44 protein-coding genes and 2 pseudogenes are annotated in these 57,671 nt (G+C 61.5%); 24 read left to right on the plus strand and 22 right to left on the minus strand.

The annotated features are described in order from the left end of the window. Positions 1 to 1,146 (plus strand): DUF4573 domain-containing protein (locus M653_RS1000000137370; RefSeq protein WP_027145226.1); only part of this gene is annotated, 1,146 nt, incomplete at its 5' end. Positions 1,147 to 1,487: 341 nt separating this feature from the next. Here the strand turns inward: M653_RS1000000137370 and M653_RS1000000137375 are convergent. Continuing rightward, positions 1,488 to 1,985: pseudogene (locus M653_RS1000000137375) on the minus strand (DUF4347 domain-containing protein); the annotation flags it as partial. Between the two features lie 91 nt (positions 1,986 to 2,076). After that, the gene (locus M653_RS0121635; RefSeq protein ID WP_156938240.1) at positions 2,077 to 2,391 is read right to left on the minus strand and encodes a hypothetical protein; all 315 of its coding nucleotides are present in this window, start codon (positions 2,389 to 2,391) and stop codon (positions 2,077 to 2,079) included. 1,133 nt (positions 2,392 to 3,524) lie between these two features. Here M653_RS0121635 and M653_RS0121645 point away from each other — a divergent pair. The 5 genes from M653_RS0121645 to M653_RS0121665 all read left to right on the plus strand — a co-directional run bounded on the left by M653_RS0121645 (position 3,525) and on the right by M653_RS0121665 (position 10,646). After that, positions 3,525 to 6,329, plus strand: a complete 2,805-nt coding sequence (locus tag M653_RS0121645; protein WP_027145228.1) for a glycosyltransferase family 2 protein — start codon at positions 3,525 to 3,527, stop codon at positions 6,327 to 6,329. Between the two features lie 195 nt (positions 6,330 to 6,524). Beyond that, complete coding sequence (locus M653_RS1000000135025; RefSeq protein WP_156938241.1) at positions 6,525 to 7,961, plus strand: hypothetical protein; 1,437 nt, start codon at positions 6,525 to 6,527, stop codon at positions 7,959 to 7,961. 71 nt (positions 7,962 to 8,032) lie between these two features. Then, positions 8,033 to 8,821, plus strand: a complete 789-nt coding sequence (locus tag M653_RS1000000135890) for a TylF/MycF/NovP-related O-methyltransferase (protein ID WP_245262260.1) — start codon at positions 8,033 to 8,035, stop codon at positions 8,819 to 8,821. 42 nt (positions 8,822 to 8,863) lie between these two features. Beyond that, positions 8,864 to 9,475 (plus strand): class I SAM-dependent methyltransferase, encoded by a 612-nt coding sequence (locus M653_RS01000000133155; RefSeq protein ID WP_051442760.1) that lies wholly within the window; start codon positions 8,864 to 8,866, stop codon positions 9,473 to 9,475. 139 nt (positions 9,476 to 9,614) lie between these two features. Continuing rightward, positions 9,615 to 10,646 (plus strand): hypothetical protein, encoded by a 1,032-nt coding sequence (locus M653_RS0121665; RefSeq protein WP_245262262.1) that lies wholly within the window; start codon positions 9,615 to 9,617, stop codon positions 10,644 to 10,646. Positions 10,647 to 10,945: 299 nt separating this feature from the next. Here M653_RS0121665 and M653_RS1000000134610 read toward each other — a convergent pair. After that, positions 10,946 to 11,619: pseudogene (locus M653_RS1000000134610) on the minus strand (LysR family transcriptional regulator). A gap of 285 nt (positions 11,620 to 11,904) precedes the next feature. Between M653_RS1000000134610 and M653_RS0121675 the strand changes: the two are divergent. From M653_RS0121675 to M653_RS0121695, 5 genes are all read left to right on the plus strand, one after another. Continuing rightward, positions 11,905 to 12,639: an SDR family oxidoreductase gene (locus tag M653_RS0121675; protein ID WP_027145231.1), complete on the plus strand. Its 735-nt coding sequence runs from the start codon at positions 11,905 to 11,907 to the stop codon at positions 12,637 to 12,639. A gap of 51 nt (positions 12,640 to 12,690) precedes the next feature. Continuing rightward, positions 12,691 to 13,443: a glucose 1-dehydrogenase gene (locus tag M653_RS0121680; protein ID WP_027145232.1), complete on the plus strand. Its 753-nt coding sequence runs from the start codon at positions 12,691 to 12,693 to the stop codon at positions 13,441 to 13,443. A 180-nt stretch (positions 13,444 to 13,623) separates the two neighbouring features. Next, complete coding sequence (locus M653_RS0121685) at positions 13,624 to 14,223, plus strand: NAD(P)-binding domain-containing protein (protein WP_027145233.1); 600 nt, start codon at positions 13,624 to 13,626, stop codon at positions 14,221 to 14,223. A gap of 3 nt (positions 14,224 to 14,226) precedes the next feature. After that, a complete protein-coding gene (locus M653_RS0121690) occupies positions 14,227 to 14,730 on the plus strand; it encodes an SRPBCC domain-containing protein (protein ID WP_027145234.1) in 504 nt (167 codons plus the stop codon). A 127-nt stretch (positions 14,731 to 14,857) separates the two neighbouring features. Continuing rightward, the gene (locus tag M653_RS0121695) at positions 14,858 to 15,670 is read left to right on the plus strand and encodes an SDR family oxidoreductase (RefSeq protein WP_027145235.1); all 813 of its coding nucleotides are present in this window, start codon (positions 14,858 to 14,860) and stop codon (positions 15,668 to 15,670) included. A 176-nt stretch (positions 15,671 to 15,846) separates the two neighbouring features. Here the strand turns inward: M653_RS0121695 and M653_RS0121700 are convergent, their stop codons facing one another. The 6 genes from M653_RS0121700 to M653_RS0121725 all read right to left on the minus strand — a co-directional run bounded on the left by M653_RS0121700 (position 15,847) and on the right by M653_RS0121725 (position 22,816). Next, a complete protein-coding gene (locus M653_RS0121700) occupies positions 15,847 to 17,160 on the minus strand; it encodes an extracellular solute-binding protein (RefSeq protein WP_245262265.1) in 1,314 nt (437 codons plus the stop codon). A gap of 110 nt (positions 17,161 to 17,270) precedes the next feature. Beyond that, positions 17,271 to 18,119 carry a carbohydrate ABC transporter permease gene (locus M653_RS0121705; RefSeq protein WP_027145237.1) on the minus strand — a complete coding sequence of 283 codons (849 nt, stop codon included), beginning with the start codon at positions 18,117 to 18,119 and terminating at the stop codon, positions 17,271 to 17,273. Beyond that, positions 18,116 to 19,039, minus strand: a complete 924-nt coding sequence (locus tag M653_RS0121710; RefSeq protein WP_051442762.1) for a sugar ABC transporter permease — start codon at positions 19,037 to 19,039, stop codon at positions 18,116 to 18,118. The genes M653_RS0121705 and M653_RS0121710 overlap by 4 nt, the downstream gene beginning before the upstream one ends. A gap of 13 nt (positions 19,040 to 19,052) precedes the next feature. Continuing rightward, entirely contained in the window at positions 19,053 to 20,144 is a 1,092-nt protein-coding gene (ugpC, locus tag M653_RS0121715; RefSeq protein WP_027145239.1) for a sn-glycerol-3-phosphate ABC transporter ATP-binding protein UgpC, read from the minus strand. 48 nt (positions 20,145 to 20,192) lie between these two features. After that, the gene (locus M653_RS0121720; protein WP_027145240.1) at positions 20,193 to 21,704 is read right to left on the minus strand and encodes an alpha-N-arabinofuranosidase; all 1,512 of its coding nucleotides are present in this window, start codon (positions 21,702 to 21,704) and stop codon (positions 20,193 to 20,195) included. Positions 21,705 to 21,889: 185 nt separating this feature from the next. Further along, positions 21,890 to 22,816 (minus strand): helix-turn-helix domain-containing protein, encoded by a 927-nt coding sequence (locus tag M653_RS0121725; protein ID WP_027145241.1) that lies wholly within the window; start codon positions 22,814 to 22,816, stop codon positions 21,890 to 21,892. A gap of 458 nt (positions 22,817 to 23,274) precedes the next feature. On the opposite strand from M653_RS0121725, the gene M653_RS0121730 reads away from it, so the two are divergent. From M653_RS0121730 to M653_RS0121775, 10 genes are all read left to right on the plus strand, one after another. Beyond that, positions 23,275 to 24,297 carry an ABC transporter substrate-binding protein gene (locus M653_RS0121730; RefSeq protein WP_027145242.1) on the plus strand — a complete coding sequence of 341 codons (1,023 nt, stop codon included), beginning with the start codon at positions 23,275 to 23,277 and terminating at the stop codon, positions 24,295 to 24,297. A 76-nt stretch (positions 24,298 to 24,373) separates the two neighbouring features. After that, on the plus strand, positions 24,374 to 26,848 hold the full coding sequence (locus tag M653_RS0121735) for an ATP-binding cassette domain-containing protein (protein ID WP_027145243.1): 2,475 nt from the start codon (positions 24,374 to 24,376) through the stop codon (positions 26,846 to 26,848). Further along, positions 26,845 to 27,879, plus strand: coding sequence for an ABC transporter permease (locus M653_RS0121740; protein WP_027145244.1), 1,035 nt, complete (start codon positions 26,845 to 26,847; stop codon positions 27,877 to 27,879). The genes M653_RS0121735 and M653_RS0121740 overlap by 4 nt, the downstream gene beginning before the upstream one ends. A gap of 104 nt (positions 27,880 to 27,983) precedes the next feature. Beyond that, complete coding sequence (locus M653_RS0121745; protein ID WP_027145245.1) at positions 27,984 to 28,811, plus strand: phosphogluconate dehydrogenase C-terminal domain-containing protein; 828 nt, start codon at positions 27,984 to 27,986, stop codon at positions 28,809 to 28,811. A 259-nt stretch (positions 28,812 to 29,070) separates the two neighbouring features. Beyond that, a complete protein-coding gene (locus tag M653_RS0121750) occupies positions 29,071 to 30,012 on the plus strand; it encodes a D-ribose ABC transporter substrate-binding protein (protein WP_027145246.1) in 942 nt (313 codons plus the stop codon). Positions 30,013 to 30,152: 140 nt separating this feature from the next. After that, the gene (locus tag M653_RS0121755) at positions 30,153 to 30,815 is read left to right on the plus strand and encodes a DUF2291 family protein (RefSeq protein ID WP_032935760.1); all 663 of its coding nucleotides are present in this window, start codon (positions 30,153 to 30,155) and stop codon (positions 30,813 to 30,815) included. Continuing rightward, entirely contained in the window at positions 30,812 to 32,350 is a 1,539-nt protein-coding gene (locus M653_RS0121760; RefSeq protein WP_027145248.1) for a sugar ABC transporter ATP-binding protein, read from the plus strand. The genes M653_RS0121755 and M653_RS0121760 overlap by 4 nt, the downstream gene beginning before the upstream one ends. Beyond that, positions 32,350 to 33,414 (plus strand): ABC transporter permease, encoded by a 1,065-nt coding sequence (locus M653_RS0121765; protein ID WP_032935762.1) that lies wholly within the window; start codon positions 32,350 to 32,352, stop codon positions 33,412 to 33,414. Before M653_RS0121760 ends, M653_RS0121765 begins: the two co-directional genes overlap by 1 nt. Before the next feature lie 2 nt (positions 33,415 to 33,416). Then, positions 33,417 to 34,451, plus strand: coding sequence for a Gfo/Idh/MocA family oxidoreductase (locus M653_RS0121770; RefSeq protein ID WP_027145250.1), 1,035 nt, complete (start codon positions 33,417 to 33,419; stop codon positions 34,449 to 34,451). After that, on the plus strand, positions 34,448 to 36,304 hold the full coding sequence (locus tag M653_RS0121775) for a hypothetical protein (RefSeq protein WP_027145251.1): 1,857 nt from the start codon (positions 34,448 to 34,450) through the stop codon (positions 36,302 to 36,304). The genes M653_RS0121770 and M653_RS0121775 overlap by 4 nt, the downstream gene beginning before the upstream one ends. Here M653_RS0121775 and M653_RS0121780 read toward each other — a convergent pair. Beyond that, on the minus strand, positions 36,280 to 36,993 hold the full coding sequence (locus M653_RS0121780) for a transcriptional regulator NanR (RefSeq protein WP_027145252.1): 714 nt from the start codon (positions 36,991 to 36,993) through the stop codon (positions 36,280 to 36,282). The genes M653_RS0121775 and M653_RS0121780 overlap by 25 nt on opposite strands. 184 nt (positions 36,994 to 37,177) lie before the next feature. Here M653_RS0121780 and oiaX point away from each other — a divergent pair, with 184 nt between their 5' ends. Beyond that, on the plus strand, positions 37,178 to 38,428 hold the full coding sequence (gene oiaX, locus M653_RS0121785; protein ID WP_027145253.1) for a 3-oxo-isoapionate-4-phosphate decarboxylase OiaX: 1,251 nt from the start codon (positions 37,178 to 37,180) through the stop codon (positions 38,426 to 38,428). A 5-nt stretch (positions 38,429 to 38,433) separates the two neighbouring features. Further along, entirely contained in the window at positions 38,434 to 39,768 is a 1,335-nt protein-coding gene (locus M653_RS0121790) for a four-carbon acid sugar kinase family protein (RefSeq protein WP_027145254.1), read from the plus strand. 441 nt (positions 39,769 to 40,209) lie between these two features. Here the strand turns inward: M653_RS0121790 and M653_RS0121795 are convergent, their stop codons facing one another. The 10 genes from M653_RS0121795 to M653_RS0121840 all read right to left on the minus strand — a co-directional run bounded on the left by M653_RS0121795 (position 40,210) and on the right by M653_RS0121840 (position 52,698). After that, the gene (locus M653_RS0121795) at positions 40,210 to 41,007 is read right to left on the minus strand and encodes an ABC transporter permease subunit (RefSeq protein ID WP_027145255.1); all 798 of its coding nucleotides are present in this window, start codon (positions 41,005 to 41,007) and stop codon (positions 40,210 to 40,212) included. Between the two features lie 2 nt (positions 41,008 to 41,009). After that, a complete protein-coding gene (locus M653_RS0121800) occupies positions 41,010 to 41,867 on the minus strand; it encodes a 2-aminoethylphosphonate ABC transporter permease subunit (RefSeq protein ID WP_027145256.1) in 858 nt (285 codons plus the stop codon). Then, complete coding sequence (locus tag M653_RS0121805) at positions 41,860 to 43,005, minus strand: ATP-binding cassette domain-containing protein (RefSeq protein WP_084636800.1); 1,146 nt, start codon at positions 43,003 to 43,005, stop codon at positions 41,860 to 41,862. Before M653_RS0121805 ends, M653_RS0121800 begins: the two co-directional genes overlap by 8 nt. Before the next feature lie 32 nt (positions 43,006 to 43,037). Beyond that, positions 43,038 to 44,069: a 2-aminoethylphosphonate ABC transporter substrate-binding protein gene (locus tag M653_RS0121810; RefSeq protein ID WP_027145258.1), complete on the minus strand. Its 1,032-nt coding sequence runs from the start codon at positions 44,067 to 44,069 to the stop codon at positions 43,038 to 43,040. Between the two features lie 255 nt (positions 44,070 to 44,324). Further along, positions 44,325 to 45,335: an NAD(P)-dependent oxidoreductase gene (locus M653_RS0121815; protein ID WP_027145259.1), complete on the minus strand. Its 1,011-nt coding sequence runs from the start codon at positions 45,333 to 45,335 to the stop codon at positions 44,325 to 44,327. Between the two features lie 2 nt (positions 45,336 to 45,337). Then, positions 45,338 to 46,696: an aspartate aminotransferase family protein gene (locus M653_RS0121820; protein WP_027145260.1), complete on the minus strand. Its 1,359-nt coding sequence runs from the start codon at positions 46,694 to 46,696 to the stop codon at positions 45,338 to 45,340. Positions 46,697 to 46,768: 72 nt separating this feature from the next. After that, positions 46,769 to 48,226, minus strand: a complete 1,458-nt coding sequence (phnY, locus tag M653_RS0121825; RefSeq protein ID WP_027145261.1) for a phosphonoacetaldehyde dehydrogenase — start codon at positions 48,224 to 48,226, stop codon at positions 46,769 to 46,771. A gap of 139 nt (positions 48,227 to 48,365) precedes the next feature. Further along, on the minus strand, positions 48,366 to 49,625 hold the full coding sequence (gene phnA / locus M653_RS0121830; RefSeq protein ID WP_027145262.1) for a phosphonoacetate hydrolase: 1,260 nt from the start codon (positions 49,623 to 49,625) through the stop codon (positions 48,366 to 48,368). Between the two features lie 23 nt (positions 49,626 to 49,648). Next, positions 49,649 to 50,848, minus strand: a complete 1,200-nt coding sequence (locus M653_RS0121835; RefSeq protein WP_027145263.1) for a 2-aminoethylphosphonate--pyruvate transaminase — start codon at positions 50,846 to 50,848, stop codon at positions 49,649 to 49,651. A gap of 140 nt (positions 50,849 to 50,988) precedes the next feature. Next, positions 50,989 to 52,698 (minus strand): Na/Pi cotransporter family protein, encoded by a 1,710-nt coding sequence (locus M653_RS0121840; RefSeq protein ID WP_027145264.1) that lies wholly within the window; start codon positions 52,696 to 52,698, stop codon positions 50,989 to 50,991. A gap of 150 nt (positions 52,699 to 52,848) precedes the next feature. Between M653_RS0121840 and M653_RS0121845 the strand changes: the two genes are divergently transcribed. After that, on the plus strand, positions 52,849 to 53,718 hold the full coding sequence (locus tag M653_RS0121845) for a LysR substrate-binding domain-containing protein (protein ID WP_027145265.1): 870 nt from the start codon (positions 52,849 to 52,851) through the stop codon (positions 53,716 to 53,718). Here the strand turns inward: M653_RS0121845 and M653_RS0121850 are convergent. After that, positions 53,715 to 56,192 (minus strand): FAD-dependent oxidoreductase, encoded by a 2,478-nt coding sequence (locus M653_RS0121850; protein WP_027145266.1) that lies wholly within the window; start codon positions 56,190 to 56,192, stop codon positions 53,715 to 53,717. The two genes, M653_RS0121845 and M653_RS0121850, sit on opposite strands and share 4 nt — an antisense overlap. 82 nt (positions 56,193 to 56,274) lie before the next feature. Continuing rightward, a complete protein-coding gene (locus tag M653_RS0121855) occupies positions 56,275 to 57,039 on the minus strand; it encodes a DeoR/GlpR family DNA-binding transcription regulator (protein ID WP_156938243.1) in 765 nt (254 codons plus the stop codon). Positions 57,040 to 57,671: the final 632 nt, after the last annotated feature.

Here is a 57,671-nt window from a genome sequence, read left to right on the forward strand (position 1 = left end):
CCAGTAGAGCCTGTCGAACCGGTCGCACCAGTAGAGCCAGTCGAGCCAGTCGAGCCGGTCGAACCAGTAGAGCCAGTCGCACCGGTCGAGCCGGTCGAACCTGTCGAACCAGTCGCGCCTGTCGCACCGGTCGATCCGGTCGAACCAGTCGAGCCGGTTGCCCCAGTCGAACCAGTCGCTCCGGTATCGCCGGTTGCACCTGTGGCTCCCGTAGAGCCGGTCGAGCCGGTTGCTCCAGTAGAGCCAGTCGAGCCGGTCGAACCAGTCGAACCAGTCGAGCCCGTCGCACCGGTCGATCCGGTCGAACCAGTTGCTCCAGTCGAACCGGTCGAACCAGTCGCTCCGGTATCGCCGGTTGCACCTGTGGCTCCCGTAGAGCCGGTCGAGCCGGTTGCTCCAGTCGATCCGGTCGAGCCGGTCGAGCCAGTCGAGCCCGTCGCACCAGTCGAGCCAGTCGAGCCGGTGGAGCCAGTCGAGCCAGTCGCACCGGTCGAGCCTGTCGCACCGGTCGAACCGGTCGAGCCAGTCGAGCCGGTCGAACCAGTAGAGCCAGTAGAGCCAGTCGAGCCAGTCGAGCCGGTCGAGCCGGTCGAACCGGTAGAGCCGGTCGCACCAGTAGAGCCGGTCGAACCAGTCGAACCGGTGGAGCCAGTTGCTCCCGTGTCACCGGTTGCACCTGTGGCTCCGGTCGAGCCGGTTGCTCCGGTTGCTCCAGTCGAGCCGGTCGATCCGGTCGATCCGGTAGAGCCTGTCGCTCCGGTATCACCGGTTGCACCTGTGGCTCCCGTAGAGCCGGTCGAGCCGGTTGCCCCAGTCGATCCGGTCGAACCGGTGGAGCCAGTTGCTCCCGTGTCACCGGTTGCACCTGTGGCTCCCGTAGAACCGGTCGAGCCGGTTGCTCCAGTCGATCCGGTCGAGCCGGTCGAACCGGTAGAGCCAGTCGCTCCGGTATCACCGGTTGCACCTGTTGCGCCAGTAGAGCCCGTCGCACCTGTGGCGCCTGTAGTGCCTGTTCCGGTTGCTCCGGTGGCACCTGTGGCACCGGTTGCACCTGTGGCTCCTGTCGCGCCCGCTCCGGTGGCGCCCGTCGCACCCGTCGCGCCCGTGGCTCCGCCAGCGCCGGTGGCACCGGTGGCGCCCACTTGACTCGTGATAGTCAAACTACCCCCACTAAAGTTATTGTTGTTAGTGGGATTGGCAGCACCGGACGTGAAAAGATAAGTATTAGGACCAGTTTGAGTAAGCGTGCCCATTACGCCAAAATTAGCATTGTATATCGTGTAGTTATCACCGACTATAGGAATTACTATGGTTACACTAAACGCAAAAACCAAACCGTTAGTTGCTGATGGAAGTTGAAAGCTCCCAACAACTGTATCGGGGTTGAGTGTGGTGTCCACCAGATAATAGGTGTTGACGTTACTGCTGTTGCCAGGGCCAGTTATCGTCCCCGTGAGTGTCAGATCACCCGCTACAAGCACCCCGGTATAATTTGCCATCCCATCCGGGGTCAGTGGCGGCAGGGGCGTGGACGCGTTCACGCGTGCGGACAGTTCCCAGGCGCCGCCCAGGGCGGCTGCGCCAACCAGCGATCTCGATGCGCAGACGTCCGCGCCGAGGGCCTCTTCCAGCGCTGCTATGAACGCATCGCCCGCATACCCTAACGCCGTCTCGCAGCTCCACAGCCGGAGCTCGCCGTGCGCGGCAAGCGCTCTGCCAATTGCGGTGAAATCGTCAGCCGCTTCTTCCAGCATACGGGCTGACCACTCTCCTGCGGAGAAGCTGACGCGGCCAGGCGCGCCGTGCGCCATAATGTGGATCGCATCGAGGCCCTCGCGGCCTGCGAGTGCCGCAGCAATCTGCTGCTCCGCCGGCCGGCGGCCATCGAGCACAATTGCCCGGACTTCGGGCCGCAGATTGCCAAGAACCGTCTGGAGGTCGGAGACTGAAGGATCGACAAAAAGAATTTCAGAGGCACGGGCCATGACTGGCTCCTGTTGGCTTCGAATTCAATTCACGGGAACACAGCCCACCGGCCTGGCCGGCGAGCGCTGGGGACAAGGGGCTTGAGACGCGTCACCTTCCGAACGACCCGACGGCGCCGTCGGGACGTTCTACGGCTGGGGTCTCGACACGAAGGAAGCTGGCGGCCTGGAAATTCCCGCCATCATCAAACGTTCCAATGGCAAGTGAGCCGGCGGTGCTCGGGACCTTGACGGTGAGAGCGACGGCGAGGCTTCGCTTGACGGCTTTGGGCAGAATGACCTGACCGACGATCGCGCTCTTGGCCGTGTCCAGAATGAAATACGTTGCATTTTCGGTCGTGTCGCCGATCGGCAAAACACCCCGAACAGTGACTTCCATGACCGCAAATCCTGCTGTGTAGCTCATCATGTCCTCCTCGTCGCCGCGGCCATGCCGCGGCTTCCTCTTGTTTCGTATCCTTAGATTTCAACTGCTGATTTCAATCGCCGCCGAGCCCAGATAACTCGCGCGCATCGGCGGATCGACAAAGTCTGGACCCACGGTGGCTGCAGCTCCGCAAGCCAACCGGCGACGCGCAGGGTGACGAGACCGGAGCGCAAGACTTGACGGCGTCTTCGCGCCGCTCGATCGAACGTCTTCAATGAGGTGGGTGTGAAGTTCGCTGGCATGCTGCGATCCACGGGGCGCAGAGGAAAACCCGTCAATCTCGGGACAATCCCGGCTAGCGGCCCGGTGCGGATAATTGGGGGACCGATCGAAGCCGAACCCGCGTCGCGAGCGCATCGTTTCGTACTTGGTATCACGCCAACCACAGCCAACTCCCGTGACGCACGTGTCGATTTCTCGACGACGACTTGCGAGGGAACCGACTACTCGCGAAGGAATATCAGGTTAGGAAAACGCTGGCCTTGAGTTCAAGGCGGTACGACGTCTTCTCCAGCACGCCAACAAACGCCCCATGCGCCCTAACGCACGAAGTGACTTGGCCCTGCGCGCCCTCACGCACAAAGTAATTTGCTCCAGATACTCTCCTGGCCTTGCAGACTGCGCAGCCGACAGGCCCTCTGCCCGGTCCGCGGCTACCTTCCCATGCACAAGACATTAGTAAAATCTAAAATTAGCAACTTGTAAATAACCAAGTTAACAATTTATTAATTGTTGAGGACAGCAACTACTTTTCGGTCGAGATCGAAATGGCGCGCATGGCCCAAACGCCTTGAAAAACCGAGGCTTAAAGACGTCCCCTTGGCTCGCGTCGAACCCTCGACGTCGCGGAGGAATTTGTGCGTCAGCGATTGGACCGACGGGAACGTTTGTTCGCACCCCCCGGTCCGAGGGTGAACACGAGCTCCCTTGCTGTGACGGAAACCGCTGGCTAACAATGGATAGGGTTGAGATGCTGAACAGGAAGGGGCGATCGATCTCTGCAACAAACGCCATGCAAATGGCCGAGGCCGCGCGGAATGTGTTTTGCGAACTGTCGCCCTTCAACAATTTCGAGCAGCGTGTAACGAGCGCCGCTCTGCCGAGGGATTAGCATGAGCACCATCGGCCTATGCATGATCGTCAAGAACGAGGCACAGGTCATCCTGCAATGCCTCGCCAGCGCGCTTCCTCTCGTTGACTATGTGCTCGTCGTCGACACAGGTTCCGGGGATGGCACGCAGGATCTCATCCGTGCCTTCCTGACGACGCACAATGTCAAGGGCGCAGTCATCGACGAGCCCTGGCGGGACTTCGCGTACAACCGGACCTTTGCCCTTGACCGGCTGCGTGAAGTCGAGACTGTCGACTACGCCATGATCATCGACGCGGATGATTTTGTGGTCCAAGACCCCGGCTTCGATCCGATCGAGTTCAAGTCGAGGATGGAACACGATCTATACGACATCGAGGTGTCCCATGGTGGCATTTCGTTTTATCGCCCGCAGATCTGCCGCAACCGGCTGCCGTTCTCTTTCAAGGGCGTGCTGCACGAATATCTCGAGGCCCCTCCTGGCAATCTCACACGCGAGACCGCCAAGGGGTTTCGCGTGGCGACGGGGCGTGGCGGAGCACGCAGCCAAAACCCGCGAAAGTACCAAGACGACGCGGCTGTTCTTGAAAATGCGCTTGCGACGGAGACCGACCCCTTCCTTGTTTCGCGATACACTTTCTATTTGGCGCAGAGCTACAGGGATTGCGGTGAACGTGAAAAATCTCTGGCGAACTATCTGAAGCGTGCCGAGCTGGGTTTCTGGGACGAGGAGGTCTACGTTAGCCTGCTCGAGGCGGGCAATCTCATGGCGGCGCTGGCACGGCCATTCGACGAGGTCGTTGCCGTCTTTGAGCGTGCGACGCAGGTCGTTCCCACCCGCGCGGAGGCTCTTCACGCCGCGAGCCTCTATTGCCGCAACCAGGGTCGGAATGCGGAAGGAATGGAATTTGCGCGTCGAGGGCTCGACCTTATCCAACCCGCCGGGCTTTTCGTGCAGCCCTGGGTCTACGATTACGGAGTGCTCGACGAGTTTGCTGTCAATGCCTACTGGACAGGCGCTTACCGGGAATCGCTCGATGCCTGCCTGAAATTGCTCGCCACTGAAAAATTGCCTGCGCAAATGGCGAAGCGTGTGCTGGCCAACGCGCGTTTCGCCACCGACAAACTTCCGTTCCACGAGGCGCCGAAACTTGGGGCGTTCGGAGCCGAGAGCTTGATCGATCAGCACAAGCTTGTGCGGCAGCGTTCGTTGCGGTCGCGCATGAAAGGCACGCCACGCATCCTCATAGCAATCTTGGCAAAGCAGAAGGAGCCGGCACTGCCGCTTTACCTTGAGTGCATCGAGGCGCTCGACTACCCGAAGGCGTCGATCGTCCTCTACATCAGGACGAACAACAACACCGACAGGACCGAGCACATATTGCGCGAATGGGTAGAGCGTGTTGGCCACCTCTATGCGGCGGTTGAGTTCGATGCCTCAGACGTGGCCGATCGTGTGGAGCAGTTTGGCGAGCACGAATGGAACGAGACGCGCTTCAGGGTGCTCGGCCGAATCCGCAACATAAGCTTGCGGAAAACTCTCCAGCACGGCTGCGATTTCTATTTCGTTGTCGACGTCGACAATTTCGTGCGGCCGGCCACGCTGCGGGAACTTGTCGCGCTCGACTTGCCAATCGTCGCTCCCCTGCTTCGCTCCATCTCGCCCGGCCAATACTATTCGAACTACCACGCCGAGATCGATGCGAACGGCTATTATGTGCAGTGCGATCAATATGGCTGGGTGCTCAACCGCCATGTGCGCGGCATTATCGAGATGCCGCTCGTGCACTGCACCTATCTCGTCCGCGCCGACGTGCTGACCGAGCTGACATATGAGGACGCCACATCGCGGTATGAGTACGTCATCTTTGCCGACAGCGCCAGGAAGGCCGGCATCGTCCAGTATATGGATAATCGACAGGTCTATGGCTACATCACCTTTGGCGACGGCCAATACCATGTGAGTGACGGGATCGAGCGCGCTCGAGCGCTGTTGCACGGTGCGGGCGATACCCCCGCATTCACTGCCGCCCCGCCCTCTGTCTCCGGGACGATGCCAGCCCGGCCTGTCGAGCCTACGGGTTCGCCGAAAATTCACCTGATAAATCTCGACCGCAGCGTCGAGCGCTGGAGCAGGTATCAAAGCAACAACTGGCATCTGATGCACAATACGGTTCGCGTATCGGCCGTTGACGGCACTTCTCTCGACAGGGGGGCGCTCGTCGAGGAAGGGCTGATTACCAGTGATTGTCCGTATCCCCCGGGCACGCTGGGATGCGCTCTATCGCATATCAACTTGTGGAAGCTGTCAGATACAGAAAACAAAACGATAACTATTTTTGAAGACGATGCTCGATCGTCATTTCGATTTATTGATGAATCAACCAATATTATCTCTAATGCGCCAAATAATTGGGACATTATACAGTGGGGCTATCTTACAGATCCATTTTTTCTATGGCTGGATTTTGGTTTCTCGAAGGCCAAGCTGGATTTCTACGATCGCCGATATACCAATAGAACTGCCTTGTTTCAGTCCGAGAAATTCGCCAGATCCCTCATCAAGGTCGAGCATTCATTTGGGCTTCAGGCCTACACAATCACACCAAGAGGCGCGCGGATACTTCTGGAAAAGTGTCTACCGCTACGAAGCAGACTTATCCCATTTCCCGGAACTGCCGTCGTCCTCAACGACACGGGTATCGACTGCGCGATGTGTGCAGCATATGGTTCGATGCAAGCTTTCCTTTGCATCCCACCACTCGTTGTCCATGATGACGACGAGGCGTCAGACCGGACAGACGCAGATCACCGAGAACTGAGCTAGCTAGTCATTTGGAAGCACAACGGACCGCCATAGCCCGACACGCAAGTTCCTGACAAAGCCCGCCTCTCGATGCTGTCGCACGCCAATGTCGACGCGACGAGTCAGATTCGATCAGGTGCTAAGGCCGGCGAAAGCCAGAACCTTCGCAGGCAGGCATCGGTAGCAGGTAAGATACCAATCCCCCGGGAGAACGGCGTGAATATAGCAGGTCACATCACTCTTCTCGTTCATCCAGGGATGGTGAAGGTGCTCGCAAGCCTGATTCAAATGCTCGCCGAAGGGCTGCGTGAGATTTCCATCGAAACTGATATCGCCCATGAATTGCCGCAGGGATTCGACGGGCAGGCAATCGTACTTGGTGCTAACCTGTACGGGGAGGCCAGCCTAGCCAATTTGCCAATTAATTCTATCATATTTAATGTTGAAAATCACACATCGAGCTGGATGTCGAACGAATACACAAATATACTTCGTCGATTTCCGGTGTGGGATTATAGCAGTAGCAATTCTCTATTTTTATCTGGGATAATAAGTCGAGACGTATATTATATACGTCCGTTCTATGTTCCATACCTTTTACGAATCGTTGATACAATCGACGATATAGACGTTCTATTCTACGGCTCTTTCAATGAAAGACGATCTAAAATACTTGATGAAATGCGCGGGCGTGGGCTACGTGTCGAAGCAGTGTACAACGTATTCGGCGACCGGCTTGACGGCCTAATCGCGCGATCAAAAGTGGTACTTAATTTGCACTTCTATGATAGTGGACAGCTTGAAATTATTCGTATTTTCGATCTGCTGGCGAACAAGCGCGTTGTAGTGAGCGAAGTAAACGCGGGTGAACAGGTGGATGCCGATTTGGCCGGCGCCTTTGTTGCAGCCACTTACGAGAACCTCGTCGATGTAACTGAGGCGCTAGTTAACGACCCAGTTCGACGTCATAAAGTAGCAGCAGCGGGCTTCGAGGCATTTAGTCAACGCAGCGCCAAAAAAATACTTCCTGAAGCACTGGCCTGGAGTAGTTTACCACGCCTTCCGGGGGATATGGCGATCGGCAGTGGCAAGATGTATGATCCACACTTGCTCAATATCGATATTAGCGGCCAATGGAATCCTGATATTGTCGCCGATGTATCAGATCCGGACCTATTGACCCGCGAATTTAGATCAGCGCGTTTTGGTGCGGTTCGCCTCAAGCCTGAGCTGTTTGTAAGTATAACTGCTTCAAACGTTCTACAGAATATCTCGGGCCTTGTTTTTGCTATGACGAACTGCTTGGATTTATTAACTTACGGCGGCGTGCTTAAGATAACTGTGCCATACGATCTATCGTATGGCGCATGGCAAGATCCTGCCCATGTGCACGCCTTTAATGAACGGAGTTGGCTCTACTATTGTGACTGGTACTGGTATCTGGGATGGACCCAAGCTCGATTCGAATTGATTGAGCTGACCTTTCACTACAGTTCCTTTGGCCGCGAACTGGCAGCACGGGGTGTATCACATGACGAGATTTTGCGCGGCCCGCGGGCGGTAGACGAGATGCACGTGGTGCTGCGCAAGCGACAACTAACCGAGGCTGAGCGTGCCCATGGGCGCCAAATGAGGGGCGATGGGCGTGCGTGAAATTCGACGCAAGCTGCTTGCTTCTCGAATTTGGCTGCTGTGATGACCCTTTCTTAAGAAGGAGACGAACGTTGAATGACAGTGATGATTTCTTGACCGCCGCAATGAAAATGCGAAATAGATACCTTAATGTTCTGGAAGCATCGCTGACCGGAACCTTATATGGCGACGCGCCCATTGATCCGTGGACGGGTGGGGAATACGACCCGAACAGGCGGGCTCTTGGGCGGGATTGGCCAGGACTGGCGCAAACCATGATTGGCTCAGCAAGGATGCGAAATCTGCGGCATTTATGCGAAACTGTGATCTTAAATGATGTTCCTGGCGACTTCATCGAGACCGGAGTTTGGCGCGGCGGGGCATGTATTTTTATGAGAGGCATTCTTGCCTCATACGCCGATACTCGACGTCGGGTCTTTGTCGCTGATAGTTTCGCGGGCCTTCCTCCCCCCAGCCCGGAAATCTATACGGCGGACGCTGGGGACACCCACCACACGCATACCCAACTGGCGATTTCCCGGAAGGATGTAGAAGAAAATTTCCGCAGATATGACTTGCTTGACGAGCAAGTTGTCTTCCTTGAAGGCTGGTTCAAGGACACACTCCCTCATGCTCCAATACAAAAATTGGCGATTCTCAGGCTCGACGGAGACATGTATGAATCAACGATTCAAGCTCTCGACGCACTTTATCGCAAGCTATCGTATGGTGGATTTGTAGTCGTTGACGACTACTTTCTCGCTCCATGCGCTCAAGCTGTAAATGAATTCCGGGCTAGAGAGGGTATTACCTCGCCATTAATTCCAATCGATGGCTGTGCGGTGTGGTGGAAGGTTTCCGAGGTGGCAAATCACGATTGACGAGATTCTTGATCGGGCGAAGCCTGCAATGAGGTGCATTCGATGACGCAAAGCACACCCGATGATTCCCGCGAAGCCTTCGCGCGCATTTACCAAAGCAATGAGTGGGGCTCCGCGGAATCGCGCTCCGGACTCGGTTCAACGCACGCGACGACGCATCGCGTGCGAACTGTATTGCCGATGCTTTTGCGCGCACTGGATGTGAAGTCCATGCTCGATGCGCCCTGCGGCGACTTCAATTGGATGCGCTTCGTCGACTTGGGCAAAACGCACTACATCGGTTGCGATATCGTTCCGGAAGTCGTCGAAACAAATCGCATGCGATACGCGGATCGCGAATTCCTCGTGCTCGATCTGGTCGCCGAACCACTGCCGAACGTCGACCTCATTTTTTCACGCGACTGTCTGCAACATCTGACCGAGCCCGATATCTGGCGCGCGCTGCGCAACTTCAAGAAGTGCGGCGCTCGCTGGCTGTTCACCTCAAGCCATTCGACCTCGGCACAGGACATTGCGCCGGAAACGGGCGGATTCGGATTTCTCAACTTACAGCAACCGCCATTCTCATTGCCGCTGCCACTCCTGATCATGCCGGAAGAACACTACGCATCGAAGGCGATGTGTCTGTGGGACATGACGCAAATCGGTGCATGAGAAAACCCAGTGCCATTACCAAACCAATTCAGATGCTTGCCGCCGCTGCGAGGCAACTAGCAACTCATACACCGCCTTAAGCGTTGTTCTATGGTTGTGGAGTTGCGCTACGCCCTGCGATAGGGCCGAGAAGTAGTTGTTGTCCAACGGAAAAGTTTGTTGGACAAATAATGAAGCGCATCATCCTAGGAGAAGGTTCCCGATGACGCTCCGGCCATACCTCGATATGTATGTTTGGACCAAGGAGCATCAGCTGACGAACAGGCGACAGTTTGGCATACTAGCTGCCGTCTCACTGGCTACCAGCTTGGCTACGCTGTTGAGTCATTCGCGGAAAGGCTACGCAGCCATGTCTCCCAAATCTGCCAAGGCCCGCCCATCGCCAACCCTCCTCACCGCGCCTATCGAGCTCGCCGGCGACTGGGGCCGCATGCTTGAGGGCGCGGCTGATCAGGTCGTCGAGCGCATGCGGCATGCATGCCTTGACGGTATACGCCTGCTCTCCGACCGCCAGCCGACGCGGCTGCGTGTCGACGAGCACACTTCCGGTACGCCGGCCGTCTGGCTGCATCCGGACGGCAGCAGCATGGCCTGGATCATTGTCGACATCGGTGAGCGCGACTGGTCGAAGCTTGCCTACCAGTTCGGGCACGAGCTCGGCCACGTCATCGCCAACAGCTGGCAGGCCGACGCCAAGCCGGCGCCGCCCTGCCAGTGGCTCGAGGAAGCGACGGTCGAGGCATTCTCTCTGCGCGGCCTGGGGCGCCTGGCGAAGAGTTGGAAAGAGAACCCGCCCTTCGCCGGCGACAACGCCTTCGGCGATGCCATCGCCCGGTATCGCCAGGACATTATCGACCGCTATGCGGCCCTCGCTGAAAGCCAGGGGCTCACGCGTGACGCCGCTGCGTGGTTCGCCGACCATCGCGGCGAAATCGAAATGCCCGCCCTCAATCCATTTGCCCAGGCGATGTCCATGACCATCCTCGCCGAATACGACCGCGCGCCGGGCTGCGTCGAGGCGCTGGGCGCACTCAACCGCTGGCCCGGCCGAACCAGTATTCCGATCGCCGAATATCTCCGACAATGGGAAAACAGCTGCAAGCAATTGCACGCCTCGCCGCAACTGCCGCGCCGCTTGCAGGACCTGTTGCGTACGCAGCGGTTCAAGTGAAAGTGAGCGCCATCGGTCCGGCCTCAGACCGGGTGTGTCATGTAACGCTAAAAGGACCGTTTCGCAGTCTTTCCCGCTACTCCCATTCGAGTGTTCTGAAGCATGCTAACGCGTTGATCCATAGAGGACATCCTTCCGCTGACGACAGAGAACCGTATCCGGATCCGTCGGAAATTCTCGCTCTTGAATTCAGAGCAGAATTTCGCCGATCCTCGATCTGATCGACTTCAAAAGACGGTCGGTCTATTTACTCGGAGTTCTCCGCATTACGGCAAGCGTCGCCGGCGACCCGTGGGGCGTCAGTCGCGCGATATGGAGAGCCCCGCGAGAAGCGCAGCGTATGCGGCGAGCCTGCGGGATACGAACTCCGTAAAGAGCTGCACGCGCTTCGTCTTGCGTGTCTCCCCCTGCGTGAGAAGCCAGAGCGTTCCGTACATGTGCAGGTCGGTGCCCGGCACCCTCACCAGCAGGGGGTCGGCATCTCCGACGAAGCACGGCAGCGTCGTGATCCCGAGCCCTTGCCGTACAGCAACGATCTGCGCCTCGGCGTCCGTGGTCCTGAATGGAACCTCCGTGGTGCGAACCTCGCCCTCGCTGGCCCAATCCGGAACTCCATGAATGCTTATGACGATCCACCGGATGGGAGGCGGCATGGCGTGCGGGCGCGCCTGATCGGAGCCAACGTCACCCGCAGAAGCCCGCGCACGCTCTGGTCGCGCCCGAAGATGCGGGTCTCCAGCTGGTGCGACGACGCTTCCATCTGGTTCGCGAGCTCGAGGACCTCCTCGCCAGCAGTCGTCAGGCGGTAGCCCGAAGGCAGCTTTTCGAACATCTGAGCCCCGAGACGTTCCTCGAGCTGAGCGATGCGTCGCAGCACGGTCGAGTGATACACCCCGAGGCCCTCGGCGGCAGCCCGCACCGAGCCACCGCGTGCCACGGCAAGAAAGTGGCGAATGTCATCCCAGTCGATCATGGTGCAATCCCGCACCGCGCGGTGCGCCTTCCAAAGCCCGTATCTACCGCATCGTACAGCAGTACGGCGGTGATCATAACTCATGTCAACGAGCGCTGCCCAGTTCCGAACGGCGGAAACCGATCGTCGCGGCTGGCGTCAGTCGTCCAGCCGGATCGATTTTGCACCACCGATGTGCGCGATTCCGCACTCACCGACCGACTTCGGCGGACCCATCTTGAGGCTCTCCGGGGGACCTCCCCATACAGCCAAAGGCTCGAGACGGCGAAACGAAGGATGCATGACATGAACAGACTGAATGGAAAGACCGCTGTGGTCACCGGCGGCGCTACCGGCATCGGCCGCGCCGCTGCAAAGCGCTTCATCGACGAGGGCGCCTTCGTCTTCATCTTCGGCCGCCGGCAGGAAGCGCTCGACGCCGCTGTGGCCGACCTCGGAGCCAATGCCCGCGCGGTGAAAGGCTCGGTCTCGGATGAGGCCGACCTCGACCGGCTCTACGCGGCGGTGAAGGCCGAGCGCGGAAGCCTCGACATCGTCTTCGCCAATGCAGGGGCCGGAGGCCCGCTACCGCTCGGCAAGATCACCGCCGAGCACATCGAGGAAACCTTCGACACCAATGTGAAGGGTACGATCTTCACGGTCCAGAAGGCGTTGCCGCTGATGGGCCCGGGCGGTTCGATCATCCTGACCGGATCGAGCGCCGGCACCACGGGCGCTCCGGCATTCACCGCCTACAGCGCGAGCAAGGCGGCAGTGCGCAACCTCGCGCGGACCTGGGCTGAGGACCTGAAGGGCACCGGCATCCGCGTAAACGTGCTGTCGCCCGGGGCGACGGCGACCGAACTCGCGAAGGAAGCGCTGGGCGAGGAGGGCCAGAAGGTCTTCGCCGCGATGACTCCGCTCCAGCGCATGGCCGATCCGGCGGAGATCGGAGCGGTTGCCGCCTTTCTCGCATCGTCGGACAGCAGCTTCATGACCGCCAGCGAAGTCGCCGTCGACGGTGGCCTAGCACAACTCTGACGCCGGCGCGGTCCCGTGCCTGGCCCACACACAAACGAAGGATGAAGGACTATGAAAAAGCTGGAAGGCAAGATCGCAGTCATCACGGGCGGGAGCAGCGGGATCGGATTGGCCACAGCCAAGCGCTTCGTGGAAGAAGGTGCGCACGTCGTGATCACCGGGCGACGAGAGAAAGAGCTGAAGGAGGCCGCAGCCCTCATCAAGAGTAATATTACGACGGTGGTGGGTGACGTGTCACGCTTGGAAGATCTGGACCGGCTTTATGCCATCGTGAAAGAGAAACACGGTCACATCGACGTTCTCTTCGCGAACGCTGGCGCGGGGACAATCGCACCGCTCGCGGTAGCCACCGAGGCCCACTTTGACCAGACCTTCGACGTGAACGTGAAGGGGCTGTTCTTCACGGTGCAGAAGGCCCTTCCCCTCTTTAAGGACGGCGGTTCGATTATTCTGAATTCTTCGGTTTCGAACGTGTTGGGATTGCCAGGGTTTAGCACATACGCCGCGAGTAAGGCGGCAGTGCGCAACTTTTCGCGCGCTTGGACTCTAGAGCTGAAAGACCGCAAAATCCGAGTGAATACGATGAGCCCCGGAGCGATCGAGACCCCCGCCCTAGAGACAACGACGGGCCTTACCCCCGAGCAAGCCGAGCAAGCGGCCGCCCAGTTTGCTTCACAGATCCCAATGGGTCGCAGGGGCAAGCCAGAGGAAATCGCGGCCGCCGTCACGTTCCTCGCCTCCAATGAAAGTTCTTTCATCACCGGCGTGGATCTCGCCGTCGATGGAGGCATGGCGCAGGTCTGAGCCCCGGATCGGCGGGAACCAGCGTGTCCATGGTGGAACGACTTCCGCGCTGAACGGTCGGTCCGGCCGCGCCGTCGTTCACGACGGGACGTCTGTGCAAAGGTCGCCACACAGCAGAACGGACAACCCGGCGCCGTTGAAGGCCGGGGAAGCAATATCAACATGGATCGGAGAAGTATCATGAGCTATGCGATTGTAGGATTCGGTAAGATAGGCCAGGCCCTCGCCCACGCCTTTGCCCGTAAAAACATCGAAGTGGCGGTCGCGAGCCGCCGGCCGGCCGAGGCGCTGGCGCCGCAGGCTCGGGCGATTGGACCCACGGTCGTCGCCAGGTCGCTGCGGGATGCACTCGAGGCCGACACAATCATCTTGGCGGTCCCGTTCGGGGAGCATCGCGAGGTTGCGAAGGCCCTGCCGAGCTGGAAAAGCAAGACGGTCATCGACGCGATGAACGCGTTAGTTCCCCCTGAGGAGTTGGACGGTCTCCCGTCCTCCGCCTTCGTCGCGAAGGCGTTCATCGGCGCCAAGTTCGTGAAAGGTTTCAATCACCTGATTGCGGCCACCCTGGCTGCCGATCCGATCGTCGAGGGCGGCCACCGGGTCGTCTTTCTGTCGAGCGACGACGAGGACGCGATTGGTCCCGTGGCGGCCCTGGCCAAACAACTCGGGTTCGCACCCGTCAAGCTGGGAAAGCTCAACGAGGGTGGCGCGCTGGTGCACGCACGCGGCCGCATTTGGGGCCAGCTCATCTTCCAGGATTTGTTCAAGAAGGAGCAATGACCGGTGTACGACCATGTAATTTGGCCCGAGCGGTATGATCCGGGAACGTCGACTCTCTACGCGCTCAACGACATCGACGTGAAGGCGCCCCCTGAAGTGGTTTGGAAGCTGCTCGTCGACGCTGAGAATTGGTCGAGCTACTTTCCGGCCGAGGATCAGGTCAAAGTTCTGACCGACGATCCGGAACTTGCGCTCGGAACCAAGTATAGCCGGGTGACGGTTGGATTCCCGATGAGTCTGGTCGTGACGGAATGCGAGCCGTTCCGCAGGCTTGCGTGGGCGACGACCGTCGATGGCGACGAGACCGGCTCGAGCGCGTACCACGGCTGGGTCATCACTCCCACGAGCGATGGTTGTCATGTGCTGACCGAGGAGACACAGCAAGGCCCCTGGTTCCTCGAAGAGCTCGGACGCAAGCATCCCGGTGCGGTCTACCGCTATCACCAGGAATGGGTCGAAAGCCTCGCCCGCGCGGCGGAGGCGGAAGTCGCGAAACAGGCAGGTTAGCGCATTTGCCTTGAAGCCTGGCCCGCACGGGCCGGGCTTCAAGGCTCTCGATCGAAGGGGACGACACGCTTCTGGTCTGGTTCCGCACATCGATCGGCTTAGCCGTTCACAACAGGAGATGAATGACATGAATATCGAACTCAAGGGCCGCACGGCGATCGTCACCGGGTCGACGGCAGGCATCGGGCGCGCCACCGCAGAGGGTTTAGCTCGTGCCGGGGCGTCGGTCGTCATTAATGGCCGTGGAAATGCCCGGGTCGACGAGGCGGTGCGGCAGATGCGCCAGTCTTTCCCGGACAGCGAGATCTCCGGCGTCGCCGCCGATCTGTCGACAGCGGAGGGCGCCGACACATTCTTCGCGAAAGTGCCCGACGCCGATATACTCGTGAACAACGTCGGTACGGCTCACATCCGGGACTATAACAGCGTCGAGGACATCGCCAAGATCCCCGACGAGGACTGGCTTGGCCTGTTCCAGCTGAACGTGATGAGCGGCGTGCGCATGACGCGCCACTACGTGCCGCGCATGGTGGCGAAGGGCTGGGGCCGCGTCGTCTTCGTGAGCAGCGAGTCCGCAGTCAACATTCCCAAGGAGATGCTCGACTACGGCATGACCAAGACCGCGCAGCTGGCGGTCTCGCGCGGTCTTGCCGAGGCGGTCGCGGGCACGGGCGTCACCGTCAACGCCGTCCTGCCGGGACCTACCCGGTCCGAGATCCTGGGTGACTTCATGGCGAAGCAGGCTGAGGCAACCGGAATCACGCAGGAAGAAGCCGAGCAGGGCTTCCTGAAGGCGATGCGTCCGACCACCCTCATCCAGCGGTTCGCGACCACCGACGAGGTCGCCAACATGATCATCTATGTGTGCTCAGAGCAGGCCTCCGCAACCACTGGCGCGGCTCTGCGCGTGGATGGCGGCGTGGTCCGCTTCGTCGCCTAAGCGTGTAGGGCGTCAGGAAGAGATCGCGTGTAAACCGCTGAATCGACAGGGATTTTCCTTAGCAACACCCTCCCCTCACTCGATTGTTTTGAGACCAGCTATGTCATTGATCTAGATGGGCCCCCACGACTGTTCCAGCCGCGGGGGCGTCGGGATAACTTCCCGGAAACCCGTGGTCAGATGTTGGCGAGCAATTCGTTGACTCGGCTTTCCATGTCCGCAAGCGCGGCATCGACGTCTTTCTGGCCAGTGATTGCGGCGCTCATCTCTTCGCCGACAATGTCCTGGATCGCAAACTGACGCTGCACCGCTGACGGCAGCGGCCTGCCGAGATCGGAGATGGCGGCAATCGTGTTGCGATGCGGCAGCGCCTTGAAGGCGTCCGAGGTGATGATGGCCTTGTATGCCGGCAGGTGACCGGTGCGCGACCATTCGAAATCGTTGTCGGCGAAGAACTTCAGGAACTTTCCGATGGCCGCAGTCTGTTCAGGCGTGCGGTCCTTCTGCGAGACTGCCCAGGTGTGGCCATCGGCATATTGCGCATGGGCGCCGCCAAACAGCTGCGGATACGGGTAGACCGCGTAGCCGCCCTTGTTGAGCGCCGTGCCCTTGGTTTCGGACTGGGCATTGTTGTCGCCGACCACCCACGTGCCGTTGAGCTGAACGCCACCGTCACCGGCAAGGAAGGCGTTGATAGCGCCGCCGTAGTCGAGGTCCTTGGTGGTGTAGCCCTTGTCGAAGATCGCCTTGTACATCTCGACGACCTTCTTGGCTTCCGGCGTATTCAGCTTCACATGCTTGGGATCGGCAAAAAAGTCGGAATCCTGCTGGAAGAGATAGGTGTAGAGATTGCGCGTGTAGAGTGCCGTCTCGTTGGCCAGGTTTTGAACGAAGTAGGGCTTGCCGGTCTTCTGTTTGAACTGTTCGGCCTGGGCGAGCAGTTCCTCAGGCGATTTCGGAAGCATCGGAGTGCCGTCGGCATTGACGAGACCGGCCTGTTTGAAGAGATCCATATTGATGTGATAGAGCATCGTCCAGCTGTCGATCGGCAAGCCGTAGATCTTGCCATCCTTGGTGGCGCCGGTGCGCGCGGCGTCCGTGAAGGCTTCAGGTGCGACGCCGACGGACTTCAAGAGATCATCGAGTGGCATCAACAGGCCCTTGGACTGATAGTCCGACAGGGCGGATTCGTGGATCGTGACGATGTCTGGAGCATCGCCCGAAGCGAACTGCGCAGTCAGCTGGTCATAGCCCGGCCATTCCACGGTGGTGACATTGACGTGCACGTCGGGATTGTCGGCGTTGAACTTGTTGATCAGCGACGTGATGATGCCGCATTCGCCGACGGCCTTGCCGACATCGGCGTTGGTGCCGAAATTGGCATCGCAGGCACCGAAGAAGCGCTGCACGGTCAGTTCCGTCGCTGCAAGGCTCGGGCTGGCGAGCATCATTACCCCCGCGGAGACCGCGGCAAACAGTATTTTCTGCATTTTCATTTCAGTTCCTCCTACTGAGTTTCCGCCGCTCCACCCTGGATTGGCTTCATGCTTTTCCATCGCTTCGGCGCACTCCCTCGCCGCCTGCCGTAGGGCAATTTTCGTTATCGGACCGCGGCGCCAGAGACGGCCGTGACGATATATTTCTGGAAAAAGAGGTAGACGATCAGGATCGGTGCGCCGGCGAACACCGCCTGCGCCATCAGGAAGCCGATGCCTTCAGACTGGGCGAAATTGGTCTGTGTCGAAGCCATACCGACGGTCAGCGTGTACATGTCCTTCTTGGTTGCCGAGATCAGCGGCCACAAATAGTCGTTCCACGCGCCAAGGAAGGTGAAGATGCCGAGGGTTGCCTGTGCAGGCACCGTGAGTGGCAAAAGCACCTTCCAGAAAATCCTGAACCGGCTGGCATTGTCCAGCATGGCGGCTTCGTCCAGCTCCTTCGGGATGGCCTTGAAATATTGGGTCATCAGGAAGACGCCGAACGAAGCCGACAGGCCGGGGAGAATGAGTCCGTGATAGGTATTGTGGAACTTCAGTATGCTGAATATCTGGTGGCGGGCGACAAGCACGGCCTGTTCCGGAACCGCCAGACCGAAGAGCACGATCACGAACAGGACGTTTCGGCCGGGAAAGTTCAGCCGTGCAAAACCGTAGCCGGCGAGCGATGACAAAACCAGCGTGCCGATTGTCAATCCGCCCGAGACGATGATGCTGTTGCCCACCCAGAGGAATACCGACGAGGTGCCGATGGTGTTGAGGTAGTTCTTGAGGGTGTAGGGCGCGTGAAACACCGAATTCGGATCGGCCATCAGCTCGGCATTTTCCTTGAGCGACAGGCCGATGACCCACAGAACCGGGGCGATCATGACGATCGAAAGCAGGATGACGAGGGCCAACAACACGCGGTCGCCAAATGCCCGCCCCTTGATGGAAGTGGCTGGAGCACTCATGCCTGGTCTGCCTTGTTGCGTGCGACGAGGTACTGGGCCATGGCCGCGATCAGGATGAGGATGAACAGGATTTCCGATGCCGCGGCACCCATGCCGAGATCCCAGCGGCGGAATGCGGTGTCATAGATGTAGAGCACGATCGGCTTGGTCAGATTGTTGGGACCGCCGCGCGTCATCAGCCAGGCTTGGCCGAACAGCTGGAATTGCAGCACGATCTGGATGATGATCACCAGGACGAAAGTGCGTTTGATCGACGGCAGCGTGATTGAGCGCAAGGTCTGCCAGCGATTGGCATTGTCGAGGGCCGCCGCTTCGTAGATATCCTGCGGGATCTGCTGCAGGGCCGAGAGAAAGAGCATCATCGGCAGGCCGATGCACCACCAGACAGTGGCAATGGCGATACCGATCATGGCAAGGCTTGGATCGGAAATGAAGGCTGGGGCGGTGGCACCAAACCATCCGTAGATCGTCGACAGCAGGCCGACATTCGGAATGAACACGATGCGCCAGATCAGTGTGACGATGGTAACCGACAGCACCGAGGAGGAAAAGAACAGGGTCCGCAGCACAGCGGCAGTGCGCGTGCGGCGGTTGAGGCAAAGCGCGAGGAAAAGGCCGATCAGCGCCAGCGTCGGCACCGTCAGGAGCACGAAGTAGAAGGTGTTCCAGACCGATTGCAGGAACACCTTGTCGTTAAACAGCCTGATATAGTTACCGAGACCGACAAAATTTCCGGATGAGAAAGTGTCGGCCTTGTGGAAGCTCAGCCACATCCCCCAAAGGAGCGGGAAGATGAGCAGCGTTGTAAAGAAGAACAGGAATGGCGCGACGAAAATGAAATTTCGCCATTGCGGCGCGTAGATATCGACGCTTGGGGCCCTGACGCCGGCGGCCGGCGTCGAGGTCCGCGGGATCGTCAAACCGTCGGCCACGTCAGGCCTCCCTCGCGTGCCAGGCGCGGCCTGTCTCGTTGAACAGATGCGATTTCTGGCCGTCGAAGGCTAGCCCGACCTTGTGGCCGACGGCGACGCGGCTGTTGCCGACATCGGAACCGACGATCTGCTGGCCATCCCCCAGCCGTGCGTAGATCAAGGTGCGTTCGCCGAGCCGCTCGAGCACATCGACCACGCCGTCGGTATTGCCCTGCCCTACAGGAACGATGCGGACATCTTCCGAACGGATGCCGAAGCTGTGCTTGCCACCGGTCAACTGGCTGGAGGCGATCTCGGTGCGAACCGACATTCCGTCCGCAAACCTGACCGTGGCGTTCCCAGCCGATCTGTCGACCGTCGCCTCGACAAAATTCATCGCCGGTGCGCCGACGAAGCCTGCGACGAATTTGGTCGCGGGGCGTTCATAGATCTCCATGGGAGAGCCTATTTGCTCGATCCTGCGATTATTCATGACGACGATGCGGTCGGCGAGCGTCATCGCCTCGACCTGGTCGTGGGTGACGAAGATCATTGTCGATTGCAAGCGCTGGTGAAGCTGGGCAAGTTCGATGCGTGTGCGGGTCCGCAAAGCCGCATCGAGATTGGAGAGCGGCTCGTCGAACAGGAACGCCTTCGGCTCCTTTACGATCGCACGGCCAATGGCGACGCGCTGGCGCTGGCCGCCCGAGAGCTGGCCCGGCTTGCGCTCGAGCAAGTGAGCCATTTCGAGGATGCGGGCGGCTTCGTTGATCCGCGCGTCAATGACTTCGCGCGACATGCCGATATTCTCAAGCCCGAAGGCCATGTTGTCGCGCACGCTCATATGCGGATAAAGCGCATAGGACTGAAACACCATGGCAATGCCGCGCTTACCCGGCGGCAGATGATCGATACGCTCGTTGTTGATGGCGATCTCGCCGCTATCAACAGTTTCGAGGCCTGCGATCATTCGCAGAAGCGTCGATTTCCCGCATCCGGACGGCCCAAGAAACACGATGAATTCGCGTGCCTTGATGGAGAGCGACAGATCCTCCAGCACCGCCATGGCACCGAAATGCTTGCTCACATTCCTGATTTCGATTTCGGCCGTCACGTCGACGCTCCTCCTCAGCGCATGCACTTTTCGATGGTCCGCCCGAGATCAGAGTTTCAGGCGGATCATCTGGTAGGAATAGGCCGGCAGCGATAGGCTCAGTCTGCCGCCAGCCACCGAGGCGCCCTCCCCCCTCTTGGGCCCGACATTGCCGGGATTCCCGGCCGAATTGACGGCTTTCAAATCCGCGTGCGTTATCACCTGGTGATCAACGACGTCAGCCGCACCGAAACCGCTGATGTCGATCACGGTTTCGATCGCCTCGCTCGAATGGCGGTTGACGGCGAAGAAGGTGACATGGCCGGTTTTGGTGTCATGCACGCCGGCCACGTCGACGCAGGAAACCTCACCCGCGACGGTGGACTTGTAGGTCGGGCTGTCCAGCTTGAGATCCAGTGCATTGCCACGGCCGTAGATCGAGGCATAGAGATAGGGATAGAATATTGTCTGGCGCCATGCCGGGCCATCCGGAACGGTCATGATCGGCGCAATGACGTTTACCAGCTGCGCCAGGCAGGCGATCTTGACCACATCGGATCGACGGATGAAGGTGTTGAGGATCAGGCCAACCTGCAGCACGTCCTCGAAATTGTAGATGTCTTCGAGCAATGGTGGGGCGAAGGGCCAGCCGTCATTGCCCCCAAGGATCTTCTTGTCCTGCTCTTTGGAATGATACCAGACGTTCCATTCGTCGAACGAGATGTAGACCTGCTTGCTGGAGCGCTTCTTGGCCTTGATATACTCGATCACGCCGGCGACCGAGACGATGTAGCCGTCGAGCTTCTCGTTCATCGCGAGATAATTCGGCGCGTCATTGGCTTCATTGTCGAAATACATGTGCAGCGAGATATAGTCGACCTCGTTATAGGTATGGTCGAGAACGGTCGCCTCCCATTCAGGATAGGTTGGCATCTTGGCATTCGATGAGCCGCAGACCACCAGTTCGAGCGACTTGGAAAAAGCGCGCATGGCCTTGGCGGTCTCATGGGCCAGGCGGCCATACTCGTCGGCGGTCTTGTGGCCGATCTGCCAGGGGCCGTCCATTTCGTTGCCGAGGCACCACAGCTTGACGTCGAAGGGCTCCTTGCGGCCGTTGGCGATACGCTTGTCGCTCCACTCACTTCCGCCTGGATGGTTGGTGTATTCCAGAAAATTGCGGGCTTCATCGAGGCCACGCGAGCCGAGATTGACGGCAAGCATCATCTCGGTGTTGGCGGACGCGCACCAGTTGGCAAATTCATGCAGGCCGACTTCGTTGCTTTCCGACGTGTGCCAGGCGAGGTCGAGGCGCACCGGGCGTTCTTCCTTGGGGCCGACACCGTCCTCCCAATTGTAAGCTGACACGAAATTGCCGCCGGGATAGCGGACGATCGGGACGTTAAGTTCCCTGACGAGATCAATGACGTCTTGACGCATGCCGTTGGTATCTGCCGTCGGATGGCCGGGCTCATAGATGCCGGTGTAGATCGCCCGCCCAAGATGCTCGATAAAGGATCCGTAGAGCCTCGGATCGATTTCCGAGACGACATAGTGCGGATGCGCCGTTATGGCTGCCTTCATGCAATTCCTCCCTAAATATCACAAATGATGATTTAAATCATCTTACTCGATATCAAAGAGAAGCAGGACCCATTCGTCAAGCGAAAAACTAGCAAAAGTCTGACAATTGACCGACAGCCTCCGTCGTAAATGGAATCAATATATTGAAATCACTTCGTTATTTTTTAGACCCGATTTGATGATTATCAACCGGTTTTGATCCTGAGCAGGATGTCCTGATCGTAATTTCCAAATCCCTTGCCGAAAATATTGATGCCGCCGGGACGCTTGGCATCGTCCTTGACGCCAATACGGACCCGGATTGAATGATGGCCCTTGAGGTCGAGGGCGGCGAGGCTGGTTTCTGAAATCCTGACACCGTCGACATAGGTGCCGTCGGTGGAAATTCGCCAATTCTTCAGCTTGCCATATTGCGAGCCCTTGAGCTTCCACCAGGAGGGCGTGAAGACGCCGCGCTTGTCGCCGAAATCGCCGGGTGACGTCCACGTTCCGACATCGACGCCATTGATCGTCAGCGTGATGTCGGAGGGCCAATCGGCGCTGGTGCCAGGCACTTCCGAGGACAGCTCGGTCACCAGTTCGAGTTCGGTAATCTCGGCATTGGCGAGCTTGGCATTGTTGGGGAACTGGTATTCGACAAAGCCGCGCGTGAACCACAACAGACCAGCCTTCATGCGGTCCGGATCAAGGAAGGTGTTGGGCACATCGAGGAGACCGATGATCCCGTCCGGCGAGCAGAGACCGCAGGGCGCGGTGACCTCGAATCCAGTGTAGAGCCCAATCGGCATCGACACTTCGATCGCGTCGTTCTTGAGCGAACGATATTCGCTCTTGAAGACCACGAGCACTTCCTCAGCGGTCGGATAGCAGATCTTTTGGCTGCCCTTCTTCGCCTTCTGGTTCTCGGTGCGGATCAGGCCAGCATCCTCGAGCACCTGTATATTGGTCGAGACCGTCGACTGCGGCAGCGACAGCAGGGCGGCGATGTCATTGACATTCATCGGCCCTTTCTCATGCAGCAGTTTCAGCATCGAGATGCGCGCCGAAGAGGCCAGCCCCTTGAGGACGGCCATGCCTTCCTCAGGTTCGATCACCAGAAAATTGCGACTCATCGATTGGCCAGTCTGTATGAAATCCATATCCGAAATTGCCCCTGTATATCTTGGAATCTGATTTAATCAATGCGCTGACCGCCCCCAAGTCACTTTTATTGATCGCAACCGTGCGGCGGGTTCCTTCCTCGGGGACTTTCGTACGCCTTCCGGTGCCCGAAACTCTTCACGAAAGCGGAATGACAGCGCAACAGCATCGGGATGGCGATAGCGGCATGGAACGCTGGAAGTCTCGTCCTGACCCTCGGACTCGGGGGGTCCCTTACCGGATGACATCCCAATTCAACGCAATTGGCGAGCCTACGCTCAGCAGCGGTCCGACCAGAGCAGCAAAAAGCTTGCCTACTTGGTATGCTGGTATAATATGTAGATGGTATGGTGTCTTTCGAAAAGAGCCATCGTCACGGAATGAACAGACGAGCCGATCAGGTCGGCCGGTGTTTTTGGGAGGAGATATCATGAAGTTTTCAATTGTGGCGGCGCTTGCCGGCGCCGCGCTAGCCAGTGTTTCGGTTTTGCCGGTGATGGCGTCGCCGGACGCACCGGTGATCGCACTCGCCAACGCCTATTACGGCAACACCTGGCGGCATCAGATGGTGGAGGCTTTCGAGGCCTCGGCCAAGGAAGCCAAGGCGGCCGGTCGGATCGCCGACTACGTCGTCATGAACGGTGACGGCTCGGTGGCGCAACAGAACAGCCAGATCGCCGAACTGATCCTCAAGAAGGTCGACGTGCTCGCCGTCGACGCCGCCTCGGAAACCGCGGTCAACGGCATCATCGAAAAGGCCTGCAAGGCCGGCATCATCGTGGTTTCCTTCGATTCGGTTGCTTCGGCGCCCTGCAACTACCAGCTCAACTTCGACTTCAAGGGCTACAAGGCGGCCCAGGCCGAAGCCATCTTCAAGATGATCGGCGGCAAGGGCAACGTCATCCAAGTGCGCGGCGTGAAGGGGTCAGCGCCCGACAACGACATGTTCAACGCGCAGCAGTCGGTGCTGGCGAAATATCCCGACATCAAGGTTGTCGCCACCGTCTATGGTCAGGCGACCGCCTCGGTCGCGCAGGCGGCGATCGCCAACGTCCTGCCCTCGCTGCCACATGTCGACGCCGTGCTCGGCCAAGGCGGCAGCGACGATGTCGGCATTGCTCAGGCCTTCGTCCAATATGGCGGTGATTATGCCGGCAAGATGCCGATCATCGAAGGCGGCGGCGGCACCGACTTCGTCAAATGGTGGGCCGAGGAGAATGCCAAGAACAGCTACCAGACGGTCTCGATGAACACCACGCCGGGCATTGGCGGCGCCGCATTCTGGCTCGGCCTTTCGCTGCTCAAGGGTGGCAAGGCACCGAAGCTGATGATCATGCCGGTGGCGACCGTCGATGCCAGCAATCTCAAGGAGTATGCGAAGCTGCCGGGGGGCCAGATCATCAGCCCCAGCTATTCGCTCGACTGGGTCAAGCAGAACCTGCTCAGCAAGTAAAGCTTGTCATTGCCAAGGACCGGGCGCCGCCCAGACGGCCGCGCCCGGTCCTTGCCCGTAAAGAAACGGAGGACGAATGTCCCATCTTGCCGTAGCCGATCCGGAAGGCGCAGCCGCTACGATACCCGACATCAGGTCAAACGTCGTCTCGCTGTCGCGGATCACCAAGAGCTTCGGGCCGACGCTGGCGAACGCGCAGATCGACCTCGCCGTCTCGGCCGGTGAAATCATCGGCCTGGTCGGCGGCAACGGCGCCGGCAAGTCGACACTGATGCGCATCCTGTGCGGGGCGACGTCGCCGACCCTCGGCTCGATTTCGTTCGCCGGACAGGGCGTGAGCTTCGGCGCCTATGGCACGGCGGAGGCGCAAAGGCGCGGCATCCGCATGGTTCACCAGGAACTGTCGCTGTGCGCCAACCTTTCCGTCGCCGAGAACTTCTTCCTGGAGACACCCGGCGACGCGGCCAACAGGCCGGGCTGGCGCGCACTCTACAGGGACCGCGCCCGCGCAGCGCTGGACGCCGTCTTTCACGCCAACGGCATCGATGTGAACGCCGAAGTCGGCCATCTCTCCATCGCCGAGCGGCAGATGGTCGAGATCGCGCGCGCCGCCGCCACGCCCGGCGTCAAGCTGATCGTGCTCGACGAGCCGACCTCCTCGCTCGACCTCGACCGCTCCAGACAGTTGCGGGCCTTTATTCGTGAGCGTGCCAAATCCGGCTTCGCCTTCATCTTCATCAGCCACAAGCTGCAGGAAATCATCGACATCGCCACGCAGGTGATGGTGCTGCGCAACGGACGCACCGCCTGGCGCGGCGATGTCGCCGACACCTCGATCGGCCAACTGGTGCAGCTCATGGGCGGCGACGCCAATTCAATCCACCAGCACAGCGCCGCCGCCGCCAGCAGCGGCGAGGCGCTGGTTAAATTGTCCGGTTCCCTGACCGCCGGACTCGGCCGCGATATCGAGATCGGCCGCGGCGAGATCATCGGACTGGCGGGGCTCGAGGGCAGCGGCCAGAAGGAGTTGCTGCACGCCATCTTCGAGCCGGATTCCACCCGGGGAACCGCGATCACCAGGAGCGGCGATGCCGGTTTCATTGCCGGCGACCGCCAGAAGGAAGGCGTGTTCCCGCTGTGGAGCGTGCTTGGAAACATCAGCATCGGCAGCCTTGCCCGCCGTCCGGCACTGGGCCTTGTTTCGGAACGCGCCTGCCGCGAGGCGGCGGGCGTTGCAGCCGGCCGGTTGCGGCTCGACGACAAACGCTTCGGCTCCAACATCCTCGAACTCAGCGGCGGCAACCAGCAGAAGGCGCTGGTTGCCCGCGCGCTCGTCGCCGACACGCCGATCCTGCTGCTCGACGATCCGACGCGCGGCGTCGACATTGCCACGAAACAAGACTTCTACAGGCTCTGCAACGAGATCGCGCGCAGTGGTCGCACGCTGGTTTGGCACACGACCGAAGACGCCGAGCTTTTGGCCTGCGACCGCGTGCTGGTGTTTTCAGGCGGGCGCATTGTCAAGGAATTGAGCGGCGAAGCGATCACGGAATCGGCCGTCGTCGGCGCATCCTTTGCCCAGCAGGCGGACACCCGTGCCGGCGCGGGGCACAGCGCCGCCGGCGCCGGCCTTGCCCGCCGGCTGGTCAACGCGGCCCCCTTCATCGGGCTCGCCGCCGTGCTGGCGGTGATGATCTCGGCCAACCCGGCGGTGGCCTCGATCTTCGGGCTCGACCTGCTCTTGATGCCGGCGCTGTCCCTGGTGCTGGTGACGGCGGCGCAGATGTTCATCGTCGGCGGCAGCGAGATCGATCTCGGCGTCGGCGCCTTTGCTGGTCTGGTCAGCGTGCTCTCCGCCACGCTGCTCTACGATCAGCCATGGCTCGGTGCGCTGGCGCTGGCGGCGGCGATCGCCGCCTATGCTGGGCTTGGCGGCCTGATCCAGGCGCGCAAGATCCCGGCCATCGTCGTCACGCTCGGCGCCTCCTTCATCTGGATGGGACTAGGCTACGCACTGCAGCCGACACCGGGCGGCACCAGCCCCGAATGGTTGTCGGCGATGTTCAGCTGGTCGCTGGTTTTCCTGCCCACCTCCATCATCCTCATCGCCGCCGTCGCGCTGGTGGTGCTGGTGATCGACCGGCTGCCGCTTGGCGTGGTGCTGCGCGGCTTCGGCAACAATCCGACCGCCATGATCCGCTCCGGCTGGTCGCCGACGCGCTATGCACTGGTGCGTTACCTCGTCGCCGGATTGTTCGCCGCTGCCGCCGGCCTGTCGCTGACGGCGATCAACACGGCAAGCGACATCAATTCCGGCAATTCGTTCACGCTGCTCAGCGTCGCCGCCGTGGTGATGGGTGGCTGCTCGCTGCTGGGCGGTGTCATCTCGCCGGTCGGCACCATCGCCGGCGCGGTCACGCTGGCCTTGATCGGCGCCCTGCTCGGCACGCTGAACGTGAGCAGCGACTTCAACGCCGCAACGCAAGGGCTGATCCTCATCGCCCTTTTGACGCTGCGCGGCCTGACCGCAGACCGCAGGAGCGAACAATGAACGGCCTCGCCGCCTCCAGCCTCTGGGCACAGAAGAACCGCTGGGTCTGGTCGGCGATCGGCGTGCTTTTGCTTTGGCTGGTGCTGTCCGTGGTCACCAACCGCTTCAGCCTCTCCAGCCTGTCGGGCATCATGCTGTCGGCCTCGTTCCTGACCGTCGTCGGCATCGGCCAGATGTTCGTCGTCACCACCGGGCGCGGCAATATCGACCTTTCGGTGGCCTCGGTGATCACGCTCAGCGCCTTCGTGGCGCTGCTCACCATCAGGGGCCAGGACGCCAACCTTGCCATCGGCGTCGGCGCCGCGATCCTGCTCGGCCTCGCGGTCGGCGGGTTGAATTCGCTGCTCGTCGTCGGGCTGAACATACCGGCCATCATCGCCACGCTGGCGACAGGTTATGTACTGGCGACCGGGACACTGCTTTCGAACCGCGCCATAGCGGGCTTCGCCGTCAGCCCGCTCTTGAAGACGCTGGCGACGGGCCGCATTGCCGGCGTGCCGATCATGGCCGCCATCGCCATCGTTGGCGTGGCCGCGACCTCCTTCGTGCTGCGCTACACGGTTTTCGGACAATTGCTGTCGGCGGTCGGCCAGAACCGCACCGCCGCGCGGCTGGCCGCGATCCGCAACAACCGGGTCATCGCTTCGGCCTTCATCATCTCGTCGGTGCTGGCTTCGCTCAATGGGCTGCTGCTCGGCGCCTATATAGGTGGCGCCTTCCTCGAAATGGGCCAGCCCTATCTCTTGCAGTCGATCGCCGCGGTGGTGCTGGGCGGCACGCTGATCTTTGGCGGCTCGGCGAGCGCCGTCGGCACGCTGTTCGCAAGTATCCTGCTGATCCTCATCGTCACCACCATGCAGATCCTCGGCCTGCCGCCAGGTGCGCAGGACATCGTGCAAGGCATCGTCGTCATCTTCGTTCTGGCGCTGGCCGGCCGGCAAGTGCTGTCGCGCCGAGCCGCCGTCGACCGCACCGACGACGACGGCACACTGAAATCCGAGCCAAATGCGGCGGCTGTCCGCCGGCAATGACAAGCGGATGATGATTTCTCTTGCCAATGTGGTAGAGTGATCATACCAGTAGATAAGCTGACGATCGGTAACGCCATCGTCCACGACCAGGGAGCAAGGGCTAGATGACGACGATTGCGCTGTTCGGTGCCGGCGGCAAAATGGGCTACCGCCTTTCGACCAATTTCCGCGGCTCGCCCTATACGATCCGCCATGTCGAGGTCAGCGAGGCCGGGCGTGAGCGGCTGAAGACCGGACTGGGCTTCGACACGGTCAGCGCCGACGAGGCGCTGGAAGGCGTCGACGTGGTGATCCTGGCCGTGCCGGACACCCATATCGGCAAGGTCGCGACAAGCATCGAAAGCAAGCTTGCGCCGGGCACGATGGTCATCGTACTCGACGCAGCCGCGCCGTTCGCCGGGCATTTGCCCGATCGTCCCGACCTGACCTACTTCGTCACCCATCCCTGCCATCCGCCGATCTTCAACGACGAGACCGACATGGCGGCGAAGAAGGACTATTTCGGCGGTGTGAAGGCCAAGCAGCACATGGTCAGCGCCCTGATGCAGGGACCGGAAGCCGACTACGCCAAGGGCGAGGCCATCGCCAAGATCATCTGGGCGCCGGTGATGCGCTCGCACCGCGTTTCCGTCAAACAGATGGCGCTGCTCGAGCCAGGTCTTTCGGAAACCGTCTGCGCTTCGCTGCTGGTCGTCATGAAGGAGGCGGTCGACGAGGTCGTGGCGCGTGGCGTCGACCGGCAGGCGGCGCTCGATTTCCTGCTTGGCCACATGAACGTGCTCGGCGCCGTCATCTTCGGCGAAACCAAGGGCGTGTTCTCTGACGCCTGCAACAAGGCGATCGAATTCGGCAAGCCGGTGCTGATGCGCGACGACTGGAAGCGGGTCTTCGAGCCGGAAGAGATCGCAGCCAGCATTCAGCGGATCACCTGACTCGACTTGGGTACAGATTACCTGAATTTGTGGTTGACTCATCATACCAGTTGGCTAAGCTAATCTTCGCTCGGATCAACCACGCTTCGCCGGGAGTTCGAAGCTGAGACGGGTGGAGGATGGCGGGGAACAGGAACTTGCTTGGGAGGCCGACTGACGGCTTGGGCCAGGCGTTCCGCAACCTTCACAGCCTGATGGATTCAAACGCAGACAGTGGCCTCGATCGTCGAGACACAGGCTTTTCAAACGGGAGGACTTCATGAAACTGACTCGCAGAATAACGCTTGCGGCGTTCGCCGGCGTGCTGGCACTCGGCACGGCGATGCCCGCCTACGCGGCGGACCTCATCGCCATCATCACGCCATCGCATGACAATCCGTTCTTCAAGGCGGAAGCGGTCGGCGCCGAGGCCAAGGCCAAGGAACTCGGCTACGAGGCGCTGGTGCTGGTGCATGACGACGATGCCAACAAGCAGTCCGAACTGATCGACACCGCGATCGGCCGCGGCGCCAAGGCGATCATCCTCGACAATGCCGGCGCCGACGCCACCGTCGCCGCCGTGCAGAAGGCCAAGGACGCGGGCATTCCCTCGTTCCTGATCGACCGCGAGATCAACGCCACCGGCGTCGCCGTGGCGCAGATCGTCTCCAACAACTACCAGGGCGCCCAGCTCGGCGCGCAGGAGTTCGTCAAGCTGATGGGCGAAAAGGGCAACTTCGTCGAGCTGGTCGGCAAGGAATCCGACACCAATGCCGGCATCCGCTCCAAGGGCTATCATGATGTCATCGACGACTATCCGGATCTGAAGATGGTCACGCAGCAGTCGGCCAACTGGAGCCAGACCGAGGCCTATTCCAAGATGGAATCGATCCTGCAGGCCAATCCCGACATCAAGGGCGTCATCTCCGGCAACGACACGATGGCGATGGGCGCCTATGCCGCGCTCGCCGCCGCGAACCGCAAGGATGTGATCGTCGTCGGCTTCGACGGCTCGAACGACGTGCGCGATTCCATCACCTCGGGCGGCATCAAGGCGACAGTGCTGCAGCCTGCCTTTGCCCAGGCGCAGATGGCGGTCGAACAGGCCAACGACTTCATCAAGAACAAGAAGTCGCCCGAGAAGGAAAAACAGCTGATGGACTGCGTGCTCGTCAATGGCGAAAATGCCGCCAAGCTGGAAACCTTCGCGCTGAAGAACTGAGCCGTCTCAACGCAACGGCGAGGGGCGGACCCGTGTTCGCCCCTCGCCCAGTTTTGTTTTGACGCGATTTCGGACGGAAAACCGTTCACACTTTTTCTGGATTGCTCCAGTTTCACGTTCCGGGTGATTCTTTGACCGCCATGCCGAACAGATTGACCTGGCTGACCCGTTTCACCGGGATGATGCTTGCGGTGCTCGTGGGCCTTGGCCTCAGCGCCTGCAAGATCCTGCCGACGCCCGTGGCGCAAAGCGAAAACAATGCGCCTGCCTTCAAACCGGACAAGATGGTCGAGGACATCTGGGCCTCGAAGGTCATACCCTATCTCAAGCAGAAGGCCGGGCCGTTTGCCGAGGTCCATGCGTTGGCGAAGACCGATCCGGCGGCGGCCGGCGCCAAATACGGCAACCCCAGGAAGCAGGCGAATTCGCCATGGACCTTCGCGGTGCGTGTCGAGGGCAAGATCATCGCCGCCAACACGCAGTCGCGCGCGGCAACGATGGACATTGACGTGGATGGCGACGGCAAAGCCGATGCGCGCGTCCAGATCGGGCCAGCGATGCGCGGCACGGCACTGCGCGACAGCCTCGATTTCGTCCAGTTCAACGACTTCACCAACCAGATCGACTTCGCCCAGTTCGGCAAGGCTTTCAACGCCTATGCGGACAAGGCCGTGCTGTCCAAACTGCCGCGCGAGGCACTTGAAGGCCGCGCTGCCAAGATGGTCGGCGCTTATACGATCGAAGGTGGCCAGGACCTGCCGCTGGTGACTCCGGCGGAGGCCGAGATCGGGCCGAAGCCATGAGCCCCGGTCGCGAGGTCATCCTCAAGCTGGAGGACGTCTCGAAGGTCTATGCCGGCACGGTGGCGGTCAAGCAGGCGAACTTCGAGGTGCGCAAGGGTGCCGTCAACGTGCTGGTCGGTGAAAACGGCGCCGGCAAGTCGACGCTGATGAAGATCATCGCCGGCGTCGAGCAGCCGACCGCCGGCCGCATCCTGCTCGAAGGCGAAGAGGTTTCCTTCTCCTCATCGGGAGATGCGGTGGCGCGCGGCATCGGCATGGTGTTCCAGGAACTGAACCTGTTCGGCAACATGACCGTCGCCGAGAACATCTTCGCCACACGCGAAATCACCAACCGGCTGGGCAAGATCGACCGCAAGGAGCAGGAAAAGCGGGCGAGCGAATTCCTCGACCGGCTCGAAGCCGGCATCCGGCCGGACATGCTGGTCGAGGACCTGCGCATCGGCCAGCAACAGCTGGTCGAGATCGCCAAGGCGGTTTCGCTCGACGCCAAGATCCTGATCATGGACGAGCCGACCTCGGCGTTGAGTGCGGCGGAAGTCGAAATCCTGTTCAAGGTGATCGCCGACCTCAAGGCGCGCGGCGTCGCCATCGTCTACATCTCCCACCGGCTGGAAGAACTGATCCGCATCGGCGACACCGTCACCGTGCTGCGCGACGGCCGCATCACCGGCCAGGAGGAAATGAGACGAGTCGACACGCAGTGGATCGTGCGGCAGATGATCGGCTCGGATGCCAAGGATTTCGCCAAGGCCGACGGACATCAGCCCGGCGAGGAAATCTTCCGTGCCGAGGAGATCTGCCTGCCGCGCGTTACCGGCGGACTGGCGGTCGACCATGTCTCGCTGTCGCTGCGCGCCGGCGAAATCCTCGGCATATACGGGCTGATGGGCGCTGGGCGCAGCGAGCTGTTTGACTGCATCATGGGCCGTCATGGCCATGCCAGCGGCAAGATCTTCATCGCCGGCAAGCAGGTGAAGGAGCGCGACACGACGCGCCGCATCCAGCGCGGGCTGGCATTGATCCCCGAGGACCGCCAGCGCGAAGGGCTGGTGTCGATCCTCTCGGTCGCCAGCAACCTGACGCTGGCGAGCTTGTCGCGCTTCGTCAGCCTGTTCCATATCCGGGGCGGCGCCGAGCGGCAGGCCGTCGTCCAGATGGTTCGGGAACTGGCGATCAAGGTCGCCGATCCGGCGCAGGAAGTCTCGTCACTGTCGGGCGGCAACCAGCAGAAGGTGGTGATCGGCAAGGCACTGCTCACCGAACCGAAAGTGCTTTTGATGGACGAACCCAGCCGCGGTATCGATGTCGGCGCCAAGGCCGACGTCTTCCGCACCATGCGCAAGCTTTCGCGCGACGGGCTCGGCATCCTGTTCGCCACCTCCGATCTCGACGAGGTGATGGCGCTGTCCGACCGCATCGCGGTGATGAGCAATGGCAGACTGACCGGCATGTTCGACCGCGCCGAGGCGACGGAAGCGGCGATCGTCGCTGCGTCGGCGCTGGGCCACGGACCGGCACATGGAGAGCAACGCTGATGACTGACATTCCGGCCAAGGCGGCCGCTCCTTCCGCCTCCAGCGGTTCCGCGCTGCTGACGCTGATGAAGCTCAGGACCTTCATCGCGCTGATCGCGGTGCTGGTATTCTTCTCGATCGCCGCGCCGAACTTCCTCTCGGCCGCCAATTTGATCCTGATGGCCAAGCACGTGGCGCTCAACGCCTTCCTCGCCATGGGCATGACCTTCGTCATCATCACCGGCGGCATTGACCTTTCGGTCGGTTCGATCGTCGGCCTGTGCGGCATGGTGGCCGGCTATCTCGTGCTCAACGGTATCGACCTGCAGATCGGCTACACCGTCTATTTCAACGTCTTCGAGATCATCGTGATCACGCTTCTGGTCGGCATAGCGATCGGCGCCGTCAACGGGCTGCTGATCACCAGGCTCAACGTCGCGCCCTTCATCGCCACGCTCGGCGTGCTCTATGTCGCGCGCGGTTTCGCGCTGCTGTCCTCCGACGGCCGCACCTTTCCCAACCTCGTCGGCAAACCGGAACTCGGCACCACCGGCTTCGGCTTCCTCGGCGCCGGCCGGCTGCTCGGCTTGCCGGTGTCGATTTGGATCCTGATCGTGGTGGCGCTGGGGGCTGCCTACCTCGCGCGCTACACCCCGCTCGGCCGCCACATCTTCGCCGTCGGCGGCAATGAGCGCGCGGCGCGGATCTCGGGCGTGCGCGTCAACATGGTCAAGATGTTCGTCTACATGTTCTCCGGCTTCTGCGCCGCGATCGTCGGCCTGATCATCTCCTCGGAACTGATGGCCTCGCACCCGGCGACGGGCGAGAGCTTCGAATTGAACGCCATTGCCGCGGCGGTGCTCGGCGGCACTTCGATGTCGGGCGGACGCGGCACGATCGGCGGCACAATCGTCGGCGCCTTTGTCATCGGCATCCTGTCGGACGGGCTGGTGATGATGGGCGTGAGTTCCTTCTGGCAGATGGTGATCAAGGGCCTGGTCATCATCGTCGCCGTCGTCGTCGACCAGGCGCAGCGCCGGCTGCAGCAGCGCGTCACGCTGATGCAGATGGCAAGGGTGGGTTGAGCATGGAGAGCCTAAGTGGAGCGCTGATCGGCTGCGGCTTCTTCGCCGTCAACCAGATGCATGCCTGGCGCGACATCAAGGGCGCCTCGATCGTCGCGGTCTGCGACCGCAATGCCGAGCGACTGCAGATCGTCGGCGACCAGTTCGATGTCGCACGGCGCTACACGGACGCAGCGGCGATGTTTGCGGCGGAGAAACTCGACTTCGTCGACGTCGCCACCACGGTGGGCAGCCATCGTGAGCTGGTCGAGATGGCCGCCGCGCACGGCGTTCCCGTCATCTGCCAGAAGCCGTTCGCGCCGACGCTCAGTGATGCCAGGGCGATAGTGGAGGCCTGCCAAACAGCCGGCGTGCCATTGATGGTGCATGAGAACTTTCGCTGGCAGTCGCCGATCCAGGCGGTGCGCGCCGTACTCGACAGCGGCGAGATCGGCACGCCCTTCTTCGGCCGCATCTCCTTTCGCTCCGGCTATGACGTGTTTTCCGGCCAGCCCTATCTGGCGACGGGCAAACGCTTCATCATCGAGGATCTCGGCATTCATATTCTCGACATCGCCCGCTTCCTGCTCGGCGATGTGTCGAGCCTGACCGCGCGGACCGCACGCATCAACCCGGCCATCGCCGGCGAGGATGTCGCCACGATGCTCATGGACCACGCCGGCGGCGCCACTTCGGTGGTCGATTGCAGCTATGCGACCAAGCTCGCCGTGGAGCCGTTCCCGGAAACACTCATCGAACTCGACGGCAGCGACGGCACGATCCGGCTGGCGCAAGGCTACCGGCTGACCGTCACAGGCAAAACCGGAACCAAGGTGAGCGACGTATCGCCACCACTGCTGCCCTGGGCCTCGCGACCATGGCACAACATCCAGGAGAGCGTTGCCGCCATCCAGCGGCACTGGATCGACTGCCTTGCATCAGGCCAGGAACCGGCTACTTCAGGCGCCGACAATCTCAAGACATTTGCCCTGGTCGAGGCCGCCTATGCGGGTGCCGCCAGCCGCGGGCCGGTGCAAATCGACGCCTTGCTCAGATGACGGCTGAGGCTTTCCATCTCTACGGCACGTGCGCGGCCGAGCCCAAGCCGGTCACGTTGCGCGCGGGCGCGCTGAGTACGGAGCTGGTCAACGGCAATCTGCGCACCATCCGCCATGGCGGCACCGAAGTGCTGCGCGCCATCGCCTATATCGTGCGCGACCGCGACTGGGGCACATACGAGCCTGATCTGACAGATCTGGCGATCGACCAGAAGGATGACCGTTTCTCGGTCAGCTACACGGCAAGCTGCCTCGGCGCGAACGGCAGCCGGCTCGGCTTCCGTGCCACGATCGAAGGCTCCGCCGACGGCAGGCTGGTGTTCGACGTGACCGCATTGCCAGAGAGCGATTTCGAAACCAACCGCTGCGGCTTCTGCATCCTGCACCCGATCGCCGGCCTTGCCGGCAGCCCGGTGACGGTCGAGCATGCCGATGGCGAGGTAGTCGAGACGGAACTGCCCGATCTGATCGACCCCTGGCAGCCGTTCAAGAATTTGCGCGCCATCACGCATCAGGTGCGGCCCGGCGTTGTCGCGCAATGCCGGATGGATGGCGACACATTCGAGATGGAAGACCAGCGCAACTGGTCTGACGCTTCCTACAAGACCTATGTGAGGCCGCTGGCGCTGCCATGGCCCTATGTGCTGCCGGCCAGACAACCCCTGCGCCAGACGATCAGCTTGCAAATCACCGGCGACGCCAACGTGCCTGCCTCGGCAGCGGCGGCCGAACCGGTTCGCGTCGAACTCGGCAAGGCCGGCTCGAAGCTGCCTGACATCGGCGTGGTGATCTATCCCGAGGATGTCGAGGCGGCACTTGCCGACCTGCCGATGCTGGGGAGGCTCGGTCCGCGGCAGCTGCTTTTCCACTTTGATCCGACGCGAGGCCACGGCCTCAACGCGCTGCGCGCCCATGCCCGGCTCGCCGCCGCCTACCCTGTTTCGACGACGCTGGAATGCGTGGTCGCCTGCGCCGGCGATCTCAACGCCGAACTTTCCGATGTCGCCGATATGGTACGTCGGGCAGGCCTGCGGCTCGATGCTGTCGCGGTGTCTCCTGCGGTCGACCGCCAGTCGACGCCGCCGGGCAGTGCCTGGCCGGCATGCCCGCCGCTCGAGGACGTCTACACCGCGGCGCGACGCGCCTTTCCCGATATCCGTCTCGGCGGCGGCATGTTCAGCTATTTCACCGAGCTCAACCGCAAGCGCGTTCCGGCACACCAGCTCGATTTCATCACCCACTGCACCTGTCCGATCGTGCATGCCGCCGATGATCTCAGCGTCATGCAATCGCTGGAGGCGCTGCCCTTCATCATCCGGTCCACCCGGGCGATCTTCGGGACAAAGCCGTACCGGATAGGGCCATCGACGATAGCCATGCGCCAGAACCCCTATGGTGGCGCGACCAAGAACAATCCTCAGGGGCAACGCATCGCCATGGCGAACCGCGATCCCCGCCATGCCGCACAGTTCGCCGCCGCATGGACGATCGGCTATGCCGCGCGCGTCGCGCCGGGCCTGGAGATGCTGACACTGTCCAGCTTCAGCGGGCCGTTCGGCGTGGTCGCGGGATCAGGCGAACCCCTCGCGCAAGGAACGCCGCGGCCGATCTTCCAGGCCATCGAAGGGCTTTGTGAGTTGGCTGGACTGACGCATGTTTCCGCCACGACGAGCGACGAGACGCGGGTCCTGGCGCTGGCCGGCCGCTCTGTCTCGGGCAAGATCATCGTCTGGCTGGCGAATCTGACATCGAACGATGTCCCGGTCGACGCTTCCGCGCTTGGCCAGGGCAATCTCGCAATGCCGCCCTATGCGATTACCAGGATCGGTTACTTCTCGGAATTCATCACATAGAGCGCACGCGAGCGCTCGAGGTGCTTGATCATCGCCTTCTCGGCGCCGTCGGCATCCCCGTGCTCGATGCGATCGATGATCTCCTCGTGCTCGGTCAGCGTGTATTTTTCCTTGCCGGTCCAGATAAGCATTTCAGTGTGGTATTCCTTCAGCCAGCCCAGCGTGGCTTCGCTGACGGCGACATAGATCGGATTGCCTGAAATGGACGCGATCTGGGTATGAAACTTCATGTCGGCGGAGATGAAGGCTTCCGAATCGCCGCGCGCGGCGCGCTGCTCGGCCACGGTTGCCTTCAGCAGTTGCACATCCTCCGATGTAGCCTTTTCCGCGGCTTCCCTGACCATGCCGCGTTCGAAAAAGATGCGCGCGGTCTTCAGGTGCTCCAGCGTGTCCCTGGACGAAGACAGGATGATCTTGGCCGCGCCGTCGACCTGCTTGATGATCGACTTGGCGGTCAGTTGCAGCACCTTGGCGCGCTCGCCATGCGAGATGGCGACGAGCCCCATATTGCTCAGCGCCTGCATGGCTTCACGGATCGCCGGCCGGCCGACCTCGAAGCGCTCCATCAACTCGCGCTCGGACGGCATGTCGTCGCCGGGCTGCAGTTCGCCGCTGGTGATCAGCCGCTTCAGTCTTGCAAAGACTTCGTCGGAAAGTTTGCGCCGGACGATCGGCTCCGAACGGTTCATCGTCGCGAATCACTCCCTTGACCCGGCCCTATCTAGCATTGCCGCTGCGATTCCTGGAATGCCCGTCCGCTGACCGGACTGTAGCCGCCAATTCGGATATTGCTTGCAATACTTATGTACTCATTATACCAGATTTCCTGCGCGACGAAACTTTTTTCGAACCCTTTTCGACCGGCCGACGTCCATGATCACCTTGACCTACCGCATCGAGACGCCAGGCAGCATCGAGTCGCTGGCGGCCAAGATCGCCAGCGACCAGTCGACGGGTACCTTCGTCGAACTGCCCGGCGAGACGGAGGAACTGAAGGCTCGCGTGGCAGCGCGCGTGCTGGCAATCCGTCACCTGCCTGATGCCGCGCAGCCGTCTCTCCCGGGATCCGGCAACGGGCCCTTCAGGCGCGCTGATGTCGACATCGCCTTTCCGTTCGATGCCATCGGCACCGATCTTGCCGCACTGATAACCATTGCCATCGGCGGCACATATTCGATCAAGGGGCTCACCGGCATTCGTGTCATCGATATGAAGCTGCCGGAACAATACCGGGGCGCCCATCCAGGCCCGCAATTCGGCCTCGCTGGCAGCCGCAGGCTGACCGGCGTCGAGGACCGTCCGATCATCGGCACCATCGTCAAGCCGGCGCTGGGCCTCCGGCCGCATGAGACGGCCGCGATGGTGGGCGAACTGATCGAGGCCGGCGTCGATTTCATCAAGGACGACGAGAAGCTGATGAGCCCTGCCTATTCGCCGCTGGCGGAGCGGGTAAAGGCGATCATGCCGCTCGTCCTCGACCATGAACAGAAGACCGGCAAGAAGGTGATGTATGCCTTCGGCATCTCGCATGCCGATCCCGACGAGATGATGCGCAACCACGATCTGGTGATCAAGGCTGGCGGCAATTGTGCCGTGGTCAACATCAACTCGATCGGCTTCGGCGGCATGGCGTTCTTGAGGAAGCGCTCCGGCCTGGTGCTGCACGCCCACCGCAATGGCTGGGACATCCTCACCCGCCATCCCGGCCTCGGCATGGATTTCAAGGTCTGGCAGCAGTTCTGGCGGCTGCTCGGCGTCGACCAGTTCCAGATTAATGGCATTGCCTCGAAATACTGGGAACCAGATGCATCCTTCGTCCGCTCCTTCAAGGCGGTAACCACGCCGATCTTCTCGCCTGACGATTGCGCGCTGCCGGTGGCCGGTTCCGGCCAGTGGGGTGGACAGGCACCCGAGACCTATGAACGCACCGGGCGAACGGTCGATCTCCTTTATCTCTGCGGCGGCGGCATCGTCAGCCATCCGGACGGACCGGGCGCCGGCGTGCGCGCCGTGCGTCAGGCCTGGCAGGCGGCTGTGGACGGCATTCCGCTGGCCGACTATGCCCGCAGCCATGCCGAACTAGCGCGGTCGATTGAAAAATTCGGCGATGGCAGGGCGGCCTGACACCCATGCAAGACCTGCTGCTCAGCTACTATGGCGACGACCTCACCGGCTCGACCGATGTGATGGAAGCACTCGAGCTTGGTGGCGTCCCGACCGTGTTGTTCATGCGCCAGCCGGACGCCGAGCAGCTTGCACGGTTTTCGCACTGTCGTGCGGTTGGCCTCGCTGGCACCAGCCGCAGCGAGACCCCGCAGTGGATGGACACGCATTTGCGTGACGCGTTCGCCTGGCTGAAGGCGCTGAGAGCCGATATCTGCCATTACAAGGTCTGCTCGACCTTCGATTCCAGTCCGGTAATCGGCAGTATCGGCCGGGCAATCGAGATCGGCCGCTCGGTCTTCGCACAGGACAGCGTGCCCATGCTGGTCGGCGCACCGCAGCTCAGACGCTACACTGCCTTTGGCCACCTGTTCGCGGCCTATCGCGACCAGTATTTCCGCATCGACCGTCATCCGGTGATGAGCCGCCATCCGACGACGCCGATGAATGAGTCCGACCTGCTGATTCATATGTCGCGACAGACCGGACTCTCCTTGGGATTGCTTGACCTGGCGACGCTGCAGTCCACATCGCGATCGCAGGCATTCGATCGCCTCGTGGAGAACGGTGCCGCCATCGTTCTTATCGACGTCGACAACCGGGAGACCCAAGCCCTTGCTGGCAAGGAAATATGGCGGGTTCGCAAACCGGGCGGTTCCATCGTCGTCGGCTCGTCCGGAATCGAATATGCGCTGTTGACCGAGTGGGCGTCGAGGGGCATCGCCAACGCTGGGCCACGCTTTGCGCCGCCGGGTGCCGTCGACCGGCTGGCCGTCGTGTCGGGCAGTTGCTCGCCGACCACCGAACGACAGATCCGGCATGCCCTGTCCGACGGTTTCGACGGCATTGAGGTCGACCCTGTCGAATTGGTTTCGGAGGGGTCGGTGCAGGCGATTGCGCGTGCGGCAGCAAAGGGCCGCGCCAGTCTGCAAGCCGGGCGCAGCGTCATCCTCTATACGGCACTTGGCCCCACCGCCGACAGGGGCGCCGAAATCGACCGGGAGGATGGTGCCCGCCACAAGCTTGGCCGCGGCCTTGGTGCGCTGCTGCGCCAATTGACGGAGGAGCAAAACTTGCGGCGCGTGATCATCGCAGGCGGTGACACGTCAAGCCATGCGCTGGGACAAATGGGTGTAGACGCGCTGACCGTCAGGATGCCCCTGCCCGCCTCGCCCGGTTCCCCGCTTTGCGTAGCCCATTCCAGCATCGATGCGATCGACGGGCTGGAGGTCGCGTTGAAGGGCGGGCAGGTAGGAACCGACCGCTATTTCTCGTCCATCCGTGACGGCCTTCAGAATTGACCATGGCGTTGCGCTGGGACATTGCGAAACCTGGGGAGACATGCAGAGCCGATTAGGGCTTGCGCCTGAGCACCAAGCGAGCACATGTCTGCTCGAAAGTCGACCGGCAGAGCCCCTCCGGAACAGGCCTTTAGACTAAGCATTGATTGAGCGACGACCGCTTTCGAAAAAGGCTGCGCTTCGCCAGGAATGGCAGACATGCTGCGCAAGAACCTGCTCAATCTCGAGCTCAAGTTCGTGCGCAGTCTCGGCGTCACCGCCCAGCGCCAGTCGTTTCGACACGTCTCCGCTCAGCCAAGTCTTCAAAGAGCGGGCTCTCCAGGTGATCGCCGTTCGCTATCCTTCGAAGAGCTTCGCCAGGTCTTCCATCGGCCGGAAGAGCTTCAACTGAAGCGCTTCGCCGCTTTACGAAGCACCTCAATTAATTTTCTGGACGTCGGCCTATGCGCCGGTCGCGCGCGCGGTGATGCGCTCCAGCCCGAGCAGCAGGACCAGCGTTGCCGCCACAAGGATCATGGTGAGTGCCGCACCGGCGAAGATGTCGCCGCGATCGGTGAGGCTGAAGATCGACACCGGAAGCGTCACCCAGCCCGGCGGATAGACCATGACGGTGGCGCCGAGTTCGCCCATGGACAGCGCGAAGCTCAAGCCGAAGGCAGCGACCAGGTAGGGCGCCAGCAACGGCAGCGTGACATGCCAGAGCCGATATGCCGGCCGCGCTCCAAGGCTCGACGCCACCTGCTCGAAATCGGGCGAGAGCCGTGCCAAGCCGGCCGAGACATTGCCGAATGTAAAGGCCGAGATCAGCACGAAATGCGCGATCATGACGATTGCCACCGTGCCGTTGAGCAGCAGCGGCGGATGGCTGAACGCCACCAGCAGGCCAAGACCGACGGACACCGAAGGCACCGCGCTGGGGATGAAGAACAAAAGGCCGAGCAATCGCCGCAAGGCATGACCCTGGAGGCGCAGCGACAATGCTGCCCAGGTGCCGCTGACCAGCGCCAGTGCGCTGGCCAGGAAACCGGTGACCAGACTGGCCTTTACCGCTCTACCGGCGGAGCCGGAAATGACATCGGTGTAGTGCTCCGTCGTCAGGCCACTCGGCAGCACGCCGTTCCATTGGTCGGCTAGGCTTGACAGCAGGATCACTGCGAGCGGCGCCAGGAACAGCACGCCGAACAGCAGCGCGAAAAGCAGCCACAACACGATGCGACTAGGGCGCGACCAGACCAGCATGGCTAGACTCCCAACCGACCGGCGGCGAAACGGTAGAGGCCGAACAACCCGAGCGACAGGGCGATGTTGACGACGGCTATGACGCAGGCAACCTGGTAGGCCGATTCCTGGATTGCCTTGCCATAGATTAGCAGTGGCAGAGTGATGACGCCCTTGGCGCCGATGAACAGCACGATGCCGAATTCATTGACGGTCAACAACAGGCAGAGGCTTCCGCCGGCGATGAGCGCCGGAATCGCGGCCGGCAAGATGACCTGGCGAACGATGCGAAACGGGCGCGCGCCATGCACGCTTGCCGCTTCGATCTGGCCGCGATCGACCAGCGAAAAGGCGGCTAGGAGCGGCCGCAGGATGAAGGGCGTATAGACGGTGACTTCGGCGAGCACCACGCCCCAGGTCGAATAAAGGAAATCGACCGGCGGCAGCGGCAGCGAGAAGGCCTCCATCAGCCCAGAGTTGAGCATGCCGGCGGAACCGTAGAGGAAGGTGAAGGCAAGCGTCACCAGGAAGGTCGGAAGAGCGATGAAGGTATCGATCAGCCGGGCGATGAAGCCGCTGCCGGGGAATGGCACGAAGGCAAGGATCAACGCCAGCACGAGGCCGACAATCAGGCATCCGGCCGTCGCCGTGACCGAGATCGTCACGGTGTTGATCAGCGCGTTGAGGAAGAAGCGCGAATGCAGGACGCGGATGATCTCGGCGGCATTGGCGACGCCGCTGTCGTCGAGGAAGGCCTGTCGGGCGATGAGCGCCAGGGGGTAGAAAAACAGCAGCGCCAGCAGGGCCGCCGGCGGTACGATCCAGAACTTGCCGGGTTCTCTCCTGATCGCCGGCGCGCAAAGTGCGACCGCCTCAGCCACCGGCGTCTTCCGGAAGGAGCGAGGTGTCGGCGGGCGCGAAGAACAATGGCACCTCGGCGCCGGGTTCAGGCAAGGCGACAGGCAGTTTCGTTGCCGAGACCCGCACCGGCGTACCGTCGACATCGAGCACGAGGTGGGTGAGTTCGCCCTGCCAGTGCACTTCCCTCAACGTACCGACGATGCGGTTGGTATGCTCGCTGTCGGCGGTCAGGCTGAGATGCTGCGGCCTGATGCAGAGCAGGCTCCTGTCGCCGGCCTTCTCATCGCGGCCGGCACCTGTCAGCACCGCGTCGCGATGCCTTGCCGTGGCAAAGCCCTTCGACCCGGCAGGCTCGGCGACCGTCACCGGCAGAAGGTTGGCGCGGCCGAGGAACTCAGCGGTGAAACGGTTTGGCGGGCGACGGTAGAGTTCGGTTGTCGGTCCATGCGAACAGACCCTGCCGTCGCGCATAATGGCGATCTTGTCGGCAAGCGTCAGCGCTTCGGTCTGGTCATGGGTGACGTAGAGGATCGTCAGGCCAGGCAGGCTGCGGTGCAGGCGGGCAATCTCCTCGACCATGTTGCGGCGGATCTGCGCGTCGAGCGCCGAAAGCGGCTCATCGAGCAGCAGCACGCGTGGCCGCACGGCCAAAGCACGCGCAATCGCGACGCGCTGCTGCTGGCCACCCGAAAGCTCGCGGGGATAACGCCGGGCAAAAGTCGCCATGCCGACGGTGGCGAGCGCTTCTTTCACCCGTTCGCCAATCAACGCCTTGTCGGCGCCTTGTGCCCTGAGGCCGAAGGCAACGTTGTCCTCGACCCGCATATGCGGAAACAGCGCGTAGTTCTGCACCACCATGCCGAGACCGCGCTCGTAGGGTGGCAGATCCGTCACATCGGCCGCGCCGATGCGGATGCGGCCGCTTGCCGGGCGCACGAACCCGGCCACGGCGCGCAGGGCTGTGGTCTTGCCGGAACCCGAAGGCCCGATCATCGCCAGGATTTCACCCGGCGCAATATCCAGGGTCAGCGGATGCAGGACGACATGTGCGCCATAGGCGACGCTGACCTTGTCGAAGTGGACGTTGGAACCGGCGCCGCGAATTTTCGCGGCGTCGATGTCCATGACACTGGTACCAGTAAAGGCGACGGCCGACATGGCTTGATCCTCCGGATTTTTGCCCCCGGGTGTCAGCTTCCGGTCGCCTCGTTCCATTTCTTGACATAGTCGGGAAGCTTGCTCAGCGCTTCGTCCCAGTTCGGAGCCCAGACGGTCACACCCTTCATGGCCTCCTGCGCTTTGGCGAAGTTGGCGTCATCCGGCTTCACGTCCTTGCGGGCGGGCATACCGAGCGCTACCGAGCTTATGGTGGACTGGGCTTCCTTGGCGAGCAGGAAGTCGATCAGCTTCCTCCCATTGTCGGCATTGGGTGCGCCAGTGACCAGGCCGATTTCATAGGGCAGTGCGAAAGTGGAGCGCACACCGTCAGGACCGGCGGGCCAGAACACCTTGATATTCGGGTTGTCGGCCATCTGCGACATGTTCATCTGCAGATCGCCGTTGGCGACGTGCAGTTCGCCCTTGTTGACCAGCGCGGTCAGCTTGCCGGTCGAAGCGGACGGGCCGACATTGTTGTCCTGCAGCTTCTTCATGAACTCGAAGCCTTTGTCCTCGCCGCCGAAGGCATGGATGATCTGCAGCATGACGGCGGTGCCGTCACCGGCCTGGCCCGGCGTGGAATACTGGATCTTGCCCTTGAACTTCGGATCGAGCAGATCGTTGTAGCTTTTCGGCGCTTCCGAAAGCACGGCGCTGTTGTAGATGAAATTCATGTAGTTGTTGACCAGCGGCCGGTACTTGTCGGTGCCGCCGTCGATCTGGTCGGCGGCTTGCGGCCTGTAGTCCTGCAGCAAGCCATCGGCGGCCGCGCGCTGGACGAAGGGCGGCAAGGTCACCAGCACGTCGGCCTGCGGGTTGGACTTCTCCTTGGCGACACGCTCGACGACACCGCCCGAGCCTGCCTCGATATACTGCACGGTGATGCCGGTGGCCTTGGTGAAGGCGGCGAATTCGGTCTCGTACCAGCTGCCATTGCCGTCATGCAGGCCGTCGGCGGAATAGATGGTGACAACGCCGTCGGCGAATGCCGGTCCAACAAGAGCCGAGGACGCCAATAGCGACGCGGCGAAGGCCGTAACGATGGTTGCATTGCGCGATTTCATGATCAGTTCCCCTGTGATTGATGGCACATTCTGCGATGCACTAGGACGATCGCGCCGTCGGGACCTTCCGGCCTTGTAGCGCTGGTGGATGTCGTCGTTGTGTCAACTCTGGGGACTGGCGATCGATAAGTAAAATCTATTTATTTTATGAGAGCCAAATTTCCTCTGATATTTGTCTTGGAAGTGTCGCATCATTGTCGTGGGTGCGGTCGCGGCTGCGCGGAGTAGACGATCTGATTGGAAATATATCCGTTATCAGCCGAATAAGACGCCCGATGTCTGAGCCCGCAAACGCGGATCCTGCGAGCGGATGATCACTGGCCGGCCCTCGAGGATCTCGAAACAGCGCGCCAGCGTGTCGTCCTCGAGCCTGCGCATCGCCTCATGCGTGAAGAAGGTGAGATGCGGAAAAAGGATCACGTTGTCGCGATCGAAAAGCGCGCGCATCGGATGGTCCGACTTGGAGAGCGGCTCCGCCGAATAAACGTCGAGCCCTACGCCACCGATGCGCCCGGCAACGACCGCCTCGACAAGCGCCCGCTCATCGATAAGCGCGCCGCGCGAGACGTTGATGATGATGGCGGACGGCTTCAGGCAGGCGAGCTCTGCTTTGCCGATCAGTCCGCGTGTCTTGTCATTCAGCACACAATGCAGGGAAATGAAGTCGCAGGCCCGCAGCATGGCGCGGAGATTATCGGCCTTCTCGACGCCGGCGGCATGCATGGTTGCGGCATCGACACCGGGATCAAAACCAAGAACCCGGGCGCGAAATCCCTGCCCGGCCATGCGCGCCATGCTGCGGCCGATCTTGCCGCAGCCGACTAACCCCAGCGTGGCGCCGGAAATGTCTCGCCCCAGCCAGAGCTGCTCGGGCCAGATCCAGCCGTCGCGCGACATTGCGGACGTAATCGCCGGCAGCCGCTTGGCCAGCGCGATCATCAGGGCGAAGGCGCCTTCGGCGACGGTTTCCTCGGCATATTCCGGTACGTTGACGACAGGGATGCCGCGCCGCATCGCGGCAGGGATGTCGATGGCGTCGACGCCGACGCCATATTTGACGATGCCCTTCAATCTGGAAGCCGCCTCGATCACCCGTGCGGTAATCGGCGTGTAGCACATCAGCAGAAGATCGGCGTCGGTGACAGCTTGGATCAGGTCAGCTTCGGGAATGCCGTCGGGCAGCGTCACCAGATCGACACCTCTTGCCCGCAGGCCGGCGTCGATCTCTGGACACTCAAGTTCCCGATCGGTGCGGATGGCTTTCACGATCAGGCGGCCAGCACGGCGCGCTCGACACTATCGAGAGCGCGGTCGAGATCAGTCTTCGAAATGACCAGCGGCGGCGACAGCGTCAGCACATTGCCCTGGCTGACCTTGAAGCTCAGGCCCTGCTCCAGGCAGGTATAGAAGACCCTCTCGGCGAGATCGCGCGCGGGCTGGCGCGTAATGCGGTCCTCGACCAGTTCGACACCGACCATGAGCCCCCTGCCCCTGACGTCGCCGACATGGGGCGAGCGTGTCATCAGGTCTTGCATGCGTCCCAGCATATGTTGGCCAAGCTCGGCCGAACGATCGACCAGTCCTTCCTCCAGGATGATGTCGATCGTCGTCAGCGCCGCGCGCGTCGTCACCGGGTTCTTCTCATGGGTGTAGTGACCGATGGCAAAGCCGCCGGTGACGTCGAGGTCGCGGCGCGCGATGACGGCGGCGATCGGCAGGATGCCGCCGCCGAGAGACTTGCCGAGAACGACGATGTCGGGCGTTACGCCATCATGCTCGTGGGCAAAGAACTTTCCGGTCTTGCCAAGGCCGGTCGGGATCTCATCGAAGATCAGCAGTGTGCCGTGCCGGTCGCAGGCCTCGCGTACCCGTTTCCAGAAGCCGGGCGGCGGCGGGTTGGGCGTCGCCCGCATCGGCTCGGCGACGACCGCCGCCACGTCCTGTTCGCGGCCGAGCACGTAAGCGAGCATGTTGGCGCAGGCGAGCCCGGATGCTTCCAGCGAATCGTGGCCGTACGGGCACCGATAGCCGTCCCAGGGCGCGACGTGCTCGGTGCCGGTCATCATGGGTCCGGCGATGTGGGAGCGGAAGGTCGCCTCGCCGCCGACACTCGCCGCCCCGAAGCCGGCGCCGTGAAAGGCATCCCAGAACGATACTGTCTTGAAGCGGCCAGTCGCGGCGCGCGCGATCTTCAGCGCCACCTCAATGGCGTCCGAGCCGCCAGTAGTGAACAGCACCTTGCCGAGATCACCGGGCGCAAGTGCTGCCAGCTTTTCGGCCAAGTCGACAGCGGGCTCGCAGGTGAAGCGGCGCGGCGCGAAGCAGAGCTCGTCGAGCTGCTTCTTGATCGCGGCGACCAACCTTGGATGGCCGTAACCAAGGTGATGCACGCTGTTGCCGTGGAAATCCATGAAGCGGCGGCCGGCGGTGTCCTCGATCCAGATGCCTTCAGCCTTGGCGATCGTCGACAGGCAGGGACTGGACAGGCTCTGATGCATGAAGGCGGCAGCATCGCGATCGAGCAGGCGACGGATCCGCGGATCGTCCTGGCTTGCGTCCCAGCGGCCGCGCGCCGCTGTGGTGTTGGAATCGCCCTCGGTATGCACAAGCTCAGATATCGTGGCCATCATGGTCTCCGCAACGCGAATGAGGGAGCGTGAAATGCCCCCTCGGTTGGTCTGCCGGTTGCTATGGTCCGGTCAGGACCAGGGCAGCGAAAATGTCTTCACATTGGTGTAGCTCTTCATCGCTTCGACGACGCCTTCCTTGTAGCCATTGCCGCTGTCCTTGATGCCGCCGAACGGCGACATCTCGATGCGGTAGCCCGGCACTTCCCAGATGTTGACCGTGCCGACCTGTAGACCGGCGATGTATTTCTGCATACGGGGGAAGGAATTGGTGCAGACGCCCGACGACAGGCCGAAGGCGGTCGAGTTGGAGAGTGCGATCAGCGCCTCGTCATCGTCCGGCGCGCGCACGATCGGAATGATCGGTCCGAAGGTTTCTTCCATCACCAGTTCGGATTTGTGCAGAACGCGATCGACGACGATCGGCGGCAGCAGCGCGCCTTGCCGGCCCGGATTGTAGAGAATGTCGGCGCCCTGCTCGGCGGCCATATGGACACGCGCCTCGAACAGCGCCGCCGCCTTCTCATGCACGACAGTGCCGAGGTCGGTCGAACGATCCATCGGGTCGCCGAAACGGATCTTCTTCGCCCGCTCAAGCACCAGCGGCACAAAGCGATCGGCGACGCTTTCCTGGACGAGGATGCGCTTGACCGCGGTGCAGCGCTGGCCGGAGTTTTTCGTGGCACCCGCAACGGCGAGATCGGCTGCCTTGGCCAGATCGGCGTCGGAGAGGTCGTTGAGGACAATCAGCGGATCGTTGCCGCCGAGTTCGAGCACCTGACGCTTGTAGCCGGCCGTGCGGGCGATCATCTTGCCTACCGGCACACCACCGGTGAAGGTGATCAGGTCGATATTCTCGTTGGTGATCATCTCGTTGCCAATGTCGGCCGGCCAGCCGGTCACCACCGACAGCATTTCCGGCGGCAGGCCGGCTTCGTAGAGGATGTCGGCCAACAGCAGCGCCGTCATCGGCGTCAGCTCGGTCGGCTTCACCACCACGCAATTGTTGGTGGCAATCGCCGGCGCCACCTTGTGCGAGACCATGTTGAGCGGATGGTTGAAGGGCGTGATCGCCGAGATCGCCTTCAGCGGCTCACGGGTGGTGAAGATCTTGCGCGCCTTGCCATGCGGGGTGAGATCGCAGGAGAATATCTGGCCGTCATCCTGGATGCACATTTGCGCCGACAGCGTGAAAACGTCATAGGCGCGGCCGACTTCATAGAGCGAGTCGGTCTTGGAGATGCCGAGTTCCAGCGTGATGAGATCGGATATTTCTTCCCGGCGCGACGCCAGCGCTTCAGCTGTACGGAACAGTATCTGCTGGCGCTCGTAGCGGGTCAGTTTGGACTTATAGCCGGCAGCGATCTCGAACGCCTGGCGCGCATGCTCGGCGCGGCCAGCCGGCACTGTCCCGATTACGGTGTCGTTCCAGGGGTAGCGCACCTCGACGACGCCGTCGGCATCGACTTCCTTGCCGGCGATGCGCATCGGCTCGTGGCGAACTTTGATGGCAGGGTCAAGCTTGGTCATGTGCTCTGCTCCAGCAGATTCTTGGACGCGGCGCGGCGGAGGATCGACCCCCACTCGGGCCCTTCGGGCCACTTCTCCCCCGATCGACGGGGGAGAGGTGCCGAGCGAAGCGAGGCGGAGTGGAGGTCGACAGTGGCACTCAGCCCGCCAGCGCCGCCGCCATGGTGGCGTAGTAGAAGGCATCGAAGTTGCGCAAGATCGGTTCGTTCGGCAGGTCCGGCAGCACGCGATTGACGATGAAAGGCACTTCCTGCTCAGTCAGGCCGCCATGGGAGCGTAGCGGTTCGTTGAGCGCCGCCAGATCATGGCGGTGTTCACTGGTGCCGATCGTCCTGTTTTCAGTCGAGATCAGCACGATGTCGCCGATCCGGTCGACCGGCAGTTCGAAGCGCTCGCAGGCCGTCGGGCTGTCGACGACCAGCATGATGCCGTCGACCTTGGCCAGCCGCGCCATGATGCCGGCCTGATCGGCGCCATCAGGCAGATAGGCGGTGGCAAACGAGCCAAGCGCGCCGTGATGCACGACATAGGGATCGGTGATCGGCAGGATGACGCGCGCGGCGTCCTTGCCCAGCCACTCATCGAGCAGGTCCTGGACATACACAACGTCGGGCGAACCGTCCGCCTTGTGCTTGGGCTTCATGCCGTGGTCGGCGGTAACGACGATCGCAGCGCCCAGCGCATCAAGCTCGGTCAGGTACTTGTCGAACATCTCGTAGAAGGCGTTGGCCTGCGGCACGCCGGGCGCGTATTTGTGCTGCACATAGTCGGTGGTCGTCAGGTACATGATGTCGGGGCGGAACTCCTTCAGCAACTGGACGCCGGCGGCGAAGACGAATTCCGACAGTTCGGCCGAATAAACCTCCGGCACCGGCAGCCCGAAATGCTTCGACGCATTGTCGATGCCGTGCTCGGCCTTGGTGGTGGTGTCCGACTTTTCGGCCGAGAAACACAGCGCCCGGCCTTCATCGAAAGCAAGCCCCTTGCCGAGCAGCGCACGCAGCTTGTCTTTGGCGGTGACCACCGCCACCTTGGCGCCGGCATCGTAGAAGGCCTGGAAAATGGTCGGCGCACGCAGGAAGCGCGGGTCGTTCATCATCACTTCCTTGCCGGTCTCGCGCTCGTAGAGATAGTTGCCGCAGATGCCGTGCACTGATGGCGGGCGGCCGGTGGCGATCGACAGATTGTTGGGATTGGTGAAGCTCGGGATGACCGAGTGTGCAAAGCGCACCGTGCCCTTCTCCTTGATCCTGACTAGGGCCGGCATCAGCCCGGCATGGATTGCCTCGTCGAGATAGGCTGGCTCGCAGCCGTCAAGGCAGATGGCGATGGCCGGCACGCGCGGCCAGGCGTAGGTGCGGCCATTGACAGCGACATTGATGGGAGACATCTGGTTCATCGAAATCCTCGAAATCTGCCGCTTCAGGCGGCGAGTTTGGCGCGCTCGGCGATTGCCGCGGCGGGTGGAGCGGCGGTGTCGACGCCCATTTCATTCAACGAGAAAGCCGCCGCCTCGACGACGCGGCGCATGACATGTTCGTCCATCTGGCCGATGCAGCCGACGCGGAAGCTATCGACGGCGGTCAGCTTGCCTGGATAAATGATGAAGCCCTTGTCCTTCATCAGGTCGTAGAACCGATCGAAGGCGAAGTTGGCGTGGGCCGGGTTGAAGAAGGTGACAATGATCGGCGACAGCCAGCGATCTTTCAGCAATGTCTCAAAACCGAGCTCACGCATGCCGGCCACCATGACGTCGCGGTTCCTGGTGTAGCGGGCGCCACGGCCGGCAACGCCGCCCTCGCCCTCGTGCTGGCGCAACGCTTCGAGGAAGGCGGCGACCACATGCGTCGGCGGCGTGTAGCGCCACTGGCCTGTCTTGTTCATGTGCGCCCACTGCGCGTGGACGTCGAGTGACAGCGAGTGGCTGCGGCCCTTGGCGGCCTCGAACTCGCTCTTGCGGGCGATGATGAAGCCGAAGCCCGGCACGCCCTCGATGCATTTGTTGGCGGACGAGACCATCGCCTCGTAACGGATCTCGTTAACGTCGAGTGGGATGGCACCGAAGGCGCTCATGGAATCAACCAGCAGCTTGCGGCCCTTGGCGTATACGACTTCAGCAATCTCGGCGACGGGATTGAGGATGCCGGAACTTGTCTCGCAATGGATCGCGATCACATGCGTGATGGCGCCGTCGGCCTCAAGTGCTGCCGCCACTTCGTCGCCGCGCGGTGGCAGGTAGTCGCCCTTGTCGATCAGCGTGTAGGCTCGGCCGAGATACTGCATGGTCTGCGCGGCGCGCAGGCCATAGGCGCCGTTGGCCAGAACCAGAACCTTGCCGTCCCTGGGCACGAACGAACCCAGCATCGCTTCGACGCAGAAGGAACCGCTGCCTTGCATCGGCACGCAATCGAACTCGCCACGCGCATCGCCGGTCAGCGCCAACAAGCGGCGGCGCATGTCTGATGTCATGGCGCGGAAGTCGCCGTCCCAGGACCCCCAGTCCCGCAGCATAGCCTGTTTGACCGAATAAGCCGTGGTGAGCGGTCCCGGGGTGAGCAGATACGGCTCACCCAGCGCCGGGCTGGCCAGCGGCTCCGCGGCAAATTTCGTCTCGGCGAGCATATTGTCCTCCGCAAGATCTGCTTTTCGATGTCGCCTAATTCTTGGTCCGAACGATATATTTGTAAAATCGTTATTTTGTATCGACATATCGATTATTACGATGGTAACAATTGCAGCTCGCGAGCGGCGAATGCCTCCCGTCAGGCCAGCGCGGCAGCTATTGAGTCCGCGGCCTCACCGCTTCTCGCCAGCCGGCTCTCAAGCAGATCGCCGCTTTGCGTCAGCAGGGGATAGGCGACCGAGGCCATCAGCGAGTTGATTTCCTTCAGCGCCCTGACCGCCTCCAAATGGATGTCGCTGGTATCGACGCTTTGCGTCATTCCCGATTGCAGGCGCTTGAGGTGACGGTCATGGCTCATGCGTTCCGGCTTGCGCATCCGCTCCTTCTCGACGACGAGTTGCCGCGCCGAAACAAGATCGCTCGACACCAGCACGTTGAGCGCAAGCTGCATGTTGGCCATGACACGGTTGTGAAGCCCGGCCAGTTCGCTCCAGCCGGCGCGTGAAAAGCGCAGATTCTTGTCGCGCAGCTCCTGGGTAAGCACGAGCAGGTTCTTGGCGACGATATCGCCGGCGCGTTCGAGATTGATGGCGAAATCGGTGAGTTCTACGCCGCGCTGGGCCTCGGCCGCGGTCATGCTGCCGCGATTGACTTCGGCAATGTAGAGCTTGATCTCGGTGTGCGCGCGGTTGACGTCGTCATCGAGCTTCTGCGCCTTGCGGATCTGGTCTGTGGTGCCGGCATCGAAGAAATCCATCACGGGTCGAAGCATCACCTCGACGACCTCGCCCATGCGCAGCAACTCGCGGGTCGCGCTTGCCAGCGCCAGACCTGGCGTGCGCATGACGGTGCGGTCAAGCGCACTGGTTCGGCGCGACATGAGAAGATCCCTGCCCTCCTTCACCTTCGCCGCCGGCCTGTCGGCAATCAACAGCGTGACCAACTTTTCCATTGTGCCGGTGAAGGGCAAGCAACAGACGACCAGTGCCAGATTGAAGGCGAGGTGCAGATTGACCAGTTGCCGGCCCTCGGTTGCGCCGAACGAATGCGTCGGAAACATCACGACCTGAAGCACAAACAGAGCGGCGAGTGCCGCCGCGCCACGGAAGATCAGATTGCCGAGCGGGACACGGCGCGCCTCGACAGGTTCGCCGCGCGTCAGCCACACCGCAATCAGTGCACCGCCGCAATTGGCGCCGAGGATGAAGAACAGACCGACCTCGACCGGCAAGACGCCTTGCGCGGCCAGCGTCACGAACAACAGGATCGCCGCTACGCTGGAATGGATCAGCCATGTGAACAGGGCAGCGGCGGCAAAGGCGGTGAAGTAATCGGCGCGCAAATAGGAGATCACCAGGGGCAGCAATGCGCTCTGCCGCATCGGCGCGGTCGCCTCCCCGATCATGTGCAACGACAGCAGAACAAACGCCACACCCATCAGAATGCGCCCGCCTTGCTTGATACCGCGCGCCTCGAACTTCAGGGCCATCGCGCCGCCGACCAGGATCAACGCCGGCACCAACCAATTGAGGTCGAAGGACAGCACCTGCACGACCAGTGCCGAACCAAGGTCGGCACCAAGCAGGATCGCCAGCCCGGCCGACACCGAGATCATGCCGCTCGCGGCAAATCCGGCAGCCAGCATGGCGACGGCGGTGGAACTCTGCAGCAGCACGGCGAGCACGGTGCCGGCGCCCGCTGACCTGATCCGGGCGTTGCGCGCCTGTCTCAAGGCACCGCGCAACGCCGGACCGCAGGCCCGCTCGGCGCCTGTACGCACCATGCGCACAGCCCAGAGCAGGAGCATGACGGCACCCGCCAGATGCAGCAGGATGATTGAAAATTGCATGGCGCGCCTCCGGTATTCATGGCCGCAAGACGTCGACCTCATTCAGGCTGAGGCTCGGCTAAACATAAGTCAAATCGTTCGTTTCGATCTTTCAGTTACTATACCTTATGGTAATCTGCTGTCTATCTTGGCATCTCGGAGGCACGGGAAATGCGCTATGTTCAGCTTCGGGCCTTTCACCAGGTGGCAATCTCAGGTGGCTTTTCGCGGGCTGCAGAAGCGCTGTTCCTGACCCAGCCGGCGATATCCGACCAGGTCCGCAAGCTCGAGGAAGAGTATGATGTGCTGCTGTTCAACCGCAACAAAAAGCAGGTGACGCTGACCCATTCGGGCCAGAAGCTGCTCGAAATAACCCACCGCATGTTCGACACCGAGCAGCAGGCGCTCGAGTTGCTGACGGAGTCGCGCGCGCTGCGCTCCGGCACGCTGCGCATCGTCGCCGATGCGGCGCATCATCTGTTGCACATCCTGGGCAGCTTCCGGGCCCGCTATCCGGGCGTCCAGGTTTCGGTGCGAGCCGGCAACACCGAGACGGTGATCAGCAGCCTCTTCAGCTACGACGCCGACATCGGCGTGCTGGGCGAGGTGCCGACCGGGCGCGATTTCGAGGTCTTGAAACTCAACTCGACGCCGATCATCGCCTTCGCCTCCGTCGACCATCCGCTGGCCGCGAGCAAATCGCTGACCCTCAAGCAGCTCGCGCAGGAATCACTGGTCATGCGCGAGCGCGGGTCGAAGACGCGTCAGAAGCTCGAAGACCTCGCAGCCGCTTCAAAGATTGAACTGAGGCCCGTGATCGAGGCCGAAGGCCGCGAAGCCGTCCGCGAAATCGTCGCCTCGGGCGCTGGCATCGGCTTCGTCTCGGCGGCTGAATTCGGCCAGGATTCGCGGCTCGTCCCGATCGCCATCGAAGCGCCTGAGACGCTGATGGACGAGGCGCTGATCTGCTTGCGAGAACGCAGCGGCGGCAAACTCGTGCGCGCCTTTCTCGACATGGCGCGCTCGATGTCGGTGGATTAAGCTGCGACCCTTATCTCCACCACATCGGCCTTCACCCGCTCCGACTTCGGATCGTAGGGGCTGCGCAAATGCGGTGTCGCGGCATGGCGATCACCAGCTAGGTCGATCTCGAACCGGCCGCCGGTGAGAAACGCTGCGTCGACGCCGGTCTCGTTCTCGATCAAGCCGAGCGCCACCGAACGGCCAAGCGTGTGGCCGTATGCCGCCGAGCGGACCTCGCCGACCGGTTTGCCGTCGCGCAGGATCAGTTCACCGCCCCAAAGCATTGGTTCGGCATCATCGAGCGTGAACAGCACGATGCGCCTAACCGGTGCCGCTGACGGCTTTACCTCGACCAGCGCTTCGTGGCCGATGAAGCCATCAGGCTTGTCCATCGCGACAGCGAAGCCAAGCCCGGCCTGCCAGGGGTTGATATCAGGCGTCAATTCACGACCCCAGGCGCGAAAACCCTTTTCGATGCGCAAGGCATCGAGCGCGTAGTAACCGGCATCGGTCAAGCCGAATTCGTGACCGGCCTCATGCAGCGCCTCATAGACGCCGACGGCGAATTCGGTCGGCACGATCAGTTCCCAGCCGAGTTCCCCGACATAGGTCATTCGATTGGCATAAGCAGTGGCGTAGCCGATATCGATCTCGCGGATGGTGGCAAAAGGGAAGCCGGCGTTGGAAAGATCAGCCGAGGACAGTTTGCCCAGCACATCGCGCGATCGCGGCCCCATCAACGCCAGCACCGCGTAGGACGAGGTGACGTCGGTCAGGATGGCATGGGCGCCAGCAGGGGTGTTCTTCACGATCCAGTCGGCATCGTGCACCGCTTGTGCGGAACCGGTGACGATGAGGAATTTTTCCGCGCCCAGCCGCATCACGGTGAGATCGCTTTCGTAGCCGCCACGGGCATTGAGCACGCCTGTGTAAACGGACGCACCGACCGGTACGTCGACATTGCCGGCGCAGATGCGGTTGAGCACGGCGCAGGCATCGCGGCCCTGGACGAGAAGCTTGGCGAAGGAAGTCTGGTCGAAAATGGCGACGGCTTCACGCGTCGCCTTCATCTCGCGTCTGACCGCCCCATGCCAGTTCTGGCAGCCTAAGGCGTAGTCGTTCTCGGCTTTCTCTCCTGGAGCGGCAAACCAGTTGGCGCGCTCCCAGCCCATTTTGGAGCCGAAGCAGGCGCCCTTGGCGGCAAGCCGGTCATAGAGCGGCGAGCGGCGGAAGGGCCGTGCGGTGTCGAGTTCGCGGTTCGGCCAGGGCATGGCGTAGTGCAGGCCGAGCGTCTCCTTGACGCGGTCATGCAGCCAGCGCGGATTGTTGTTGAAGGAGGCGAAGCGCCTGATATCGACCGGCCACAAATCCATGGTCGGTGCGCTGTTGACGATCCATTCGGCCAGCGCCCTACCCGCGCCGCCGGCGCTGGCGATGCCCATCGAGTTGAAGCCGGCGCCGACATAGAAATTTTTCAGCTCCGGCGTCTCGCCGAGGAGAAAATTGTTGTCGGGCGTGAAGCTTTCCGGGCCGTTGTAGAATTTCTTCACCTCGGCCTGCGCCAATTGCGGCACGCGGACAAGCGCGTTTTCCATCAGTATCTCGAACTGGTCCCAATCGTCGGGCAGCAGCGCGAACTCGAAATTTTCCGGGATGCCGTTCATGCCCCACGGTTTGGCATGCGGCTCGAAGCCGCCCATCACCAGGCCGCCGACCTCTTCCTTGAAGTAGATGAAACCATCAGGGTCACGCATGACAGGCAGGTCCGGATGCACGCCCTCGATCCTGCCGGTGACGATGTACATATGCTCGGCCGAATGCAGCGGCACCGATACGCCACACATCAACCCGACCTTGCGCGCCCATTGGCCGGCGCAGTTGACGACGATCTCTGCGGCGATGTCGCCACGGTCCGTCTCAACGCCGCAGGCAACGCCGTTTTTTACCGTGATCCCGGTGACCTTCACCCGCTCGAAAACTTTCGCACCGCCGTTGCGCGCGCCCTTGGCGAGCGACTGTGTCAAGTCCGTCGGAATGGCCTTGCCGTCTCCCGGCAGCCAGACGGCGCCGACCAGATCGTCCGTCGCCATCACCGGCCACAGATCGGCCGCCTCTTTCGGCGAAATAACATCGATCTCCACCCCTTGAGCACGCGCCGACGCGGCCGTACGCTTCAGCACTGTCATACGGTCTGATGTGCGCGCCACCGACAGCGAGCCGCAATTCTTCCAGCCGGTGGCAAGACCGGTCTCGGACTCCAGTTCACTGTAGAGCTGGGTCGAATATCGGATCAGGCTGGTCATGTTGGCATGGCTGCGCAATTGCCCGACAAGGCCGGCGGCATGCCAGGTGGTGCCGCCGCTGAGTTGGCCTTGCTCGAGCAACACGACATCGGTCCAGCCGAGCTTGGTGAGATGATAGGCGACCGAACAGCCGGTGATGCCGCCGCCGACAATGACGACGCGCGCTTGCGTGGGGAATTCGTTTGCCATGGGACATCCTGCCGTTTTGACACCGGCTGGATCATAGCAGGCGAATCCCAAATATCAACACATAATGCCACAAAATATCACATTAAGATGCAACCATCAGTTCAGGTCCTTTGCGCACCACCGCTTCCGCGATATCAGCCTGCGGCTTCGCATCGACGATCAAGCCGGCGGCGCGCTGGAAGTTCGGGATCCTGAGCGGCGTCAGTTTTGCGAACTTGCTGCTGTCGAGAACGAAGTAGGTTTTGGCTGCGAGCGCGATCATCCGTCCGCGCTGTTCGGCGCCCGCGCGGGTGAAATCGGTCACTTCGCCGTCGGGCGAGAGTGCGCCACCGCCGAGGAAGGCGATGTCGACGCGAAAGCGCGCCATTGCCTCGGGCATGTCGATGCCGGCGGCCGCTTCCTCGCCGGGATCGATTTCGCCACCCAGCATATGCACGCGCATGCCTGGAATGTGGCACAGGTGAAGCGCAATCGGCAGGCTGGCCGTACAGATGGTGAGATCGCGCAGGTCGCTCATGGCTTGCGCGACGGCCAGCGTCGTGGTGCCGGAATCGAGGAAAACCACCATGCCGTTGTGGATGAGTCCTGCGGCCGCCCTGCCGATCGCGGCCTTGCCCCGGGCATTTTCTCGGCTGCGCAAGTTCATTGCCGGCTCACTCGGCTCGAAACGGGCGGCGCCGCCATGCACGATGCCGAGCTGTCCCTTATCCGACAGCAGCTTCAGGTCGCGGCGGATGGTTTCGCGCGAGACATCGAAGAACCCGGCAAGTTCGGCAATGCTAACGGAACCTTGGGCGCTGAGGCGCTTCAGGATCTCATCGTGTCGCCGCGTGGCGAGCACGCGCATCTGCTGACTGTTCTCGGGAGACACTGGACCCTCACGTGACCTTGATGTTGTAATATGTGGCAGTGGCCGAGAGCCGAGGCAACCGCCACCGAAATCTAAAACACAACTTCAACGCCGCCAAAGATTTCGTGAGAGCCATCTTAGGCTAGCTAAACCGTCCGCACTGAAACATCATCTGAAGGCGATTTTTCTCTACCGAGGACGTTGACGCCGCGTGGCCGCTGAAAAATTAGGCTTTTTATTTTAAAGGGAAAATCGATCAGAAAATATATTTGAGATTTCGCCAGGCAGTCGATTAAGGGAAAAGCCTTTTTCCCTCGACTATCGGGATCAATCGGACGATTTCAACCTCTCGCCACCCGGCGACATGCTCGCTCCCGTCTTGAAAAGTACCGTCATCGATGCACTTTGAGGTCCGGGGTTTGTGCTATTGCTCTTCGGCAAGGTGGAGAGAATCGTCTTCTCGGCGAAAATAGATGTCCTACAAAGTGTCGACGACGAGTTCGTTCAGGCCTTTGGTAGAGGCCTTTTTTTGGCTGATGCCATGGCTGTTTTCCCTTTTTTCAGTGCCTCACAAGAGGAGCGGACGAGAAACCAGGTTGCGGCAATGCTGTCCCATTGAGATTGGACCA

The sequence above is a fragment of the Mesorhizobium sp. WSM3626 genome (assembly GCF_000513935.1).
Taxonomy (GTDB): domain Bacteria; phylum Pseudomonadota; class Alphaproteobacteria; order Rhizobiales; family Rhizobiaceae; genus Mesorhizobium; species Mesorhizobium salmacidum.

Coding starts and splice junctions, on each gene's coding strand:
- M653_RS0121730 (WP_027145242.1), top strand. CDS start 23,275: ATGAAGTTTTCAATTGTGGCGGCGCTTGCCGGCGCCGCGCTAGCCAGT.
- M653_RS0121695 (WP_027145235.1), top strand. CDS start 14,858: ATGAATATCGAACTCAAGGGCCGCACGGCGATCGTCACCGGGTCGACG.
- phnY (WP_027145261.1), bottom strand. CDS start 48,226: ATGACCAAGCTTGACCCTGCCATCAAAGTTCGCCACGAGCCGATGCGC.
- M653_RS0121840 (WP_027145264.1), bottom strand. CDS start 52,698: ATGCAATTTTCAATCATCCTGCTGCATCTGGCGGGTGCCGTCATGCTC.
- M653_RS0121855 (WP_156938243.1), bottom strand. CDS start 57,039: ATGCGCGTGCTCGCCACGCGGCGACACGATGAGATCCTGAAGCGCCTC.
- M653_RS0121700 (WP_245262265.1), bottom strand. CDS start 17,160: ATGCAGAAAATACTGTTTGCCGCGGTCTCCGCGGGGGTAATGATGCTC.
- M653_RS0121845 (WP_027145265.1), top strand. CDS start 52,849: ATGCGCTATGTTCAGCTTCGGGCCTTTCACCAGGTGGCAATCTCAGGT.
- M653_RS0121770 (WP_027145250.1), top strand. CDS start 33,417: ATGGAGAGCCTAAGTGGAGCGCTGATCGGCTGCGGCTTCTTCGCCGTC.
- M653_RS0121820 (WP_027145260.1), bottom strand. CDS start 46,696: ATGGCCACGATATCTGAGCTTGTGCATACCGAGGGCGATTCCAACACC.
- phnA (WP_027145262.1), bottom strand. CDS start 49,625: ATGAACCAGATGTCTCCCATCAATGTCGCTGTCAATGGCCGCACCTAC.
- M653_RS0121755 (WP_032935760.1), top strand. CDS start 30,153: ATGCCGAACAGATTGACCTGGCTGACCCGTTTCACCGGGATGATGCTT.
- M653_RS0121810 (WP_027145258.1), bottom strand. CDS start 44,069: ATGAAATCGCGCAATGCAACCATCGTTACGGCCTTCGCCGCGTCGCTA.
- M653_RS0121635 (WP_156938240.1), bottom strand. CDS start 2,391: ATGAGCTACACAGCAGGATTTGCGGTCATGGAAGTCACTGTTCGGGGT.
- M653_RS0121745 (WP_027145245.1), top strand. CDS start 27,984: ATGACGACGATTGCGCTGTTCGGTGCCGGCGGCAAAATGGGCTACCGC.
- M653_RS0121740 (WP_027145244.1), top strand. CDS start 26,845: ATGAACGGCCTCGCCGCCTCCAGCCTCTGGGCACAGAAGAACCGCTGG.
- M653_RS0121850 (WP_027145266.1), bottom strand. CDS start 56,192: ATGGCAAACGAATTCCCCACGCAAGCGCGCGTCGTCATTGTCGGCGGC.
- M653_RS0121735 (WP_027145243.1), top strand. CDS start 24,374: ATGTCCCATCTTGCCGTAGCCGATCCGGAAGGCGCAGCCGCTACGATA.
- M653_RS0121765 (WP_032935762.1), top strand. CDS start 32,350: ATGACTGACATTCCGGCCAAGGCGGCCGCTCCTTCCGCCTCCAGCGGT.
- M653_RS0121805 (WP_084636800.1), bottom strand. CDS start 43,005: ATGTCGGCCGTCGCCTTTACTGGTACCAGTGTCATGGACATCGACGCC.
- M653_RS0121795 (WP_027145255.1), bottom strand. CDS start 41,007: ATGCTGGTCTGGTCGCGCCCTAGTCGCATCGTGTTGTGGCTGCTTTTC.
- M653_RS0121685 (WP_027145233.1), top strand. CDS start 13,624: ATGAGCTATGCGATTGTAGGATTCGGTAAGATAGGCCAGGCCCTCGCC.
- M653_RS0121720 (WP_027145240.1), bottom strand. CDS start 21,704: ATGAAGGCAGCCATAACGGCGCATCCGCACTATGTCGTCTCGGAAATC.
- M653_RS0121645 (WP_027145228.1), top strand. CDS start 3,525: ATGAGCACCATCGGCCTATGCATGATCGTCAAGAACGAGGCACAGGTC.
- M653_RS0121835 (WP_027145263.1), bottom strand. CDS start 50,848: ATGCTCGCCGAGACGAAATTTGCCGCGGAGCCGCTGGCCAGCCCGGCG.
- M653_RS0121725 (WP_027145241.1), bottom strand. CDS start 22,816: ATGAGTCGCAATTTTCTGGTGATCGAACCTGAGGAAGGCATGGCCGTC.
- M653_RS0121780 (WP_027145252.1), bottom strand. CDS start 36,993: ATGAACCGTTCGGAGCCGATCGTCCGGCGCAAACTTTCCGACGAAGTC.
- M653_RS0121775 (WP_027145251.1), top strand. CDS start 34,448: ATGACGGCTGAGGCTTTCCATCTCTACGGCACGTGCGCGGCCGAGCCC.
- M653_RS0121750 (WP_027145246.1), top strand. CDS start 29,071: ATGAAACTGACTCGCAGAATAACGCTTGCGGCGTTCGCCGGCGTGCTG.
- M653_RS0121790 (WP_027145254.1), top strand. CDS start 38,434: ATGCAAGACCTGCTGCTCAGCTACTATGGCGACGACCTCACCGGCTCG.
- oiaX (WP_027145253.1), top strand. CDS start 37,178: ATGATCACCTTGACCTACCGCATCGAGACGCCAGGCAGCATCGAGTCG.
- M653_RS0121675 (WP_027145231.1), top strand. CDS start 11,905: ATGAACAGACTGAATGGAAAGACCGCTGTGGTCACCGGCGGCGCTACC.
- M653_RS01000000133155 (WP_051442760.1), top strand. CDS start 8,864: ATGACGCAAAGCACACCCGATGATTCCCGCGAAGCCTTCGCGCGCATT.
- M653_RS0121760 (WP_027145248.1), top strand. CDS start 30,812: ATGAGCCCCGGTCGCGAGGTCATCCTCAAGCTGGAGGACGTCTCGAAG.
- M653_RS0121705 (WP_027145237.1), bottom strand. CDS start 18,119: ATGAGTGCTCCAGCCACTTCCATCAAGGGGCGGGCATTTGGCGACCGC.
- M653_RS0121680 (WP_027145232.1), top strand. CDS start 12,691: ATGAAAAAGCTGGAAGGCAAGATCGCAGTCATCACGGGCGGGAGCAGC.